We start from the raw sequence: 57,342 nt of genomic DNA on the forward strand, positions 1-57,342 counted from the left end.
GCCAGCTCGGCCTCAGGCTCGGCGGTCACGGCAGCGCCCGGCTCGCCAAACAGGGGCCAGCTACGCAGGGCATCAATATCTACCTGGGCAGCGCCGGCACCGCCACTGCCTGCACTGAGCACCGGCGGATTGATGATTTGTCCGCTCACCGGCCGCGATCCGGCCTGCGGAAACAGCGCCCAGATCAGCTGGGCCAGCGCGACCAGGACCCAAACGGAAAACAGCGCCACCAGCAGCCAGCGCAAGCGCCGGCTGTTGGCGGGTTCCGAAAGGGACGCCACCCTGAGCTGCAGCCACCCGGGAACCCGGGTCGCGATAGTGCGATAACTGAGCCGATCAGCGGCCAAGGCGCTCTCCTGGGTTTGCGCGCCTGCGGGAAGCGAGGCGCGTACTACTCCGACCCGATTATAGGGGGCACCATTGAAAGATAAAACCGTGACAATTCCGTGGCAGTAGTGTGACAGTCACGTGACAGCACCAAAACAGGGGCAAAAAAAAACCGGCTCGGAAGCCGGTCTAGAGATGGAGTCTCTACAAGGGGGATTGAGGACCTGAACGGTAACAATCGGCGACGGTGCTGTATCGCGAGTGCCAGTCTCCATTACCTGGACTACACCGTCTCTGCTCACTATGACCCGGCGCTGTTGGCGCAGTTCCACTGCCGGTGAAAAAAATTTTCACCGTTTTTGGCCCATGGACAGGGGAGCACCACTTGTCTACCCTTGCCGGCAAACTGTCCCACCCCGCAGGAGCTGCTCATGAGTCACATTTTCGAGGACAATTCCGCCACCATTGGCGGCACCCCGCTGGTCCGTATCAACCGTATCAGCACGGGCAATGTCTACGCCAAGCTGGAGAACCGCAACCCCGCCATGTCGGTGAAGTGCCGCATCGGCACCAGCATGGTGCTGGCGGCAGAACAGGACGGCAGCCTGCGTCAGGGAATGACCATCGTCGAACCCACCAGCGGCAATACCGGCATCGCCCTGGCCTTTGTCGCCGCCGCACGCGGCTATGGCTGCATGCTGACCATGCCCAACACCATGAGCCTGGAGCGACGCAAGCTGATGAAGGCGCTGGGGGCGGAGATCATTCTGACCGACGGCGCCAAGGGCATGCCCGCTGCGATCGCCAGGGCCGAGGAAATCATCGCCTCGGATCCGGCGCAGTACTGGGGTGCCAGGCAGTTCGAAAACCCGGCCAACCCGGCGATCCACGAATCCACGACCGGTCCGGAGATCTGGCAGGACACCGACGGCCAGGTCGACATTCTGGTAGCCGGAGTCGGCACCGGGGGCACTCTCACCGGCGTCTCCCGCTATATCAAGCAGACCGAGGGCAAGGCCATGCTCACTGTTGCCGTGGAACCCGCCAGCAGCACGGTGATCACGGCGGCCAAGGCGGGCGAGGAACCCACCCACGCGCCCCACAAGATCCAGGGTATCGGCGCCGGCTTTCTGCCCCGCAACCTCGACCTGGCGATGGTCGACCGGGTGGAACAGGTCAGCAATGAGGACGCCATGGCCTGGGCCCACAAACTGATGCAGCGGGAAGGCATCCTGGCCGGGGTATCCTGCGGCGCCGCCATGGCGGTCGCCGACCGGATCTCCAGGGAACCGGAGCACAGCGGCAAGATGGTGGTGGTGGTGTTACCCGATTCCGGTGAACGCTACCTCAGTGCACCCCTGTTCGAGGGCACATTCAGCGACAACGAATTGGTCCAGTAAGCCGGGAGCCCCCCCGGCGGACCTCACTTTGGGTGGCCCGCTGGGGCCGCCCCCCTTGGCGGGCCCCTTCAGCGGCCCTCCTGCAGCAGCGCCAAGCGGCGCCTGACGTCCATCCACTCGCTATCAATAACACTGAAATACACCGAATCCCGGGAGAAATCTCCCTGGACCACCATATGCTTGCGCAACACACCCTCGCGCATGGCGCCGATGCGCTCCAGCGCGCGCTGCGAACGCAGATTGCGGGCATCGACCTTGAATTCCACCCGCAGGCAGTGCAGGCGTTCGAACGCGTTGCCCAGCAACAGGGCTTTGGCTTCGGTATTGACGCCGGTGCGCTGCCACTCCTGACCCAGCCAGGTCCAGCCGATCTCCAGGCTGCGGTGCTCGGGCCGGATGTTAAGGTACCGGGTACTGCCCACGATCTTGTTCTTGGCATTTTCCACAATCGCCCAGGGCTGCTGGTCCGCGGCGGCCAGTGCCTCATCAATCCACTGCCGGGTATCCGCCAGGTCGATGAAGCAGCTGCGCGGCATGAACTGCCAGTCCGGGGCATGGCGACCGCGGTTGAACAGCCCCTGGGCATGATCCTGGGACAGGGGCTCCAGGCGGATATACTGCCCGCGCAGGACCCGGGCGCCGGCCTGCGGCTCGGCTGGCAGGGTCACGGCAGCACCACGCTGGATCCGGTTGTGGCACGCCCCTCCAGCGCCATGTGAGCTGCCGCGATATCGGCCAGGGCAAAGCGCTGCTTGATCTCGACCCGCAGGCTGCCCGCCATGATGCGCGCAAACACCGCCGCAGCCGAGGCGCGCAGCTCCTCCGTGGTGGCGGTATAGGTCAGCAGGGTCGGCCGGGTGACATAGAGAGAACCTCCCGCAGCCAGCTCCTGCAGGTCCAGCGGCTCAGGCTTGCCGGAGCTGTTGCCGAAGCTGACCAGCATGCCCCTGGGTTGCAGGCTGGCGAGGGAGGCCCGGAACGTGTCGCGGCCTATCCCGTCGTACACTACCGGCACCCCGGCGCCGGCGGTCAGCTCCCGGACCCGGGCGGCAACATCTTCATCTCGGTAGTTGATGACATGATGATAGCCGTGGGCTCGGGCCAGTTCCGCTTTCTCCTCCGAGCCCACCGTGCCGATGACGGTGGCGCCGAGACTGCTGGCCCACTGCCCGAACAGCAGGCCCACGCCCCCCGCCGCCGCATGGAACAGGCAGGTCTGGCCGGCCTGCAGCGGGAAAGTGCGCTGCAGCAGGTATTCGGTGGTCTGGCCCTTGAGCAGTGCCGCGGCCGCGGTTTCGAAGCTGATATCCGCGGGCAGGCTCACCAGCCGCGCCGCAGGCAGGTTGAGTGCCTCCGCATAGGCGCCGAAACCGGCGGAGCAATAGGCGACGCGATCCCCAACCGCAAACTCGCTCCCCTCTGCCACCGCCGCGACCTCGCCGGCGCCCTCCATGCCCAGGCCGCTGGGCAGGGCAATGGGATACAGACCGCTGCGATGATAGGTGTCGATGAAGTTGAGCCCGATGGCCCGATTGACTACGGTCACCATGCCCGGTCCGGGGGGGCCGGGGTCGACATCCACCAGCTGCATGACTTCGGGGCCCCCCGTTGCCGTTATTCGTACCGTCTTGACCATGCCCCGCCTTCCTCGCGCAATCGCCCCTGTCAAATGAGCCGCTAGTGTGCCACAGACCGTACGGCGGGAGCAGCAGCACTGCGCATCAACCACGCCACGGCGAGCGGGTGCGGCGACCGTGTTACACTGCGCACTCCCGCCAGCTCCCGGCGGATCTGTCTCCTGTCACCCTGGAACCACGCGCCGTGCTAGAAGAACTGGAACTCGACCGCAGCCTGCAACTCGCCCTGGCTGCCCTGACCTACACAGAGGCCACCGCCGTGCAACAGCAGGTTATTCCGCTGGCGCTGGCTGGCAGGGACCTGCTGGTCAGCGCGCCCACCGGCAGCGGCAAAACCCTGGCCTACCTGCTGCCGGTGTTGCAGCAACTGCTTGCCGGACCACTTCCCGCCAGGGCCGGAACCCTGGGCCTGGTGCTGGTACCCACCCGGGAACTGGCGCGCCAGGTATTGAAGGAGTGCCGCCAGCTGCTGGGTAAAAGCACCCTGCGAGCCGACGCACTCACCGGCGGCGCCGATTTCAAGTACCAGAAATCGCTGCTGCGCAAGAATCCCGAAGTAATCATTGCCACCCCCGGACGCCTGCTCGAGCACTGTGAACGCAAAAGCGCCGACCTCGGCGGGCTGCGAATACTGGTGCTGGACGAGGCAGACCGCATGCTGGAAATGGGCTTCCGCGAGGACGTGCTGAAAATTGCCGGCTACTGCCCCGCCGACCGCCAGACCCTGATGCTCTCCGCCACCCTGCACGCACGCGGACTGGGCGAGATCAGCGCCAGCCTGCAGCACGAACCGGAAGCAGTGAATTGCGGCGAGATCCGGGCCGCACACAAGGACATCTTTCACCAGCGCATTCTCGCCGACAGCCAGGAGCACAAGGATAAACTGCTGCTGGCCCTGCTGGCGGACAGTCGGGGCCGCAAGCAGCTGGTCTTCGCCAACAAGCGCACCACTGCGGCACGCCTGTCAGGGCTGCTGCAGCACCACGGCCTGCGCGCCGCCTGCCTGCACGGGGAGATGAGCACCGAGGACCGCAAGGTGGTGGTCAGCCGCTTCACCCAGGGCATCATCGACATTGTCACCGCCAGTGACCTGGCGGCGCGCGGCCTGGACATCGAAGGCATCGACACGGTCATCAACTACGACCTGCCGTTCAGCGGCGATGACTACCTGCACCGCACCGGTCGTACCGGCCGCGCCGGCAGCCAGGGCCTGGCGATTTCCCTGGTAACAGCCGCGGACTGGAACCTGATGATCAGCATCCAGCGCTACCTGAACCTGGAAATGGAAGCGCGCGCCCTGCCTGGATTGAAGGCGCGGTACGCCGGCCCCAAGAAAATGAAATCCTCGGGCAAGGCCGCCGGCCACAAGAAGAAAACCGGCAAGGTGCCCGAGGCAAAAAAGAAGGACCGGTTGCGGGATCGCAAGGCCAAGGGCAAGCCCCGCGGCAAGGCCAGCCCCAGGCCCGCCAATGACGGTTTCGCGCCGTTGAAGAAGCGGCGCAGCGAACCGCAGGACTGAGTTTCCGCCCCGCGGTCAGGGTGCCACCACCACTGCCGCCGGTAACAAACAGCTGCTCCGGGTCCACGTAGCCCTGCGCCAGCAACACCTCCACCCCGGACATGAGGTCGTCGTAATCCTCGCCGGGATAGTTGTGGTGGATCAGGTTGGCAAACTCCTCACCATGGCTGGTGCGGCAAATGGCACTCGTGCCTGTGCAGATATCGCCACCATCGCCAGCAACGCGCCCCCGAGGGCAAGCAGTCTTCTCTGTCCAGCAATCATTCCGTCTTCCTGTCTCAATCCGGTAAACTGTAGGACCTCTGCCGCAAGACAACAGGTCACTATGAACAACCCGCTGCTTGAAAAGAATACCCTGCCCCCGTTTTCAGCCGTTCGCCCCGAGCACGTAGTGCCCGCGGTCAGCTCACTCATAGAGCGCAACAAGCGCCGGATAGAGGAGCTGCTTGCTGCCCCGGGGCCCCACAGCTGGGACTCCCTGCTCCAGCCCATCGAGGACATGGAGGACGAGCTGGCACAGTGCTGGTCGCCGGTAGGTCATCTCAACGGCGTGCTCAACAGCGAGGCCCTGCGTGAGGCCTACAATGCCTGCCTGCCGCTGCTGTCCGAGTACACCACCTGGATGGGCCAGCACACGGCACTGTATGAGGCCTATCGCGATCTGGCGCAACGCAGCGACTTCGACGATCTTCCGCAGGACAGGCGCCAGGCGGTCAACAATGCCCTGCGCGACTTCAGGCTGGCTGGCGTGGCCCTGCCGACCGCACAAAAGCAGCGCTATGCGGAATTGCAGCAGCGACTGTCGGAGCTTGGCAGCCGCTTTAGCGACAACCTCCTCGACGCCACCAACGCCTGGACCAAACAGGTCACGGCAGAACAGCTCGCTGGTCTCCCGGCCACGGCGCTCGCCAGTGCGCGCCAGGCCGCAGAACAGAAAGGGCTGGAGGGCTGTCTGCTGACGCTGGAGTACCCGTCTGTCTACCCTGTGCTGACCTACTGCGATGACCGTACCCTGCGGCAGGAAGTCTATACGGCCAACGTCACCCGCGCCTCGGAGCTCGGCCCCGATGCCGGCCGCTTCGACAATACCGACCTGATCACCGAAATCCTGGGTCTGCGCCAGGAGCTGGCCGGCCTGCTGGGCTTTGCCAACTATGCGGAGCTGTCCCTTGCCACCAAGATGGCGGAATCGCCCACCCACGTTATTGAGTTCCTGACCCAGCTGGCTGCGCGTTCGCGACCGCAGGCGCAGCAGGAATGGCGCGAATTGTGCGAGTTCGCCGCCGCGGAACACGGCCTGGATGACGTCAAACCCTGGGATGTTGCCTACTGCAGTGAGCAGCTGCGCCAGCGCACCTACCAGGTCTCGCAAGAGGAAATCCGCCCCTACCTGCCGGTCGACCGGGTACTGTCCGGTCTGTTCGAGGTGGTGCAGCGCCTGTACGGACTTCAGGTCGAGGAGCTCCACGACTTCGACAGCTACCACCCCGACGCGCGCCTGTTCGAGCTCCGACAGCACGGCGAGACCCTGGCCCGCTTCTACCTGGACCTGTACGCCCGCGGCCACAAGCAGGGCGGCGCCTGGATGGACAGCTGCCGGGTGCGCCGGCTCAGTGGCGGCGAACTGCAGATACCGGTAGCCTACCTGGTGTGTAACTTCACTGCCCCGGTGGGGGATCAGCCCTCTCTGCTGACCGAAAACGAAATGACCACCCTGTTCCACGAGTTCGGGCACGGCCTGCACCACATGCTGACGCAGCAACAGGTGGCCGCGATTTCCGGCATCAACGGCGTCGCCTGGGATGCAGTGGAACTACCCAGCCAGTTCCTGGAAAACTGGTGCCACCAGCCGGAGGCATTGAGCTTCATTTCCGGGCATGTCACTACCGGGGAACCACTGCCGGCTGCCCTGCTGGAGAAAATGCTGGCGGCGAAGAACTTCCAGTCCGGCATGCAGATGGTGCGGCAGCTCGAATTCGCCCTGTTCGATTTCCGCCTGCACCAGCTCTGGGGCGAGCCGGAGGTCACCGTGCAGGGGCTGCTGGATGAGGTACGCGGGGAAGTGGCAGTGATTCCGGCCATCCCGGAGAATCGCTTCCAGAACAGCTTCGGCCATATTTTTGGCGGCGGCTATGCGGCGGGCTACTACAGCTACAAGTGGGCGGAAGTCCTGTCGGCGGATGCGTTTGCGCGCTTTGAGGAGGAAGGCATCTTCAACCCGCATACCGGGCTCGAGTTCCGCCGCCATATTCTCGAGGCGGGCGGCTCGCGGGATGCCATGAGCCTGTTTGTGTCCTTCCGTGGCCGCGAGCCCGATATCGAGCCGCTGCTGCGGCACAGCGGCATCGCCGCCTGAGAGCCAGCCAGGTCAGGGCTTGCGCCAACTGGCGCAGCCCTTCTGGCCCGGGCCGGAGGCCACGCACAACTCGATTTCACGCAGATCGTCGTCTGCGGACAGCAGCAACAGCTGCTGCAGCAGATAGCTGGAGAATTCTTCCACCGTGGCGTTGCGCAGCGGCAATACCCGCGTATCCGCTTGCAGAAACAGCATTTCCTCATCAGCGAAGTACACCCGGTAGTAATCGCCGTCTTCTTCAATGCTCTGGAATGGTGACTCCGCCGCCAGCAACAGGTATTCATCAAGGGCATCGCAGAGCGACTTGAGGCGGCGCTTGTAGACGTTGTAATCCGCCGCGAAGCCATTATCACCCATGGGTGCGACAATTTTGGCCGACACCGAGTAATTGTGGCCGTGCAGACGTTCCCGCTCGGTGGCGGAAAAAATGGTGAAATGGGCTGCGGAAAACTTGTGGCTTTCCTTGTCGATGTACAGCGTGGTCAGACGCTCCATGGGATTGTTCCAGCCAGTTGCGGAAAAATGATTGTCCCGAGTGTACGCGCAATAGGCAAGAGCGGACCGCTGCGGCACAATACCTGCCGGTCGGGCCCGGTTGGCTGGCACAATCTGAAACCGCAGTGGCTGCGTAACATCCGGAAGCCGACCTGATCAGGCGCCCGGCTCATGCCGCTGCAACACCACAATGGGGGTTCCATGCACACCGCTATTATCACTGGCGCCAGCGTCGGCATTGGCCGCGCCACCGCGCAACGTTTTCTGGGCATGGGCTATCGCGTCTACAATCTGTCGCGCCGCCCCTGTCCAGACCAGGGCGTACACAACATCGCCTGCGACCTGGCAGCAACGGCATCCATTGCCGCGGCCTGTCGCGAACTGACGCCGGCAATCGCCGACAGCGACAGCGTCTGCCTGCTGCATAACGCCAGCCAGATGCGCAAGGACACGACCACTGATTGCGACAGCGACAGCCTGCGACAGGTGCTCGAGACCAACGTGGTCGCGGTCAACAGCCTCAACCAGGCACTGCTGCCGGGCCTGCCCCGGGGATCCAGCCTGCTCTATATCGGCTCCACCCTGTCGGAGAAGGCGGTGGCGGGCTCCTTCAGCTACGTGATCAGCAAGCACGCCCAACTCGGCATGATGCGGGCCAGCTGCCAGGACCTGATGGGCAGCGGCATTCACACCGCCCTGATCTGCCCGGGATTCACCGATACGGAAATGCTGCGCACGCACATCGGCAACAATCCCGAGGTGGTGGCGGCAATCGGCGGCATGAATGCCTTCGGGCGCCTGATAGAACCGGGCGAAATTGCCGAGCTGATTGTCTGGGCCCACGGCAACCCGGTCATCAATGGCGCGGTGCTGCACGCCAACCTGGGCCAGAAGGAAGCCTGAGATGGCCTCCCTGCCGGTGGTTTGGGAGCGTCGAGAGCGCGTATTCCTGGTGCTCGCAGGCACATTCCTCTGTGCCATGACCCTGCTTAACGTAATCGGCATCACCCGCTTTATCCAGCTGGGTCCGATGGCGCTGGCCGTCGGCGTCCTCCCCTACCCCCTGACGTTTCTCTGTACTGATCTGGTCTGCGAACTCTACGGTCGCGCCCGCGCCAACTTCCTGGTGAGCGTTGGTCTGGGACTGAATTTTTTCATCCTGCTCGTGCTCTTCCTCGGTGATGCGCTGCCATCGGTCGGTCCCGAGGCAATGCCGCCATGGCAGATCCTGCAGCTGGCGGAGCCGGTCATGCTGCCCAGCGGCGAGATCGTGCGCGACAATATCGGGCTCTATCAGCTGATCTACGCCACCACCTCGGGAGCAGTCTTCGCCTCCATGCTGGCCTACATCGCGGCCCAGTACTGCGACGTCCAGCTGTTCCACTTCTGGAAACGGGTCACCCGGGGCAAATACCTCTGGGTGCGCAACAATTTCAGCACCCTGATGAGCCAGATGGTCGACTCGGTGATGGTGATCACGGTGACTTTCGGCGCCGCGTTCCTGCGCGGGGATGTGACTTTCCAGGCGTTGCTGGTGCTGGTCGGCAGCAATTATCTGTTCAAGGCAGCCGTGGCCCTGCTCGATACCGGCCCCTTCTATCTGTGCGTGCACTACCTGCGCCGCTATCTGCAATTGGGGCCAGAGGAATACGCCGTCCCCGGAGGCAGTACCGACTCGGCCGCGGCCTGAGACCCGGCACACGGGTACTGGATGGCGCGCGGAGATAGCGGTATCCTTCCGCGCTGAGATGCCGCCCGCAACGGCCCCGGCTTGCAGGGCTTGCATGGCGCTGCCTACCGGGATACCCGCCTTGAACGACAATAATGATCTGCTCCTCGAGATCCTTACAGCCCTTCCCGACCCGGCATTTGTTCTGACCGAGTCCGGCCGCTATGCCATGACCCTCGGAGGGACCGATACCCGCTATTACCACAGCGGCACCCAATTGCTGAACTTGACTTTGCACGATGTCATGCCCGCCACCAAGGCCGACTGGTTCCTCAAGGAAATACGCCGGGCGCTGCAGGATCAACGCCTGCATATTCTCCAGTACAGTCTCAGCGACAGTGAGGTCAAGGGGCTGGATGGCGAACCGGGACCGCGGGAGGAGCTCTGGTTTGAAGCCAGCATTCAGCCCATTTCATCGCTGATCGACGGCGAACGGGCAGTGATCTGGGTAGCCCGCAACATTACCGAGAGCCACCAGCTGCGCCTGAAATTGCAGCAACAGGCGGAGCTTGATGAACTGACCGGTACCTATAACCGACGCAAACTCATGGAAATTCTCCGTGGCCAGCTGTCCGGGTTTCAGCGCTACAAGCACCCATTCGCGCTGATCATCCTGGATGTCGATTACTTCAAGACCATCAACGATCGCTTTGGCCACCTCATCGGTGATGAGGTACTGCGCCGCATAGCCGAGCACTGTGGTTCCGGGCTGCGGGAACATGACATGCTCTGTCGCTACGGTGGCGAAGAGTTCGCCGCGGTCCTGCCCCACACCAGCGGAACCGAAGCCATGCGTCTGGCGGAACGGCTGCGGGACAGCATTGCCAAGCTGGACTTTGCGGACTGCGCCAGAGCGCCCTGCACCCTGTCCATCAGCGCGGGCATCAGTGCCTGCCGGGACGATGACCGGGAGGCAGAGACCCTGCTGCAGCGCGCCGACGAAGCCCTTTACCAGGCCAAGGGCCTGGGGCGCAACAGGGTGGTTGCCAACCTGTAGCGCCGCGAACAATCAGCTCGCGGCACGCAGGGCCAGGGACGGAACACTCGGCCCCGGTTCCGGTCGGAGATACTCTCGAGCGAGGTCCTCGGCAATTTCATGAGTGGGCCGCCGGGTTGCATCCGCCCGCAGCAGCACTTCAGACAAGGTCTGCTCTATGCGCTCGACGTGGCTGCGCTTGATCTCATCCTCTGAACCGATCCGCTGGTGGTGCACATCGATGATGCCGCCGGCGTTGATGAGAAAATCCGGACAGTAGAGAATGCCGTGATCCTGCAGACGGGCGCTGTCCTCGGTGGTCGCCAGCTGGTTGTTGGCGGCACCGGCGACAATACCGGCTCGCAATGCGGCGATGCTGCGATCATTCAGCACTGCCCCCATCGCGCAAGGCGCCAGGATATCCACTTCCAGACCCATGATCTCGTCGGCAGCGACCGCGAGCACGCCCAGCTCGTCAACCGCGCGGCGCAGGTTGGCCTCATTGAGGTCCGCGCCATAAACCGTCGCACCATCGTCGCGCAAGTGCCGAGCAAGATAATAACCCACATGCCCAAGACCCTGTATCGCCACCTTCAGGCCAGCGCAACTGGCTACACCCAGCCGGTGGCGTACCGCCGTACGAATACCGAGAAAAACCCCGTAAGCAGTGCTGGGAGAAGGATCGCCGCCAAACTCATTGTCGTTCATGCCGCTGACGTGGGGCGTACGCTCCGCCATCAGCCGAATATCGGCCACCCCGGTGCCGGAGTCTTCTGCTGCCACGTAGCGCCCGCCCTGGGAGTGGACGAATTCGCCCATGGCGCGTATCAGCGCCGCTGTCTTGTCACGACGCGAATCGCCGATGATCACTGACTTGCCGCCGCCCATTGGCAACCCCGCCAGGGCGGACTTGTAGGTCATGCCCCGCGACAGACGCAGTACATCGTGCAGCGCCTCCTCGTCACTGGCATAGGGGAACATGCGACAACCGCCAACAGCAGGCCCCAGCGTTGTATCGTGCACCGCGATAATCGCCCGCAGGCGGGTGCCCTTGTCGGCGCCAAAAGTAACCAGTTCGTGCTGATCGAATGCGGGGGCAGAAAAAACGCTCATGGACATATCCTCGGGATCCTTGTTATCAGGGGTTATTCAGGCGGCGCTGACCATGGTGACCGGGGTCGCGGTCTCGCCGTGAAACTCGCGCAGCAGCTCGTCCCGGCGCAGCGCCAGCAACTCGCGGTTGCGGTCCTTGACGTGGCCAAACCCGCGCAGCCTGGCCGGCAGGCGTACCAGTTCCAGCGCGGCGGTGTAGTTCTTTTCAGTCAGGGCCGGCAGCAGCTGCTCCAGCAACGCCAGGTATTGTTCCAAGTCAGCGCGCTCCCGGCGCCGCTCCGCGGTGCGCCCGAACACATCCAGGGCGCTGCCGCGGAGGAAGCGCAGCCGCGCCAGCAAGCCGAACGCCCGCAGCATCCAGGGGCCGAACTCCTGCTTGAGCAGGTGGCCGGTATGCGGGTCCCGCTTGCTGAACAGGGGCGGGGCCATGTGGAAGCGCAATTCGTAGTCGCCTTCGAACTGCCGCTCCAGCTTGCGCAGGAATTCGCCGTCACTGTAAAGACGGGCAACCTCGTACTCATCCTTGATCGCCATCAGCTTGAACAGGTTGCGCGCGACCGCGACACTGATGCTGTCCGCCTCTCCCGCGCGCGGATCGGCCACACGCACGCGCTCGACCTGCTGCCGGTACTGGCCGGCATAGGCCGCGTTCTGGTACTCCGTCAGCCGGGCACTGCGGTCGCTGACAATATCCTCGAAGCTCTGCAGGCGCACCGGTGCTTGCGGCGCCACCGCATCGACCAGCGCCAGCACCCGCTGCGGCTGGTGGGCACAGCGACGCCCCCAGAGAAACGCCTCCTTGTTGAACCTGACCGCAACGCCATTCAGTTCAATGGCCTCAGCCAGCGCCGCCGCCGACACCGGCACCAGGCCCTGTTGCCAGGCATAGCCCAGCAGGAACAGGTTGGAGCCAATGGAATCGCCCAGCAACTGGGTGGCGATGCGGGTGGAGTCTATGAAAAAGGTTGCCGCTTCACCCGCCTCGTCACTGACCTTGGACTTCATGGCAGCGGTGGGAAAGCGTGCATCGGGATCCAGGATAAACGCCGAGGTTGGCACTTCCGCTTCGTTGACCACGGCGTGGGTGCGGCCCTGGGCGACCTTGCCGAGCGCCTCGTAGGTGGAAGTCACCACCAGGTCGCAGCCCAGCAGCAGGTCGGCCTCGCCGGCGGGAATGCGCACGGCCTTGATATCATCCTGGCTGGCGCTGACCCGCACGTGGCTCACCACCGCGCCAAATTTCTGTGCCAGGCCAGTCTGGTTCATGGTCGCACAGCCCTTGCCTTCAATGTGCGCGGCCATGGCCACCAGCGCGGTAATCGTCAGCACCCCTGTGCCACCGACGCCGGTCACCACCGTATTCCAGGGCTTGTCCAGACTCGGCAGCAGCGGCTCCGGCAACGGATCGAACAGGGTATCGACATCGCCGCCAGCGCCATCGGGCTTGCGCAGTGTGCCGCCGATCACAGACACGAAACTGGGGCAGAAGCCGTTGGCGCAGCTATAGTCCTTGTTGCAGGAGCTCTGGTCGATCTGGCGCTTGCGCCCCAGCTCGGTCTCTTTCGGGATGACCGACAGGCAGTTGGACTTGACGCTGCAATCCCCGCAACCTTCGCAGACCGCATCATTGATAAACAGACGCTTGGCGGGGTCCTCCAGGGTGCCTTTCTTGCGCCGACGGCGCTTCTCCGCAGCGCAGGTCTGAACGAAAACGATGACCGAAGTACCCTCGTATTCACGCAGCTCGCGCTGCAGGGCATCCATCTCGTCGCGATGGTGCAGACTGTAGCCGGTGACACCGTGGAACTGGCCGCGCCAGGCCTCAGGGTGATCGCTCACCAGGGCGATCCGGTGCACGCGCTCCGCTGCCACCTGCCTGATCAGGTCCGCGACGGTGAGTGTGCCATCAACGGGCTGCCCCCCAGTCATCGCGACCGCATCGTTGTAGAGGATCTTGTAGGTGATATTCACGCCGGAGGCGACCGCGGCGCGAATCGCCAGCAACCCGGAGTGGAAGTAGGTACCGTCACCCAGATTCTGGAATATGTGTTCGGTGGTGGTAAACGGCGCCTGACCAATCCACGTCGCCCCCTCCCCGCCCATCTGGGTAAACGTGTGGGTCTCGCGATCCGGCATCCAGGTGGCCATGTAATGGCAGCCGATGCCGCCGAAGGCGTGACTGCCTTCGGGCACCCTGGTGGAGGTGTTGTGCGGGCAGCCGGAGCAGAAATGAGGCACCCGCTCAATGGTCTCGCGCGGCTGTGCCAGGGAAAGTTCCTTTTCCTCGATCCAGCGGATACGCCGCTCCATGGTTTCGGACTGGTAAAAGCGCCGGACCCGGCTGGCGATTGCCAGCGCCACCATGGCCGGGGTCAGCTCGGACAGGTTGGGCAGCAGGTCGCGACCCTGCTCGTCGAATTCGCCAAAGACACGCGGGCGCGCCGCCACCGGGTAGTTGTACAGCTGGCCGGTAAGCTGGTCCTCGATGATGGAGCGCTTCTCCTCCACCACCAGAATCTCTTCCAGCCCCTCGGCAAAGTCGTGGGTAGTGCGCGGTTCCAGCGGCCAGGGCATGCCCACCTTGTAGACCCGCAGGCCGATCTCCGCGGCCACGGCGTTGTCGATACCCATGTCCTCCAGCGCCTGCATCACATCCAGGTAGGCCTTGCCGGTGGTGATGATGCCAAAGCGCGGATTGGGACAGTCCACCACGATGCGATTGAGGCCATTGACCCGGGCAAATTCCCGCGCCGCATAGATCTTGTACTTGTTGAGCCGCAGTTCCTGCTCCAGCGGCTTGTCAGGCCAGCGGCCGTGCACCCCATCCGGCGGCAGCTGGAACTCCTCGGGGATTACGATCTCGATGCGATTGGGGTCGATGTCCGCGGATATCGCGGAATCCATGTTCTCGGTGATGGCCTTCAGCGCGACCCAGCAACCGCTGTAACGCGACAGTTCCCAGCCGAAAATACCCAGGTCCAGGACTTCCTGCACGTTGGCGGGGCTCAGTACCGGTACCGAAGCCCCGATGAACATGTGCTCGGACTGGTGCGGCAGGGTGGACGACTTGCAGGCGTGATCATCGCCCGCGACCGCCAGCACGCCGCCGTAGCGAGAGGTACCGAAGGCGTTGGCGTGCTTGATCACATCCATGCTGCGGTCGACACCGGGACCCTTGCCGTACCACATGCCGAAGACGCCGTCGTATCTGGCGCCGCCGAAGAGATTGGTCTGCTGGCTACCCCAGACTGCGGTCGCCGCCAGATCCTCGTTGAGGCCAGGCTGAAAATGCACGTTGTGCCGCGCCAGCCAGGGTTTCGCCTTCCACAGGGCCTGGTCGACCCCACCCAGGGGTGAACCGCGATAGCCGGAAATGAATGCCGCGGTATTGAGCCCGGCGCGCTGGTCGCGCTGGTGCTGCAGCATCGGCAGACGCACCAGCGCCTCGATACCGGTCATGTAGGCACGGGCCGTATCCAGGGCGTACTTGTCGTCCAGGGACACCTTGCGGATGGCCTTGCTGTTTTCTTTACCCATTATTGCAGCTCCTGTAGAGGGCAGAATTGTCCCGCAAAAGTATAGGAATAGTTATTTGATTTGAGTGTGTTTTCCGCTCTAATACGCATAACTTATGCGCTGCAAGATGAAAAGGAGGAAGAGGTGTCCAACATTCTCGGCAAACAGGACGTGGAGATTCTGAAAATGCTGCAGCGGGATGCCACCATCAGCACCGCCAGCATCGCTGAACGCATCAATCTGTCGCAATCGCCCTGCTGGCGTCGCATCAACCGCATGGAGGAGGAGGGGCTGATCCAGCGCCGGGTTGTCCTGCTGGACCGGGCGCGCCTGGGTATGGAGGTGGTGGTGTTCGCCACCATCAACCTCACCTCTACCGGACGCCAGAATCTGGTGAGTTTTGAACAGGATATCGTGCGCCATCCGGAGGTGATGGAGTGCTATACAATGACCGGGATCTGGGACTACATGCTCAAGATAGTCACCCGGGACATCCGCCACTACGAGGATTTCGTACGCAACACGCTGACCGCCAGCCCCGCGATCCGCGAACTTCATTCCCACATGGCGGTCACTGAAATCAAGAACAGCACCGAATTGCCACTGGAGACCCAACTGTAGCCATGCTGCAAAGCAAGTTGCCGGATGTCGGCACCACCATATTCACCCGCATGTCAGCTCTCGCCAACGAGCAGCAGGCACTGAACCTGTCCCAGGGTTTCCCGGATTTCCAGGCGCCTCAGGCCCTGCGCACCGCCCTTGCCCACCATGCCCTGGAAGGCCACAACCAGTACGCCCCAATGACCGGGCTGCCGGCGTTGCGGGAAGCCATTGCCAACCAGCTCGCCCGCCATCGCGGGGTACGCTGCGATCCGGAAACCGAAATCACCGTTGTGCCGGGTGCTACCGAAGCCATCTTCTGTGCGATTACCGCCTGCGTGCGCCCCGGGGACGAGGTCATCCTGCTGGACCCCTGCTATGACAGTTATCGACCCGCAGTGATCCTGGCGGGAGGAGTTCCCGTCCACGTACCCCTGGGTGCAGCCGCCTTTGCCCCGGACTGGGAGCGAATCGAAAGTGCCATCAGCGCCAGAACCCGCCTGCTGGTGCTCAACTCTCCGCACAACCCCACCGGTGCCGTCATGAGCCGGGATGACCTGCTGCAATTGCAACGCCTGGTCACCCGCCATGGCCTGCTGGTGGTCAGCGATGAAGTCTATGAGTATCTGGTCTTCGATGGCCGCGGGCATCACAGTGCCCTGCAGTTCGAAGGTCTGAGGTCGCGCTGCTTTGCGGTGTTCTCTTTCGGCAAGACCTTTGGTGTGACCGGCTGGAAAACCGGCTACTGCGTGGCCCCGCCGGAACTCACCGCGGAGCTGCGCAAGGTGCATCAGTACGTCTGCTTTGTCGCGGTGACGCCAGTGCAGCAGGCGCTGGCCGATTTCATGTCCCGGGAACCGGATTATCCGCTGGGCCTTGCCGCGAGCTACCAACACAAGCGCGACCTGTTCTGCGCCGCGCTGGCGAATTCCCGGTTTCACCTGCAACCGAGTGCCGGCAGCTATTTCCAGCTGCTGGACTACAGTGCCATCAGTGCCAGTGTCGATACGGTGCTGTGCGAACAATGGACCAGGGAGGTGGGTGTTGCCTCCATACCGGTCTCGGTGTTCTACCAACAACCACCACCGCAGCGGCTGCTGCGCTTCTGCTTTGCCAAGCAGGATGCACAGCTGCTGCGAGCAGCGGAGCGACTATGCAGGATTTGACGATAAGCCTGGTACAGTGCGAACTGGTCTGGGAGGCCCCGGCCGACAATCGCCAGCACCTGGGGGAGCTGATCGCGGATACGGCCGGGCGCAGCGATCTGGTGGTGCTGCCGGAGATGTTTACTACCGGGTTTTCGATGAATGCCCTGGGCAACGCCGAGGAGCCGGGGGGCGCCACCGAGCAGTGGCTGCTGGCCCAGGCCAGGCAGTGGGATTGCGCTGTCACCGGCAGCATCGCGGTGCGGGAAGACGACGCGGTCTACAACCGCATGCTGTTCGCCACCCCGGAAGGCGTGAGTCACTATGACAAGCGGCATCTGTTTCGCATGGCCGGGGAACACAAGCGCTATGCCGCCGGCCAGGACCGGGTCGTCGTACCCTGGCGCGGCTGGCGCATCAACCTGCAGGTTTGCTATGACCTGCGTTTCCCGGTCTTTAGCCGCAATCGCCAGGACTACGACCTGATGCTGTTTGTCGCCAACTGGCCGGCCGCACGGCGGCTGCACTGGCGGGCGCTATTGCCCGCGAGGGCAATCGAGAATCTGGCCTGTGTCGTAGGCGTGAACCGAATCGGGCAGGACGCCAGGGGGCTGGACTATTCGGGTGACAGCATGGTGATCGACGCGCAGGGACAGGTCCTGTCCGACCTGCAAAACAAAAACGGCACCGTCAGCGTGGTGCTGAGCGGTGCCGATCTGATGGCCTATCGGGAACAGTTTCCCTGCCACCTGGATGCGGACGACTTCCAGCTACGCTAGGAAGCCGCCCCCTCCAGCAAGGATCACTCCTTGTATTCCACTTCCAGGGTCGCCATTACGCGGCGGTTTTCAGCGCGGCCGGCTTCCGTGTCGTTCGTGGCGACAGGGCGGGACTCGCCGTAGCCAACCGCTTGCAAACGATTCCCGGCGATGCCGTGCTGGTTGACCAGCAGATCAATGACTGCCTGGGCACGACGCTGGGACAGCTGCTGGTTGTAGTTCTCCGGACCGACGCTATCGGTATGACCTTCCACGTCTACCTGCAGGTCATCGAAACGCTTGAGGAAAGTCGCGAGTTCGCCGATGTCAGCGAAATAATGTTCCTTTACCACAGTGGAGTCGAAGTCGAAATTGACCTTCAGCTTGATGGAGGCAACCTGGGCTACCGGCAGCGGGCAGCCATCGGCATCAACCCGGGTACCAGGCGCAGTGCCGGGGCACTTGTCGCGGTCATCGGTCACGCCATCGCCATCCGAATCCAGCGGCGCGGCCGGTGCCGCAGCTGCTGCGGGTTCGGATACCTTGCCGAAGTAGTAGTTGACGCCGGCGCTGAACAGGAAATCATTCTCGTTCTCGTCCAGGCTGTGCAGCATCCGGGCTTCCAGGCGGGCGCCAAACCGCGGCGTCAGCATCCAGCGCATGCCGGCACCGGCATTGGCCGTGGTTTCCACCGTGTCAAAGGCACCGGCGTCGATGTCGATCTCGCCCATGCCAAAGGCCAGATAGGGGCGCACGCGATTGCCGCCGCCAATGTAGCTGCCTGTGTAGTAGAGCATGCCCAGCTGCCAGGTGGAGACGTCCGCCTTGGTGCCGTCATTGAAGCGCGAGCTGTCTTCCGCGTACAGGATCTCCGCCGCCCAGTTGTCGGAGAAGGCATATTCGAGGCCCAGCCAGGGAGTCTCGGTATCCTCGAAGCGACGGTCACCGTCGAAATACCAAGAGCCGATACCGGCGTTGATGGTCAGCGGCACCTCGGCAGAGGCGGGCATGGACATAAGCGACGCCGCTGCTGCAGCGGCAGCAACGCCTGCGATTATCCGTTGTTTCATTGTCATCACTCCTGTGTTGTAACTGGCTAGGCGCGTAACCACTGGCCTATCGCTGGCAAGCATACAGTGATTGGCCAGCACATCCAGTGCCATGGTACCGGAATAATTACGGTGTTTTTAGCGATGTGGATGCGGCCGGGCCGGCGCTCAAAGACCCAGTGCCTGCTTGACGAAGGGTACCGTCAGTGCGCGCTGCTCGGCCAGGGACCTGGAATCGAGGGTTTCCAGCAGCGCCATCAGGCCGGCCAGGCCTCGCGGAGCCCGGCTGACCAGAAAGCGGCTGACCTCCGCCGACATGTCCAGACCGCGGCAGCGGGCCCGGTAGCGCAGTATCGCCTGTTTGCGCTCGTCATCCGGGGTCGGCAGCTGGAAAACCGGCCCCCAGCCGAGGCGGGAGTGCAGATCAGGCAGCACCACTGGCAGCTGTCGCGGGCTGGCATTGGCACTCAGCAGCAACCGGCACCCGGCCGCCCGGGTCCGGTTGCAGAAGTGAAACAGAGCCAGCTCCCAGCCCTCGTCGCCCGCCACGGCATCGATATCATCAAGGCAGACCAGTTGCCGACTTTCCAGTCCCTGCAACAAATCCTCTGCCGGCAGGGCAGCCAATTCCGCCAGTGGCAGGTAACAGCTCGTGGCGGGCAGCAGATGGCAGGCCGCCTGCAGCAGGTGCGACTTGCCGCTACCGACATTGCCATGGAGAAAAACCAGCGGTTCTCCAGCGGCTGTCGCCTGCGCCCGCAAGGCAGCCAACAGCGGGTCCAGCACCGGCGCCGACAGGAAGCTTGCCAGGGTGGCATCGTCGCGCAGCTGCATGTTCAGGGCGAGCTGCCGGGCAGGACCTGCTGTCACCGAGCTATTCCCCGCTGTATAAATGGCTGGCCCGGTAGTGGGCAATGGCGTGACGCACGAACACCATGATGACAGCCGATACCGGCAGAGCCAGCAGCACACCGACAAATCCTGCCAGCTGGCCCCCGGCCATCAGCGCGAAAATGACCGCCACCGGATGCAGGCCGATACGGTCCCCCACCAATACCGGAGTAAGCAGCACACTTTCCAGCACCTGGCCGATTCCGAACACCAACGCCACCCACAGCAGCATGGTCCACTCCTGGTACTGGGCGTAGGCAACCGCACAGGAAATGACAATACCGACCAGAAAGCCGAGGTAGGGGACGATACTCGCCAGCCCGGCGATCACCCCCAGCACGAGAGCAAACTGTATCCCCGCCAGCCACAGGCCGGCACTGTAGATCACACCCAGCGAACACATCACCAGAAACTGGCCACGCAGGAAAGCACTCAGCACTTCATCGGCTTCGCGAACCATGGTGGTCACGCTGTTGTGCCACACCACCGGTACCATCCCCAGCGATTTGCGCATCAGAATATCCCAGTCGCGCATCAGATAAAACGCGACTACCGGTACCAGTGCCAGGTTGAACAGTCCCAGCAGAAAACCCGCGCCCGAGCCGGTGATATTCTTCACCGTGGTGGCCGTGACCTTGCCCAGGGACTGCCAGTGCTCCGCCAGCTGCCCCGACCAGTCGATTTCCGGCAGTCGGGATGAGGGAACGCTCAGGCGGCTCCGCAGCCAGGGCACCAGCACCTCGGTAATCCATTGATAAAACTGGGGTATTTTCTGCAGAAGAGCATCAAGCTGCTGTACTATCAGCGGTATGGCCACCAGCGTGGCCAGCACCATCAATGCAGTGAAGAACACGAACACCACGACCACACCGAGGGTGCGACCCAGACCGCGGCGCTCCAGCCGGTCGACCAGCGGATCCCCCAGGTAGGCGACCAGAGCGCCCAGCACGAAGGGCAGCAGGATGGGCTGGAGCAGGTAAAAAGCCCCGGCGATGACCGCGACACCAGCCAGGGCCAGCGGCCAGCGCTGCACCGGCACCGGACCTAGTTCTGCCATCGGTAACTCAGGCCACTTGCCGTGGGTCTGCCGCCCGGGCGCAGGCGTGGGTTGAGCTCGATCACACCGGCGAGCTGTGCCGCGTCCGCCTCTGCCGTCAGCAGCAGGCTCAGCGTGCCATCGGCAACGGCGCTGACGTGGGCGCGGGCAATCGGCTCCAGGCTTTCCAGCCAGGTCAGGACCGCGGCGTAATCGGCATAGCTGGCTACGCCCGACACCGTCATTGCCAGCGCGTCACCGGACACTCCCGTGGCCGCCAGCGCATAGCGCGACGCCATGTCTTCAACGACCATGGCCACGCCCGCGTGCAGGAATTCCGGCGCCCTGGCGCGAACCACGCTGCGATCCTGACGGCCAGTACCCGAGAGGTAGACCCAGTCCCCGGCGATCTCGCCGGAAGTCAGCACAGCGATGCGGCCCGCCAGCACCTCGGCGGCGCGGTAACGCTCCGAGGCAGCCAGCAGTAGCGGGGCCGGCAGACGCCAGGCCTCGTCCGGATCAAGCGCTGCGATATCGGCCAGATCCAGCAGGGGAAAACGCAGGGGCACACCGCGGCTGCGGAAGCCCTCCACCAGGCCCGCAACCAGCTCCGGATCAGTGTCGAGGTTGGCAAACCGGCGCCCCTGCGCATCCTCGACCACCAGCCAGACCAACACTACCGGCCGGGTAGCGGTCCAGATCGGCGCACCCGCGGAGGCCAGCAGTTCGCGCACCTGGGCCGGATCAAACTCCACCCGCGCGGCCAGGCCCGGAGCGGCACCGTCAGCGGCGTCAACCCGGGTGTAGGAGTACTGCCGCACCCGACTGCGAGCACCCCGCAGGGCCTGCTCGACCGGCGGCGACGCCAGCACTTCGACGCTGCCGGACACCTTGACCAGCACCTGCGCCAGCCCCTCCGCAGATGCTCTCGCAAGCTCGCCGCTGCTGCGATCGGCCACCGGAACCTCAGCGACATAGAGGTCGCGCACCAGCTCCGCAGCCACCGCGCCTCGCGTCGCCCACAACACCAGGCAAATGAGAGCCAACAGGGTCCTTGTCAAAGCCCGCCTCCTGAGCAGGGTATAGAGGTGGCATTGTAGCAGCACCGATGCGGGACCGCGGAAGTACATCGTGAAAAATGCCGACGGCGTGAATCAGCGCGCGATAAAGGCTAGAATACCGCCCCCTGAAACTGCAGCCGCCTGCACCTGACCGGACCCGGAAGACCATGAGCACACAAGACAGGGGAACCCCCCTAAGCTACAAGGACGCGGGCGTGAACATCGACGCCGGCAACGCGCTGGTGGAGCGCATCAAGCAGGTTTCCCGGCGCACCGCCAGGCCCGAGGTTCTGGGCGGACTGGGCGGTTTCGGAGCCCTTTGTGAACTGCCCGCCGGCTACCGGCAACCGGTTCTGGTGTCCGGCACTGACGGGGTGGGAACCAAATTGCGCCTGGCCATGGACATGGGCATACACGACAGCATTGGTATTGACCTGGTCGCCATGTGCGTCAACGACCTCGTGGTTGCCGGTGCCGAGCCCCTGTTCTTCCTCGATTACTACGCGACCGGCGCACTGGATGTGGACACCGCCGCCGCCGTGATCACCGGTATCGGTCGCGGCTGCGAGCTGGCAGGCTGCGCCCTGGTCGGCGGCGAGACCGCCGAGATGCCGGGCATGTACGAGGGCGAAGACTACGACCTGGCGGGCTTCTGCGTCGGCGTGGTGGAGAAGACCGAGATCATTGACGGCAGCAAGGTCGCCCCCGGTGACTGCCTGATTGCCATCGGCAGCAGCGGCCCCCATTCCAACGGCTACTCCCTGATTCGCAAGATCATCGAGGTCAGCGGCGCCGATCTGCAACAGCCTTTTGCCGACGGCACACTGGGCCAGACCCTGCTGACCCCGACCATCATCTACGTTAAACCGCTGCTGGCCCTGTTCAGGCAACTTGAAGTCAAGGCACTGAGCCATATTACCGGCGGCGGCCTGCCCGAGAATCTGCCGCGAGTACTACCGGCCGGCTGTCGCGCGGTGGTCGACACCAGCAGCTGGCAGTGGCCAGAGATCTTCCATTGGCTGCAGGCCCAGGGCAACGTCGACACGTCCGAGATGTACCGCACCTTCAACTGCGGTGTTGGCATGGTCCTGTGCGTGTCGGAGGAATCTGCCGCGCCCGCACTGCGGGCCCTGGCCGACAGTGGCCTGCTGGCCTGGCGCCTGGGCCATGTTACCGCCGGCGAGCACGGAGTGGAGCTGGCCTGATGCCACCGCTTGCCGCAGAAGGCCGGATCGCCATCCTGATCTCCGGGCGCGGCTCCAACATGTCTGCATTCCTGGATGCATGCGATCGTGGTGATCTGCCGGCACAGGTCTGCCTTGTGCTCAGCAATCGTGCCGACGCAGAAGGTCTCGCCACGGCCCGCCGGGCCGGCATTGAAACGGCCTGCATTGCTCACGGCGACTATCCCGACCGGGAAGCCTTTGACGCGGCCCTGGTCCGGCGCCTGCGGCAGGCGCAACCCGACCTGGTCGTTCTCGCCGGCTTCATGCGCATCCTGACCCCGGTATTTATCACACCTTTTGCCGGTAGATTATTGAACATTCATCCGTCATTGTTGCCCAAGTATCCCGGGCTGCACACGCACCAGCGAGCGCTGGATGCCGGTGACGCGGAGGCCGGCAGCACAGTTCACTTCGTTACCCCGGAACTGGATGGCGGCCCCCCGGTACTGCAGGCCAGAGTGTCCATCCTTCCCGGTGACACAGCCGACAGTCTCGCCAAGCGGGTCGTCGCCGTGGAACATGAAATCTATCCGCTGGCGGCTCTCTGGTTCCTGCAGGGGCGGCTGACGTTGAACGAACAAGGAGCATTTCTCGATGGCCAGAAGATTCCCGCGAGCGGCATCCCGTATCGGCCGCAAAATGCTGTACGCCACAATGTTGCTGACGACAGCCAGCATCAGCAGTGCTGAAGAAGCGTCGGCAGACGCACCTGCGGCAGTCCTGCAACCCTACAAGGCCGAATACACCACGACCGCTCGCGGCATGACCGTGACCCTGGAGCGGGAACTGAAAACCGACGGCGAGGGCGGGTATACGCTGACCAATGGCGGCAAGCTGTTGGTGGTGGGGTTCCACGAAGTTGCCGTGTTCAGGGTCGATGATACCCAGGTCAAGCCAGGTTCCTATATCTACCAGGGCACAGGGCTGATCAACCGCCGCCGGGAAGTCCACTTCACCCCCGGCGCGGATACAGTGCGCAGCCTGTACAAGGAAGAATGGTACGAGTTGCCTTTCACCGAGGGCACGCTTGATCGCATGAGCCAGCAGGAACAGTTGCGACTGCACCTGATGAGCAAGGAAAACCCGCGCGAGAACATCAGTGTGCGCATTGCCGATGGCAAGCGGGTCAAGGACTACGAGCTGGTATATGTCGGCGACGAAACCCTGGATACGCCGCTGGGTCCGGTGAACGCGCTGCACTTCGAGCGCCTCCACGAGGACCCGGATCGCGAATCGGACATCTGGTTTGCGCCACAGTGGGATTACCTGATGGTCAAGACCGTCCACATCGAGGACGGCAAGCCCGTCGAGGTATTACTGTCGGATGCCGACATCGGCGGCAACCCGGTGGTCGCTGCAAGCGGCAGCCAATAGAGACTGCTCAAGCCCTGGGCAGAGTGACGCCGCGCTGCCCCTGGTATTTGCCGCCACGATCGCGATAGCTGGTTTCACACACTTCATCGGACTCGAAAAACAGCATCTGCGCCACGCCCTCGTTGGCATAGATCTTGGCGGGCAGGGTCGTGGTATTGGAGAACTCGAGAGTGACGTGCCCCTCCCATTCCGGCTCCAGCGGCGTCACGTTGACAATGATCCCGCAGCGCGCGTAGGTAGACTTGCCCAGGCAGATAGTCAGGACATTGCGCGGAATACGGAAGTACTCCACCGTGCTCGCCAGGGCGAATGAATTCGGCGGAATCACGCAGACCGCGCCGTGCACGTCGACGAAGCTGTTCTCGTCGAAGGCCTTGGGGTCAACCGTGGCCGAGTTGATATTGGTAAAGACCTTGAAATGCTCCGAGCAGCGCACGTCATAGCCGTAGCTGGAGGTGCCGTAGGAAATCAGGCGGCGATCCCCGTCGCTGCGGACCTGACCCGGCTCAAAGGGCTCGATCATGCCATGCTGTTCCGCCATGCGGCGAATCCACTTGTCTGCCTTGATGCTCACCTGCGGGGTCGCTCCGTTCAGTCGTCGGAAATGCTGATGTTGGGGAAAGACTGCACTGCACCATCGCCCGATCCTTCCAGGGTGGCCTGTATCGCCCGCGCAGCGTCCACATAGAGGCCACTCTCCGCAGCTTCCGGCGCCGCGACAACCGTGGGCGTACCTGCGTCGGTCTGCTCGCGGATGGCCAGGGTCAGGGGTAAACTGGCCAGCAGCGGCACCCCGTACTCACGCGCCACCCGTTCACCGCCGGCACTGCCGAAGATATGCTCGGCGTGACCGCACTGGCTGCAGACATGCACTGCCATGTTCTCGATGATGCCGAGGATCGGGACATCGACCTTGCGGAACATCTCGATCCCCTTCTGCGCATCCAGCAGGGCGATGTCCTGGGGCGTGGTAACAATCACCGCGCCGGCCACGGTCGCCTTCTGCGACAGGGTCAACTGGATGTCGCCAGTGCCCGGCGGCATGTCGATCACCAGATAGTCCAGCTCGCCCCAGAGGGTCTGCTCCAGCATCTGCACCAGGGCGCCACCCGCCATGGGGCCGCGCCACACCATGGGCGTGCGCTCGCTGGAGAGGTAGGCCATGGACATGGTTTTCAAGCCGTGGGCCATCACCGGCAACAACCACTGCCCATCTTTTTGCTCGGGCCTGGTGCCCTCGGCAATACCCAGCATGCGCTGCTGGCTGGGGCCATAGATGTCGGCATCCAGCAACCCGACCCGGGCACCCAGCACCTGCAGGGCGAGGGCCAGGTTGACGGCGGTAGTGGATTTGCCGACGCCGCCCTTGCCGGAGGCGACGGCGATAATGTACTTGATCTTGTTCATGGCGGGCCGGAGGTTCGTCGGTGGGTGAATGGGGCGCGACTGGCAGTCTCACCTGCGCCCGCCAGTATAGGGAGTTGCCGCGGTGCCGACAATCGCTGCCGCCCCATTATCCCGGAAGTGAAACCGGGCCGCAAAAACGCTATAGTAGCGCCCCTTTTTTCTCGCATGGAATGTCCAAGCCGATGCCCGACAGCAGCGCGCGCAAGATACTGGTGACCAGCGCCCTCCCCTATGCCAACGGTTCCCTGCACCTCGGGCACCTGCTGGAGATGGTGCAGACCGATATCTGGGTCCGGTTCCAGAAATCGCGGGGGCATGACTGCCTGTATGTCTGTGCCGATGATGCCCACGGCACCGCTATCATGCTGACCGCAGAAAAGCGGGGCATCACCCCGGAACAGCAGATTGCCCGGATCAAGGCCGAGCACGAGCAGGACGCCGCGGGCTTCCATATCGGCTTTGACAACTACTACAGCACCCACACCGACGAAAATCGCTACTGGAGCGAGGAGATCTACCGGCGCCTGCACGCCAATGGCCACATCGCCAGCCGCGCCATCGTCCAGGCTTTCGACCCGGAGAAGGAGCTGTTCCTGGCCGATCGCTTCATCAAGGGCACCTGCCCCCGCTGCAAGACGCCGGACCAGTACGGGGACAATTGCGAGGCCTGCGGGGCAACCTATACTCCAGCGGACCTGATCGACCCGGTGTCGGCCATTTCCGGCGCCCGCCCGGTACCGAAGGAATCGATTCACTTCTTTTTCACCCTGCCAGCCCTGGCGGACATGCTGCAGGCCTGGATCGATTCGGGCACCCTGCAGCCGCAGATCGCCAACAAGCTGCGGGAGTGGACCGACGCCGGCCTGCAGGAGTGGGACATCAGCCGTGACGCGCCCTATTTCGGCTTCGAGATTCCGGGTGAGCCGGGCAAGTATTTCTACGTCTGGCTGGACGCTCCCATAGGCTACATCGCCAGCTTCCAGAACCTCTGCGACCGCAGCGGCCACGATTTCAACAGCTACTGGCAGGCCGATGCGGAGGCCGAGCTGTACCACTTCATCGGCAAGGACATCATCAACTTCCACGGCCTGTTCTGGCCCGCCATGTTGCATTCCGCGGGCCTGCGCACGCCCACCGCCATTTACGTCCACGGCTTCCTGACCGTGAACGGCACCAAGATGTCCAAGAGCCGCGGCACCTTCATCAATGCCGGCACCTACCTGCAACACCTCGATGCGGAATACCTGCGCTACTACTTTGCCGCCAAACTGAGCGGTGGTGTCGACGATATCGACCTCAACCTCGAAGATTTCGTGCAGCGGGTCAACGCCGACGTGGTGGGCAAGATCGTCAATATTGCCAGCCGCTGTGCCGGATTCCTGCGCAAGGGCTTCGACAACACCACCGCCGTCAGCTGCGCGGAACCGGCGCTGCTGCAGGCCTTCCTCGACGAGGGCGAGACCATTGCCACAGCCTACGAACAGCGGGAGTTCAGCAGGGCCATTCGCGCCATCGTGGCGCTGGCGGACCGGGCCAACCAGTACATCGACGACAAGAAACCCTGGGTCCTGGCGAAGGAGGCCGGGCGCGAGCAGGAGGTTCACGCCATCTGCAGCATGGGTATCAATCTGTTCCGGGTATTGATGACCTACCTGAAACCGGTGCTGCCAGCCATGGCGGAGCGCTCCGAGGCATTTCTGCGCTGCTCCCTGGACTGGACCGCCCTGGACGGCCCGCTGCTCGGCCACCAACTGGCGCCATTCCAGCCCCTGCTGACGCGGGTCGATCCCGCGGCGGTGGAGGCGCTGCTCAGTGCCTGCTCGGAACCGGCATAGACAAGTCCGGCTGCCCCTGGAGGCTAACGATTATAAGTTTATCTCCAACCGGCGATTGTTTCCCGCGGAATAACTACTTACCATTGCGGCACACTGGCTGAATCCCTGGCAATGACTCCGTGCTAGCCGACTACTCTATCCTTTTGATCGGGGCCATCCTGGTCAACAACTTCGTTCTGGTGCAGTTCCTCGGGCTGTGCCCGTTCATGGGCGTCTCCAACAAACTGGAAACCGCCATGGGGATGTCCATGGCCACCACCTTCGTTCTCACCCTGGCTTCGGCCTGCAGCCACCTCACCTACTATCTGCTGCTGGAGCCGCTGGGCCTGGAGTACCTGCGCACCATCTCCTTTATTCTGGTGATCGCCGTCGTGGTGCAATTCACCGAGATGGTGGTGCGCAAGAGCAGCCCACTGCTGTACCGGGTGCTCGGTGTCTACCTGCCATTGATCACCACCAACTGCGCGGTACTCGGCGTCGCCCTGCTCAATATCAACCGCGACCACAGCTTCCTGCAGGCGCTGTTCTACGGCTTTGGCGCCGCCCTCGGCTTTTCCCTGGTGCTGGTCCTGTTCGCGGCCATGCGCGAACGCCTGGCCGTTGCCGACGTGCCGGAGCCATTTCGCGGCCCCGCCATCGGCATGGTAACCGCCGGCCTGATGTCGCTGGCTTTCATGGGCTTTGCGGGGCTGGTGTAGGGCGATGGCGGAGTTGATTGCACAATACCCCCTGCTCGCGGCCCTGATTGCGCTGGTCGGCCTGGGTGCACCGTTCGGAGCCCTGCTGGGCTTTGCCGCTGTGCGCTTTCGTACTGAGGGCGACCCCGTTGTCGACCAGATCAACGCCATTCTCCCGCAGACCCAGTGTGGCCAGTGCGGTCACCCGGGTTGCCGCCCCTATGCCGAAGCCATCGCCAATGGCGAGGCCATCAACAAGTGCCCACCGGGTGGCGAGGCCGGCATCCAGGCCCTGGCGGATCTGCTGGACGTGGAAGCACCGCCACTGGACGCCGAGCACGGCGAGGAAAAGGTCAAATCGGTCGCCTTTATCCGCGAGGATGAATGCATCGGCTGCACCAAGTGCATCCAGGCCTGCCCGGTGGATGCCATCCTCGGTGCCGCCAAGCAGATGCACACCGTCATTGCCAGCGAATGCACTGGCTGCGACCTCTGCGTGGAGCCGTGCCCAGTGGACTGTATTGACATGATCCCGGTGGCGGAAGGACTGCAGTCCTGGCACTGGCGGCTGCCGGAACCCGCCAGCCGCAACGTCGACATCATCGCCACCGATAGCGAACCCGCCGAGCGTGCTGCATGAGGCGGGTGTTCGACTTCCACGGTGGCATTCACCCCGCCGAGAACAAGCATCAGTCACTGCGCAATCCGATCCAGAGCGCAGGCACCCCGCCACAGCTTGTCCTGCCCCTGTCCCAGCATATCGGTGCACCTTCGCGACCGCTGGTACAGGTGGGAGAACAGGTTCTCAAGGGCCAGATGATCGCCGAGGCTGGCGGCCATGTCAGCGTACCGCTGCACGCACCCAGCTCCGGCACCGTGGTCGCCATTGAAGACCGGCCCATACCGCATCCTTCGGGCCTGAGCGCACCCTGTATCGTCATTGACTGCGACGGTCGCGATGACTGGATCGCGCACCAGGGCGTGGCGGATTTCCGCGACTGCGAGGCGACCGAGCTGCTGGAGCTGATCCGGGCCGCCGGTATCGCCGGCATGGGCGGGGCCGGTTTCCCGGCGGCGGTCAAACTGGCTGGCAAGCCCGGCGCGACGATCAGGACCCTGATCATCAATGGCACCGAGTGTGAACCCTATATTACCGCCGACGATATCCTGATGCAGGAGCGGGCCAGTGAAATCCTCCAGGGTATTGCCATCCTCAGTCACATTCTGCGCCCTGAGGAAGTGCTGCTCGGGGTGGAGGACAACAAGCCCGAGGCTATCGTCGCGCTGAACAAGGCCGCAACCGGCACCAATGTGGCGGTGGTGACCTTCCCCACCAAATACCCGTCCGGCGGGGAAAAGCAGCTGATCGAAATCCTCACCGGCAAGCAGGTGCCCAGCGGCGGCTTGCCGGCGGATATCGGCATCGTCTGCCAGAATGTGGGTACTGCGGTGGCGGTGGCCGATGCCATCCTCCGCGGGCAGCCGCTGATCTCCCGCATTACCACCGTGACCGGAGAGGCCGTTGCCGAGCCCCGCAACTTCGAGGTGCTGCTGGGGACTCCGATGCAGCATCTGCTGGATCTCGCCGGCTTTCGGCCGGAACAGTGCGAGCGCCTGGTCATGGGCGGCCCGATGATGGGCTTTACCCTCGCCGGTCCGCAGGTGCCGGTGGTCAAAACCAGCAACTGTCTGCTGGTACCCAGCACCACTGAGCTGCCTGCCCCGCCGCCAGCCCAACCCTGCATCCGTTGCGGTCTCTGTGCCGAAGCCTGCCCCGCCAGCCTGCTGCCGCAGCAGCTGTACTGGTTTGCCCGCGGCAAGGAAACCGACAAGCTGGAGCAGCACAATCTCTTTGACTGTATCGAGTGCGGGGCCTGCTCGTGGGTTTGCCCCAGCTACATCCCGCTGGTGCAATACTACCGCGCCTCCAAGGCGGACATCCTGCAGCAGCGCCGCGACCACGAGAAGTCCGAACAGGCGCGGCTGCGTTTTGAAGCCCGTCAGGCCCGTATCGCACGTGAAGAGGAAGAGCGCGAAGCAAAGCGCGCGGCGCGCAAGCAGGCGGCGGAAAAGAAGGCTGCACTGGCGGCGGCCGAGGGCGGCGAAGATCCCATCCAGGCTGCCATTGAGCGCGCGAGAGCGAAAAAAGCGGCCCAGCAGGCCGGGGGCGAAGCAGACCCGCCGGCCGTGTCGCCGCTGGAATCGCTGCGACAGAAACTGGCCAAGTCTGAGCAGCGCCTGGCCCAGGGCCGGGAAGCGGGCGAAGACGCCAAGATCATCACTGCCCTTGAGGCCTCCGTAAAGCGCCTGCAGGGCAAGATCGCCGAGGCAGAAGCAGCCGCGGCGGATACCGTCGAGACCGAGGCCCGCGAATGACACTGATCAGGGTCAGCTCGCCCCACGCTCACGGCAGCGTCAGCACTGGTTCGGTCATGCGCCAGGTGCTGCTGGCCACCGTGCCCGGCATCGCGGTGCTGACCTGGTTCTTCGGTTTCGGCACCCTGGTCAACGTGCTGTGGGCCTGTCTGGTGGGGGTCGCCTGCGAAACCCTGGCGCTGACCCTGCGCGGTCACTCCCCCGCATTCTACCTGAAGGACTGCAGCGTTCTGGTGACCTCGGTGCTGCTGGGTATTGCCCTGCCGCCCTACGCACCGTGGTGGCTGATCGCCATCGGCGTGACGTCGGCGGTACTGATGGCCAAGCACCTCTACGGCGGGCTGGGTTACAACCCCTTCAATCCCGCCATGGTCGGCTACGTGGTGCTGCTGATTTCCTTCCCCATGCAGATGACAGCCTGGGCGCCACCCCGCGGCCTGGCGGACGTTCCCGACCTGTGGCAGGCGCTGCAGGCCTGCTTCCAGCCGGCGAGCTACGACGCCGTGACCATGGCCACGCCGCTGGATGTGCTGCGCCAGAATGACAGCCTGCTGCTGGAGGACCTCTGGCAGGAGACCGCCCAGTTCGGGCGCTGGGCCGGGATCGGCTGGGAGTGGGCCAATCTGGCCTTCCTCGCCGGCGGCGCCTGGCTGCTGTACCGGCGCATCTTTACCTGGCACGCACCCGTGGCCATGCTCGCCGCACTGGCCCTGATGGCCGCGCTGTTCCACGACGGCGGCAGCTCCGCCAGCGGCGGCTCGCCCCTGTTCCACCTGCTGAGCGGGGCAACCATGTTCGGCGCCTTCTTCATCATTACCGACCCGGTATCGTCCGCGGTCTCGGTGCGTGGACGGTTGGTGTTCGGTGCCCTGATCGGTGTCCTTGTCTACCTGATCCGGGTCTGGGGCAACTACCCCGACGCGGTCGCCTTCGCGGTGCTGATCGCCAACTTCGCTGCGCCTTTCATCGACCACTACACCCAGCCCCGCACCTATGGCCACCGCAAGGCCGGGGGGGAACCCTGATGCGCGTACTCGGCTCCATCACCCGCAACAGTGCGCTGCTGGCCCTGTTCGCCCTGTCGACCGCGCTGCTGATTGCCGGCACCTGGCTGCTGACCAAGGACACGATCGCCGGGGAGCGGCGCAAGGCCGAGGAGCGGGCACTGCTGGAGATCATTCCCCGGGAGCGCCACGACAACACCATGCTCGACGACACCCGCCCGCTGGCTGCGGGCAGTCACGGCCTGGGCCTGCGCGAGGATCGCCCCCTGTATATCGCGCGCCTTGAGGGTCAGCCGGTGGCGGTAATCGTGCCGGTTTTGGCCCGCGACGGCTACAGTGGTGACATTGAGCTCATTGTGGGAGTGAATGCCGACGGCAGCATCGCCGGTGTGCGGGTGCTGAGCCACCGGGAAACCCCGGGGCTGGGGGACAAGGTAGACCTGAAGAAATCAGACTGGATACTGGACTTCGACGGTCACTCCCTGGGCAATCCCCCGCCCGCAGGCTGGGCGGTGCGCAAGGACGGTGGCGTATTCGACCAGTTCACCGGCGCCACCATCACCCCGCGGGCCGTGGTTGCGGCCATCCTGCGGGTACTGCAGTATGTCGACAGCGAGCGCAGTAGCCTGTTTGCCGTCGAGGCACCCGCGGGAGAGGCATCATGAGCACACCCAGCTACAGCGAACTGACCCTCAACGGTTTGTGGAAGAACAACCCGGCACTGGTGCAGTTGCTGGGCCTGTGCCCGTTGCTGGCGGTAACCGGCAGCGTCGTCAATGCCCTGGGCCTGGCGGCGGCCACCACCCTGGTGCTGGTCTGCTCCAATACCGCGGTATCGCTGATTCGCAATGTGGTTTCCGACGCCATACGCTTGCCCGTGTTCGTGATGATCATCGCCTCCGCGGTCACCTGCGCCGAACTGCTGATGCAGGCCTTCGCTTTCGAGCTGTACCTGATCCTGGGGATCTTCCTGCCCCTGATCACCACCAACTGCACCATTCTGGGCCGCGCCGACGCCTTTGCCAGCAAACACCCGGTCGGACCCGCGCTCTACGACGGCCTGCTGATGGGATTGGGTTTCGGGGTGGTGCTGGTGTTGCTGGGCGCCCTGCGCGAGCTGTTGGGCACCGGAGCCCTGTTCGCCGACATGCAACTGCTGTTCGGTCCCGCCGCTGCCAGCTGGAAAGTGGTGCTGGTGGCCGACTACCAGCCTTTCCTGCTCGCCATCCTGCCCCCGGGCGCATTCATTTTTACCGGGCTGCTGATTGCGGGCAAGAACCTGCTGGATCGCCAGATCAAGCGCCGCCAGGATGCATTGCGGAGCAAGCCGGTCAAGGGTGCCAAGCGGGTCAGGGTGACCGGCACCATCAGCTGAGCTGACCGCGAGTCAGGCGCCGTCCGCGCCCATCGCCACCAGGGTGTCCAGCAGTGCGTCCACCGCCGCATCGTCCATGCCCCGGTTATCCGCGTCGCAGCTGTAGCTCACGAACAACAGCACGGACCCTGCGGCCAGGTACCACTCCCGCACTGCTGCGTCCTCCTCTGCAAAAGTGGCCTGCCAACCACTGAAGTCGCCGCAGCTCGTCTTCTGCCAGCGCTGCGGGGCGGCCGATTCCTCCTCGGCAATGCGGAGCAATTCCCGGGCGTCAAAAGCACCCTGCTCTTTGTGCAGGGTGGTAATCTCGAGGCAACCGACATCATCCTCGTCACCGACCAGGATGGTGCCATCCTCATCCGTATCAGCCCACCATTCCGGCGCCAGGGCCATGGACCACCACTCGGTTTCCAGCACGTTCATAGCTTCCTCACAGATCCAGCGACATCAGGATTGCATCCTCCCGCCCCGGTGGCAGGGGATAGTAGTTGCGCCGCGTGCCGTCGACATGAAAACCGCGGGACGCGTACAGGCGGCGGGCACCGGTATTCGACTTGCGCACCTCCAGCAGGCAGCGGCGGGCACCGGACGCCAGCAGCGCGTCGATCGCGGCGTCGAGCAACAGCAGGCCGTAACCCCGGCGGCGAGCGGCGGTGGCGACGACAATATTGTAGATGCTGCCGTCATCAAACTCGGGAGCAAAGACCACCAGGCCCTGCAGTTCGCCGTCCAGCTCCAACAACAGGGCGCGCTCCCGATTGTCGGCTACCGGTGTACAACTGCGTAAATACTGCGCTTCGGTCCAGGGCCAGGGTGACGATGCCGCATCCAGGCGCGCCATCTGCGGGGCATCGGCCGGCAGTCCCGGCCTGACAGCAGGCACGGCTAACAACCCAGCGCGACCAGCGCCTGCCAGGCCTCACGCTTGCGCTGCGGTGCCGCCAACAATTCCCCGGTAGCGGGCAACAGCACGATGGGCACCCCGTCCAGCTCCGGCTGCAGCAGGTGCTCCCCCGCTGCCGGGCCCAGCAACACCAGGGCGCGGCACTGGCGGTCCTGTACCTGACGCAGGACAAAGCCGGTGAGCGCCGCTGCGGCCGCGCCCGCACTCAAGTCCAGCTGGCGATTGCTGTGCAGGGGCCAGTCGAAGCGTGTGACCTGCGGGGTCTCCTGTTTGCGTGCCAGGGCAAAGGCCATGGCGCGGATCAACTGCAGTCGCTCCGGGGCCAGCTCCGGTTCGGCCAGCGGCTCCAGCCACAGACAGTCGCCTGCGATCACCGCGGCCAGGTGGAATCGCGGAATGCCGGCATCCGGGGTCGCGGCCCTGGTCGCTTGCTCGCGGGTTGCAGGTGCGGGCCTGGAGGCCTTGCTCCTGACATCCAGCCGGGGGGTTGGGGCGGCAGGTGCGGCCACACTGGCGGGGGCAATAGCCGAACGTGAGCCCGGTGATGGCTGCCCACTCCGGGGGGGCACCGCGGCTCTCGCAATCGCCACGCGAGGAGCGCTGGGTGCCGCGCCCGGCAGCGGCCTTTTCGCCACCAGCAGTTGCAGGCCCAAAGCGTCGAGGCAGGCAAGTTTGTGGAGTTCGCGCGAGGTCGACATTACCATTCCAAATTCGGGACAGGGCCAAGTCTACCAGCTTTCTGCGGAGGCACTAGTGGGCTAGAACCAGCGCCAGCCATGGTCGCTGAAGAACCGCACCCCGGAGCGCAGGAACCACCAGCGATGGCGCCAGCCCTTGGCCGCGCTGCCACCCCCGTAGTGGCGGACCCGCATCCCCGGAAGGTACTCGACCTGTCCCTGCGCCGCCAGTCGCAGGGACAGGTCGAAATCCTCGAAGTAGAGAAAGTAGCGCTCGTCGAAGCCACCTGCCGCCCGCAGCGCGGTACCGCGAACCAGCATGAAGCAGCCACTGGCCAGGGGCACTGGCGCGGGCACACAGGCAGCGTGGAGGTCGTGCATTTCATAGCTCGCCAGACGATCGGCGAACAACCGCTGCAGCGAGGCAGGGGCAAAGGCCCGCAGGACCAGCACAAGGACTGTCGGCAGCCGCTTGCTGAGGTAGGCCGGGCCGCCATCGCCAGCCTCACCTCGCGGGCACACCAGGACCACCTGCGGGTGCTCGCGCAGGTACTCGAGGCCCTGTTGCAGCACATCTGCCGCCATGGCCACGTCGGGGTTGAGGACCAGGTGCAGGTCGGCCGCATGGCGCCTGAACGCTTCATTGTGCCCCGCACCGTAACCGGCGTTGACCGTCATCTCCAGCAGCTCGCAGTTGAAACCTGCCTCATCCCACGAATGGCGCTCAAGGAGCTGTTGCAGGGCCCCGTGGTACTCGCCGCAGACAGAGTTGTCGACCACTGCCAGCGTCACCGCACCGAGCAGCCCTGAACTGCGGGCTGCCTGCACCGCCCCAACCAGAGTGCCCAGGGTTTCATCCAGGCGCACCAGCTCGCTGTGGTACAGGACTACAGAGACACACAGGTGGGGCAGCTGGGCGGGCGGCGAGGTCATTGGCCGGCATGGTAGCAGCAGCCACGGGTCACAACCTAGCCTTGGGCTGCTACTATCGCTGCTCACCCCCAGCGATGGCATCCAACCCATGAACAACGCCCGCTCCCCGCGTCGCTTCCGTTTTGGCCCGGGCCTCCTGGTGACCGCGGCCTTTATCGGACCGGGTACCATCACCACTGCCAGCAGTGCCGGTGCCCATTTCGGCTTCGCCCTGTTGTGGGCCCTGCTGTTCTCCGTCGCGGCAACTCTGGTGCTGCAGGAAATGAGTGCCCGGCTCGGTCTGGTTACCCGCGAGGGCCTCGCAGAAGCCATGCGCGCCCACTTTCGCAGCCCCCTGTTCGGCAAAGTCGCAGTGCTGCTGATCGTGGCTGCGGTGGGCTTTGGCAACGCGGCCTATGAGGCCGGCAATATTGCGGGGGCAGCCCTGGCCCTCAACAACCTGTTCAATCCCGGTGACGGGGTCTGGGCCATCGTCATCGGCGCAAGTGCCGCCCTGCTGCTCGCCAGCGGCCGCTATCGGCTGCTGGAGGGCACACTGATCCTGCTGGTTGTCACCATGAGCATCGTCTTCCTGCTGACCGCAGCGCTGGTGGCCCCGGCCGCGAAAGATGTACTGCTCGGCCTGCTGCGACCCACCCTGCCCGAGGGTTCTGTCATGGTAGTGATCGCCCTGGTGGGTACCACCGTCGTGCCCTACAACCTGTTCCTGCACGCCAATGCGGTGCGGGAAAAATGGTCGGCCGAGGTACCGGTCGACCAAGCCATACGCGAATCGCGGCTGGACAGCGGGCTCTCCATAGGTCTCGGCGGCCTGATCACCCTCGCCATTATGAGCACCGCGGCGGCGGCATTCTTCAGTACCGGACTGGCGTTCGAGGGTGGCTCCCTGGCCCGGCAGCTGGAGCCCCTGCTCGGCCCCGCGGCCGGCTACGTCTTCGCCGCCGGCCTGTTTGCGGGTGGCTTCACCAGTGCAATTACGGCGCCGCTGGCGGCCGCCTACGCCGTCTGTGGCGCTCTCGGCTGGCGCAACAGCCTTTCCGCGCCCGGCTTCCGCCTGGTCTGGGTGACTGTCCTGCTTACCGGTACGCTGTTCGCCGCCCTGGGCACCCGGCCGCTGACCGCAATCCTGTTTGCGCAGATGGCCAACGGCCTGCTGCTGCCTGTGGTCGCGGTATTCCTGCTGCTGGTGATGAACAGCCGCAAACTGCTGGGGCAACACACCAACGGTATCGGCGCCAACCTGCTCGGCGCCATCGTGGTGGCCGTAGCCGTCGGCCTCGGTGCGGTCAAGCTGCTGGGCGTGGCCGGTTGGCTCTGAAGCCATTGTTCCGGCTTTTTCTCCGGGAAAGTGCTTGCCAAAGCGAGCCGCTCTTGGAATATTGGGGCGAGGTGAGCAGAGACCGCGGCGACGGTCGGGGACAGAACGCTCCATTGTTTGTGCAGAAAATCACAAAAAGTGTCTATCATCATGTTATTTATACAGTTTTGCTTTTATAACCGTGCTAACCTGTGGACGGATTGATCTGTTCAGGTAGCGCCTGCCGGGCATGGGTCCGGTCGCAAAATAAGACGTTCTCCACAATAGCGGGCACAAGGGGAAGACAATGATTACTCGGTTTGCCACTCTAACCAGCCGATTCGCAGTCGCGATCGCCCTGTCACTGGCCCTGTTCGCCTGCGGTGGCGGGGGTGGCGGCGGCGGTGGGGGCTTCCTGCCGGAGCCAGGCCCCGACGATGTCACCTGGTTCCTGTCGCTGGCGCTGCTGGATGCGAACGGCAACGCTACCAGCACCGTGACCTCGACCACCCCCGCCACCCTGCAGGTGAAGGTCAACCGGACCCGTGCCAGCGGCACGCCGATCGCGGACGCAGTGGTAACCGCATCCACCACCCTCGGCGCCTTCGTGCCGGACAACGGCACTGCGCTGACCGATAGCGACGGCGTCGCCACCCTGCAACTGAACGCAGATGGCACGCTTGGGGCCGGCACCGTCACCGTGACTGCGGACGCACCCGCAGGTACCGTCTCGGCGACGATCAACTTCCAGGTGGTACCTGCCGCGCTGCGCCTGGGCTACTTTCAGGACGGTGCTTTCCTGGCCAACGAAATAGGCATTGAGCCGGCATCGGAGCTGGTTGCGAATGGCTCCGCGCAACTGTTGATCGCGATCGTCGACGAAGACGGCCTGCGCGTGGACTCGGAGGAGAGCATACGCATCAGCAGCGAGTGCCTGGTCACCGACAAGGCCACGCTGGATCCACCCAGTCCCATCACGACCACCACCGGCCAGGTCAACGTCACCTACACTGCCGCGGGCTGCAGCGGCGATGACAGCCTGACGGCCAGTCTTGAAGGCGGCTCCGGTCAGGCCATTGGCGTCGTCAGCATAGCCGAGCCCGCGGCACGCAGCCTCGGCTTCGTCAGCGCCACACCCGATACCATCGTTCTCAAGGGGACCGGCGGTGGTCCCGGTCGCCAGGAATCATCTACCGTTGTATTCCAGGTCATCGACAGCAACAACAACCCGCTGGGCGGGGTGCGGGTCAATTTTGCCCTGACCACGGAAACAGGGGGGCTGCAGCTGTCGCCGTCTTCCGGCGTCAGCAATGCAGACGGCGAGGCCAGCGTTACCGTATTCTCCGGCAACATCCCGACGCCGGTTCGCGTCATCGCCAGCATCGTTGTCGACGGGCGAACCCTGTCGACAGTATCCGATGTGCTGGTCGTGAGCACTGGCTTGCCCGACCAGAACTCCATCAGCCTGTCGGTTGAAGGCGGCTTTGTTGTCGAGCAGGGCTTCACCGTCGACGGTATCGAGCGAACCCTGACAGTCAGGATGGCTGACAAGTTCAACAATCCCGTGCCGGACGGCACTGCGGCCACCTTTACCACTGAATACGGCACGATTGATCCGTCCTGTGCCACCGGCATCGCCAATGGCCAGCGCCTGACCGGTACTCCGCAATCCGGTTCCTGCAGTGTACTCTGGACCAGCGGTCAACCCAGAACCCCGAGCTTTGAGGCCGGGGACCGTATTGTCAGAATTGACGACCCGGAATCCTATGGCACCTGCCCCAGCCACAACGGCAGACCGAACGGCAGAAACGGCGGTTTCCCCTGCCCCGATGATCTCGGTCCGGTGCGCGGTGGTCGTTCCACGGTCCTGGTCTATGCGGTGGGGGAGGAATCCTTTATCGACCGCAACGGCAACGGTATCATGGACGAGGAGGAGCGGGACCTGTTTGTGAATCTCAGCGAGGCGTACATTGACCACAATGAAGACGGCCGCTTCAACCCGGTAATGGATTGCGCCGACGCTCCCGACAGCCTGGCCTGCATCTCCGGCTTCGAGGAGACGTTCGTCGACTTCAACAGTGACGGCCGTTTCAATTTCAATGATGTCAACGCGTTCACCAACGAAGGGCCGGCTGTCTACAACGGCCTGCTGTGCCCCCGGGAAGGCGATGGGGTCTGGTGCAGCCGCGAGCTGGTCAACGTGCGCGACCAGACCGTCCTCATTCTTTCAGCAGATCCGGCGTGGGAAATGATCCTCGTCAACAACCGCACCCGCGGTATTGCTACCCGGGTCAACGAGGCGGACGTGTTCACCGTCTACGTCTCGGATATCTTCAACAACAAGCCGCCCGCGGGCTCAACCATTAGCGTGGAGGCCAGCGGCGAGTGCACCATTGAGATCCCGACGGAAGATGTCACCGTCCCGGTCAGCGCCGCGCCTGGCGCCTTCGGCTTCCTGCTGCAAACCGGCGGCGACGGTGGTGACGGCAGCGTCAATATCACCCTCAACCCGGCGGGTGATTCCGGGCCGTTCACCCGGACCTTTGCCTGCATCTCCTCCCCGCCCCCGGACCCGTGTGAGTTCTCACCGACCGATCCGGCATGCGTTGGCCCCTGAGGGCACTGAGGCTTGAGTGATCGGGGCCAATCTTGTTGGCCCCGATCGCTTCCTTTCAGTCCCGCGTGGTCTCCCAAGCCTCTCCCGCCAGCATTGAACTCACCCAGTCCGACACGGTCACGCCGCCGGCAGTCTGCTGCAGGTCGCCGATAAGGAATGTGTGGTCGACTCCGTCGGCGACAAAACTTCTGAACCGCTCGGGATAGGACGCCTCCAGATCATCCAGCTCCGGGATCAGCGCCGCTTCAAAAGCCTCGCCGCCCACCTGCACAAAGGTAACGGCAATCACGTTGTCGCGGGTGTAGCTCATCATCCCCAGGCGCAGGTTGCTGTCTTCCTCGAGCTGGTACTTGTGGTAGTCGGTGGTATGGCCATCGTCACCGATACAGGTATCACAGCTTTCCGGGAAGAAGGCCGTGGCATTCCATTCGGTCAGCAGCCGGGTGATGAATTCGGGCTGATCAATACGGCCGAGACCGATCCCGGAGTCGTTGATCAGATCGATGGGCACACCGGGGTAGAGCTGGCGTACCAACGGCAACGCATAGGTACTACCAAAGGCCCCGGCACTGACGCCGGTCAGCACAATGCGCCGGGGTGAGGGAAAGGTGTTCACGGCCACATCCAGAGAGGCGGAAAGGTTGTGCAGGCCGCGATGGAAACGGTCCGCTTCGCCATCATCATCGGTGTCCACGTCCTGGTCCCCTGCATGCAGCGAACCGTCACAGTAGGGCAGGTATGCCATGCTCATGCCGGCCAGCGGGTTGTCGACGCGGGCCGGGTCAAGAACACCCAGGGGGGGAATGCCAGGCGCCGCCTCCTCGGTGGCAAGACACAGGTCCGACCAGCAGGCACCGCCGCCCTGGAGGAAGATCACCAGGTCCTCGGAGCCGGTATCGCGCGTTGCCATGGTGTACTCGCCACCGGTGAGACACAGGGGGCCGTCGCCAGCGCCGAAGGTGTGATTCACCACCTCGCCGTCCTGCTCTGAGAGCATTGGCGTGTACTGCCCCAGATAGCGTGCAATGCCCTGGTCCAGCAGTTCCTGGAAGGGCACTGCCTCCGGCTCCACCACTTCCGGTGGCGGGGCGGTTGTCAATGGGCGGTCACTGCTGTCAGAGCAGGCCGCAAGCAGGGGCAGCAGAGCCCCCAATGCCAATGTCAGAGGCCGCCCGCCCAGGCGCACAGGCGCCAGGGGATCCTGGATCCGCAATTTTGTCATTCTTGATTCTCCACGATTATCCGCAGTGACCCGATAGTCAGCTGCAGAGGCACAAGATGCAGAGTCACGGCACCGGTTGCAAGCGTGATATCCGGGTAAAAAATTGTACGTTCAGTTGATCTCGCACAAGCGTAACCCTTGCTAGCCTGCCACCACTGCACTAAGTTAGATGCAGGGTGTTGTAAAACATAACAAGGACAAGTATGACAACAGGACGCTGGAAACGCTGGTGGCAGGCTTTGCGCCGGCCCTCGGCCCGCTACTCGGTGTTGACACTGCTGGTTGGCGGCATGGCGATTGGCCTGACCGGGTGGGCCGCGCTGGACTTCGGCATGGAGGCCACCAGCACCGAGGAGTTCTGCCTGAGCTGCCACGAGATGCGCGACAATCCCTGGCCGCAACTGCAAAAGACCAGCCACTACAACAATGCCGCCGGCATCCATGCAACCTGCGCCGACTGCCATCAGCCCAAGGAATTCATCCCCAAGGTCGCGCGCAAGATCGAAGCTTCACGCGAGGTGTGGTGGAGCCTGATGGGCCTGATTGACACCCCGGAGAAGTACGCCGCCCACGCCCCGGCAATGAAGGCGCGGGAAATCGCCCGCCTGCGCGCCAACGACTCCCAGGAGTGCCGCAACTGCCATGTGGTGGAGCGGATGCAACTGGAACTGCAGTCGGCCAAGGCGCAGGAGTACCACCAGGCCATGGCCAGCAACGGCAAGACCTGTATCGACTGCCACGCTGGCATCGCCCACCCCGACAACTCCGGGCAACCACTGGCGGACCGCGAATGAACGCCGTTTCAGGAGGACATCATCCCATGCCTGCCCGACTTCTGCTCCTCACCCTGATGTTCGGCGCCCTGGCCACCCTGAATGCGGCGGCCGCCGAGCCGGGCTACGCTGAAAACAGTCCCGAGTCCTGCATTGGCTGCCACGACTTTGGCGACAGCTCACCGGTCCACCCCCTGCTGCAGGGTGTACATGGTGCCAGCGACCGGGCAGGCACACCGATGGCCGAGCGCGGCTGCGAAGAATGCCATGGCCCCAGCGCCGCCCACAGTCGCGCGCCCACCCAGGTGGCGCCCGGGGTCAGCTTTGGTCCGCGCTGGACCACTGCCGCCGCCAAGCAGGATGGGCAGTGCCTGGCCTGCCACGGCGACGATAGCGCCCGCCACTGGGAGGGCTCCCATCACCAGCAGCAGGATCTGGCCTGCGTCACCTGCCACGACGTCCACACCGCCCGCGACACCGTGCTGAAACCACCGGGGCAAGCGGAAGTCTGCACACTGTGCCACAAGCAGCAGCGGTCCGGCATCCACGGCCTCGAAGAGCGGGTCCAGTTCAATCCTGCCTGCAGCAGTTGCCACAGCCCCCACGACAGCAAGAGTCCACACGGGGTCATGCTGGACAACCGTTCCGAGGGCTGTGCCAGCTGTCACAACCTGGTCACCATGGCAACTGACCCCGCCGTGTCGGACAAGGCCAAGAGCTACCACAAGGTCATGGCGCAGACCGACAAGACCTGCCTTGGCTGCCATGTCGGCATCGCCCATGTTGCCGCAGCAGGCGTGGCGCCGTTGATAACCGAGGCCAGCAGCAGCCGCAGGGTCACACTGTTCTACCCCGGCCAGTCAGACAGTGAGTGGCTGCTGAGTGAGCACCCGGGTTCCCAGCCCCTGCGCCAGGGCAGCAGCTGTCAGCAGTGTCACCGGGGCGACGAGCCCGCCATGGGCGCGGCACTTGCCGACGGCGAATTCGCGCCCGCGACTCGCGAACTCAACGTCAGGTTCGGCACGGATACCGGCGAGCTGGTGGTAAACATCGACTGGAGTGGCACTGCCGCGGAGCAGGACCTGGCCCTGATGTGGGGTGACCGGGGCAACGACGAACTGACCCGGGCCGGCTGCTTCGCCGCCTGCCACAGTGACATGCCGGGAATGACCCGGGACCGGGGCCAGCAACTGGACAAGTACCTGCTGGCTTCGCGCCTGCAGGAGCGCCAGATCGGGCGCCCGCCCGTGGTCCGGGACGAGGCCGAACTGGCCGCGCTGCGGGAGGCCGGGAATTTCGCGGAGCTCTGGCGCGTCAAGCTGCAGGACCCGGTTGCGGTAGAGAGCGGCGCCCTGTTGGCAGGTATCAACTGGCACCAGGACAGCCTGGTCAAGAGCAGCGCGCAATTCCGGGACGGGCGCTGGCAGGTTACCTTGCGCCGCCCCCTGAAGCCCATGCCCGGCGGCCTGTCATTCGCGCCTGGGCGCGAACTGACCCTCGGCATCGCCCTGCACGGTGCCGACAACCCCGGCGGCGAACACTGGATCTCCCTGCCCATGACCTTCGCCACCGATGGTATCAACACCGACTTCAGGGCGGATTGATGCCCATGCGCTGGTTGCTGCTGACACTGGCCCTGTGCCTGCCTCCTTTCGCCAATGCGGCGCAGGAGGACGGCGCTGATTGCCTCCGCTGCCACACCATCACCGCGGATGTAGCAGTGCATGCGATCTTCCAGACCGTACACGGCGCCCTGGGCGGCGGCGGTGCCGACAGCTGTGTCGGCTGTCACGGTGCCAGTGCCGAGCATGCGCGCGACCCAACCAGTATCATGCCCGGCGTCAGCTTTGGCCCGCGCTGGCAGTCGCCAGAGGAGGAGCGTACCAGCAGCTGTCTCAGCTGCCACAGCGGCGGCAGCGCCCTGCACTGGGCCGGTAGTGAACACCAGCGCGAGGGCATGGCCTGCGACAGTTGCCACGACAGCCACCGGCAGCAGGACCCGGCACTTGCCACCGGATCACAACAGGCCTGCCTCGACTGCCACACGCGGGTGCAGGCGGAATTGCTGCTGCCCTCCCGCCACCCCATAGCCGAGGGCAAAACCACCTGCAGCGACTGCCACAATCCCCATGGCAGCCTCGGGGACGCCAGCTTGCACCAGGCCTCCATCAATGACAGCTGCCAGCAATGCCACCAGGAAAAGCGCGGACCGTTCCTGTGGGAGCACCCGCCGGCGGCCGAGGACTGCAGCCTGTGCCACCGTCCCCACGGCGCAATCCACGAGCGCCTGCTCACGGCCCGCGGCCCCGCCCTGTGCCAGCAATGTCACGTAGCCGCCTTCCATCCCAGCCTGCCCTACGGTGGCGAGGGACTCGGCGGCGGCAGCCGCAACCAGAATGTGCTGGGCAAGAACTGCCTGAACTGCCACAGCCAGGTTCATGGCTCCAACCACCCCTCGGGCGCCAGGCTGACGCGATGAGACGACGGCCATCCCCAGCGCGAACCCGGCGCCCGGCATGGCGCCCTGTCCTGCTGGCATCCACCTGCCTGGCCGCGAGCGTAGCCAGTGCCCAGGACCGCTTCGCCGGGTTGCTGGAAGAAACGCGGCCGCTGGCCACCCGCTGGCAAACCGACTATCGCGGCAGCCTGGAGCTGGGGCTGGGTATCAGCAGCGCCGACAGTTTCATGGCAGGGCAGTACAATGGCCTGCAGGACCAGGGGGGGACCCTGCTGGGCAACCTGGAATGGCGCCGCTTTACCGGCGCCGAGAGCTACTGGCAGGCGTCGCTGTCGGACCTGGGGCTGGATACCCGGGAAGGCGAACTGCGTTGGGGCATTCCAGGCAAGTTGCGACTGAGCGCCGGCTTCGACCACCAGCTGCAGGTACGCAACAATAGCGGGGCTACCCCGTTTGTCGGCGATACGGCGCTTAGCCTGCCTGCGGACTGGGTCAGCGGCCTCACCACCGCCAGCTGGACCGCATTGCCGGATTCACTGCAGCGCTTCGACCGTGAGCTGGAACGCAACAACTACCACCTGGCCCTGGACAGCCGGCTCAGCGATGACTGGCAGCTGGATTCCAGCCTGCGCTACAGCACCCGCAAGGGAACCGGGGACGTGGGCGGCGCCATCTATATTGACGCGGCCTCCGGCGACGCCGCGCTGCTGCCGGCGCCAGTCGACCACCGCACTGTGGAGGCGGATGCCAGCCTGGGCTACAGCGGTGAACGCCTGCACCTGCGGGGCAGCCTGGCCTGGTCCGACTTCGACAACCGGGATGACGCCCTGCGCTGGCAGAACCCCTACAGCAGCTTCGGTCCACGCGTGCGTTACCCCGCAGGAGAGGGTGCCCTGGCGCTGGCACCGGACAACAGCCAGGCCAGCGTGAGGCTCAACGGTCACTACCTGTTCACGCCACGGCTGCGCCTGCACTTTGACGGCAGTCACGCTGTGGCAGAACAGGACCAGTCACTCCTGCCGTACTCCGCGAACCCGGCCCTCACGGCGGCAGAGCCGCTGCCACGGGACAGCTTTGACGGCGAGGTCGCGACCACTCACAGCCGGGCCAGACTGCAATGGCAGGTGCGTCCCAAGCTCGATGTCCAGCTGAGCTACCGCCTGCGCGATCGCGACTACAGCACTCCCCGCGACGGCTACCGCTATATCCCCGGGGACGGTGGCGACCAGTCCCGCCCCGAACTGACTGTCTACAACCGTAGCCACGATCTGCGCAGCCATGTGCTGGAGCTGGAAGCAGGCTACCGGCTGCCCCTGCGCGGCAAGCTGGCCCTGGGCTATGCCTGGGAGGAAATACAGCGACGCAATGCAGCCACCGAGGACACTGTCGAGGACCGCTACAGCCTGGAGTACCGGGTCCAGCCCTGGCCGTCCCTGGGCGCAAAACTGGGCCTCACCCTAGCCGATCGCGCCGCCGACACCTACCAGTGGGACCAATCCTGGTATGCACTGCTGGACAGCGACCTGATCAACGCAACCCCCGACAGCCAGCGCTACAGCAACCATCCATTGCTGAGCCAGTACTACCTCGCCAACCGCGAGCAGCAACAGCTGAAGCTGGACCTGAACTATAGCCCCGACCCGCGCTGGAGCGTGAACCTGAACCTGCTCTGGCGCGAGGACGATTTCGACAAGTCCGTACTCGGGGTCACCGAGACCCGGCTGCGAAGCGCGCAGCTCGCTGCCAGCTACCTGCCCCACACCAGCCTGCAGCTCAACCTCCATGCCGGCCTCGACCGCTACGAGGCGGACCAGGGCAGCCGCGCCTTTCGCGGCGGCCAGGAAAAGAATGCCTTCGTCACCCAGGCTCCGCTGCCGCAAGCCAGCGACCCGGCGCGCAACTGGTTCCTTGCCAACCGCGACGACAGCCTGGTGCTGGGCACTCACCTGCAGTGGCAGCCACAGGAGCGGCTGGAATTTGAATTGGACTACCGCTTTGTCGACACCCGGGCGCGGCAGGATTTCAGCCCGGTGGCGGCGGCAGACCTGGACCCGGCCGACTTGCCCAGCGTGAACACTCGCTTGCACCAATTCGATGCCAGCGGTCTGTGGCACTGGCAGGAAGCGGTGTCCATTCGCCTGCAGTATCGCTACTACCGCTACCAGTCCGATGACTGGGCCTGGGACGGCGTGGCAGCCAATACCATCGACAAGGTGCTGACCTTCGGCCAGCACAATCCCAACGAAACCGTGCATTATGTGGGCCTGTCAGTGCTGTACCGCTGGCAATGAGGCTCAGGGAGAGATCGGACATGAGAAGCTTTGGTGCAAGGACAGTACTGGCGGGCCTGCTGGCGCTGCTGGTCGCCTGCGGTGGCGGAGGCGGCGGCGACCGCGCCCCGGGGGTTGAGCCCGGCCCCACGCCACCGGGAGGCCCGGTTACGCCGCCTCCACCGGTGATCCCGGAGACCAACCCGGCGCCCTTTGCGGAGGCCCGCGAACTGTTCCCGTTCATCACCAGCGTAACAGTACCCGGGGACGGCCGTCCGGTAGTCGAATTCCAGCTCAGCGACGAGCGCAATAACGCCATCATCGACCTGACCCCGGCCAATGTGCGCTTTATCATCGCCAAGCTCACCCCCTCTGCCGAGGGCAATCTGACCGGCGACTGGCAGTCCTATATCAACAGAATCGAGCAGCCCGGCGTCGGCCCGGGCACACAGGCGCGGCTGCAGGCGACCACCGAGGCCAACGGTGAACTCAGTAACAACGGTGATGGCAGCTATCGCTATCGCTTCGCCACCGCGATCGACGCCCTGCCGGAGTCCATCCTGGCCCAGGCTGACATCGAGGACGTGGACCTGAGCTACGATCCGGCACAGACCCACCGCGTCGCCATCCAGTTCGCAGGCGGCCAGGTACCGGCTAACCCGGACTACGACTTTATCCCCGCAACGGGGGCCACCGGGAACATCTTCCGACGCGAGATCGCCAATACCGCCAGCTGCAACAGTTGTCACGACCAGCTGGCCTTCCACGGCGGTGGCCGCGTCGAGATGAACTACTGCGTCACCTGTCACAATCCCGGCTCCACCGATGCCAACAGTGGCAACACGGTGGACATGAAAGTGATGATCCACAAGATCCACATGGGCGCCGAGTTGCTCAGCGTGCAGGCCGGCGACGAGTACGCCATCTACGGCTTTCGGGACAGCAAACACGACTACTCGGGGTTGCGCTATCCACAGGACATCCGTCTCTGTGTCAATTGCCACGCCGGCACCGCGACCGGTGGCGACCGCGCCGGGGTGTTCCTGAGCAGCCAGGGAGACAATTGGGCGGAGTATTCGTCGATTGCTGCCTGCGGCAGCTGTCACGACACCTTTGACTTCAGCCGCCACGCCGGAGGCCAGGAGGACGACTCCCGCTGCGCCAGCTGCCACGCCCCCGGCGGCCGCGCCGGCAGTATTGCCGAGAGCCACCGCATCCTGTTCAACGAAGCCAGGCAGGCCTTCGGGGCCGAGGTCCTTGGAGTCGAGAACAGTGCGCCGGGAGAGCAGGCCCGGGTCAGTTTCCGTCTCCGCAACCCGCTTTCCGGAGAAGATTACGACCTCGCCAATGATCCAATCTGGCAACGACCCGGCAGCTCGCTGAATGTGCGCCTGGCCTGGGACACACGCGACTACCACAACACCGGCAACGACAGCCCGGCAGCCAGTTCCATCGCCACCAGCGCCCTGTCAGCCGCCGTGCCCAGTGGGGACGGCAGCTATAGTGTCACCATGAACCTGCCTGTTCCGGATGGCAATGTCGCACCCGGTATCGCCGCCACCGGCAGTGGTGTCGCCATTGTCGAAGGGCGAGCAGCCCTGGACCTGGAAGGTGACGGCAACCTCACCAATGTGCCGGTGGGCGATGCCCATGCCTTCTTTTCGATCGACGAAGCCGACGGCATGGCCGCAGCGCGCCGCCAATCGGTGGAGCTGGACAAGTGCCTCGCCTGCCACGGCTCACTGGTATTCCACGGCAGCAACCGTGCCGATAACATCGACAGCTGCGTCAGCTGTCACAATCCCCGCAATACAGACAGGAATGTACGCGGCATCGCGGCGTCGCCGCCCACCGATGGCAAGCAGGAGGAGTCGATCGATTTCAAGTCCATGATCCACGCCATCCACGCCCCCTCGATACGCGACAATCCTTTGCAGGTAGTGGGCTTCCGCGGCTTTACCACCTATGTCTACGATGAAGACCTGGTGCACTATCCAGGACGCCTGGATAACTGCCTCGCCTGTCACACGGATGACGGCTACACACTGCCGCTGGCGGACGGCGTGCTGGCCACGACCGTCAATACCGGCGACAACCGCGAGGACCCGCGCGATGACACCGTGGCCACACCCATGGCCACCGCCTGTGCCGGCTGTCACGATGACACGGTCGCCAGGGCACACATGAGCAGCAACGGTGCCGACTTTGCCACTACCCAACAGGCCATCGACAGCGGCGAGGTCGTGGAGCAGTGTGCGGTCTGCCACGGTGAAGGCCGCTCCCAGGACGTTTCCAGGGTACATGAATTGCGGGCACTGCCAGGATTCTAGAACCAGTGTTCGCAAAAACAGAACATGGCATTCAATATATTCCAATATACTGAATACCTGGATCCCTCTAATATACTGGCAGCTCGACGGTGCGCAGAGTGCCGTCCTCAACCGCCAACACACAAGGAGTCACCATGATCGCTAACGGCCAAGTACCGCACACTGTATTCAAGACCCGCGTCCGCGACGAATCCGTCGGCGGCGACAACCCCTACCGCTGGCAGGACACTACCACCGACGATATCTTCGCCGGTAAAAAGGTGGTCGTGTTCTCCCTGCCCGGTGCCTTCACCCCGACCTGTTCTTCCAACCACCTGCCCCGCTACGAGGAGCTGTACGAAGAGTTCAAGGCTGCGGGAGTGGACGACATTTACTGCCTGTCAGTCAACGATGCCTTCGTGATGTTCCAGTGGGGCAAGCAGGTCGGCGCCAAGAACGTGAAGATGCTGCCCGATGGCAACGGCGAGTTCACCCGCAAAATGGGCATGCTGGTCGACAAATCCAATCTGGGCTTCGGCATGCGCTCTTGGCGCTACTCGATGCTGGTCAATGACGGCAAGATCGAGAAGCTGTTTGCAGAGCCCGACTTTGGTGATGTCTGCCCCACCGACCCGTTCGAAGTGTCCGATGCCGACACCATGCTGGCCTACCTCAAGGGCACAGAGTCCAAGGGCGTTGCCGCACCGAGCAAGGCTTTCGTCGGCTGATTGCCTTCCCGCTGCACGCTATGGCGCCCACTGCGGCGCCATTTTTTTTTGCAGACGAAAAAAGGCGCCCTGATTGCTCGGGGCGCCTCTGCTCATTGCGAGCCAATCAATACTCGTAAGTGACATCCAGGCCGTAGGTGCGCGGCGGGCCGTACTGCTCGGTGATGATACCCAGGCCACCGAAGTTGATGCCGAAGGTCGGGTAATCATCGTTGGTCAGGTTCTTGCCCCAGAGCGCGAACGTGAGCAGGCCATCGCCGGCTTTAACGTTTTCCAGGCTGAAGCGGGCATTCACCAGGGTTCGCTCATCCATGATCTGGTGGTCGTAGATGAAGGGCTCACCCGCATAATTGCCGGTCCACAGAGCTGACTCATACCACTCGTCCTGCCAGCTGGCCTGCAGGTAACCACGAATGTCACCAAAGCTGGTGCGCGCGAAGACGTAGTCTGCGGACGCTGTCAGCTGGTTGCTGGGCGCGGATCCACGCTTGGCGGCATCAGTGGTGTCCAGGCAGGTCTGGGGCACGTTGGTACCACACAGCTCCGGGAACTCATCGTAGTGGCCGTGCACGTAGGCGTAGTTCAGGCCTACGATCAGGTCCTCTACTGGCGCCGCGAGGATTTCCAGCTCCCCACCCCAGCGATCGGCCTTGCCCGCGTTGGCGATCAGGCTGGTTGCGGTGCCATTCTTGGTTTCAATCTGGGAGACCTGAAGGTCATCGTAGACGTAGGTATACAGCGAACCGTTGATGCGCAGGCGGTTGTCCCACCAGTCGCTCTTGATGCCGATTTCCCACTGTTCGATGGTTTCCTCTTCAAAGGGGTTGGCAAATACCTCACCGTTGAAGCCGCCACTGCGGTAGCCCGTTGCGAAACGCACGAAGGCGTTGATGTCGTCTGTCAACTGGTAGGCCGCCGTGACGTTGCCACTCACGTTGTAGAAATTTTCCTGCAACTCGATCTGCGCGGGAATGCCCGACGGGGGGGCACCGAAAGGACGGTTCAGGTAATCGTAGAAGATCTCCTTGTCTTCTTCCGTGTAGCGCAGGCCTGCGGTCAGCGAAAGGCGGTCATCCAGTACCTGCGGGCGCCAGGTCGCCTGTCCAAACACCGCGAGCGACTCGGTGGTGTAATCGTAGTTCTGCAGGCCGGTGCCGCCCAGCGGTGCCAGGAAAACGGCGCGGCGATCGTACACCGCCTCGTCATCGAAGTAGTACAAGCCCAGCACGTAGTCGACGCGATCGGTCGCACCGATAATGTTGAACTCCTGGGAGAACTGCTCGTAGGCGGAGTCGGTGTCCTGATTGCTGTGGAAGCCGCCCACGGAATCCACACCACTCCAGAAGAAGTCCGCGGTGGGATTGGGCATGCCGCCGGCGCCAAAGTAGGCAGAACCCAGTTGCAGCAGGATAAGATCGTTCATGGCGCCAACACCGTTGGCATCCAGGCTGCTGTCAATATCCTCGAGGTCGCCACCCACATAGGTCTCCATCTCGCGGTAGGCGGTGATGGATTTGAAGGTAATGTCGCCCAGGGCGCCAAAGTTGCCCGCGTCCCAGGTCAGGGTCAGGGCGTGGCCACTGACTTCGTTGTCGGAAACAGGGGTATTGTCGGCGGCCCCGCTGCTGCGGCGGCCCTGGCCTGCGGCTTCACGCTCCCGGTACACCGCCAGGGTCTGGTCCATGGAGGGAATCAGGCGATTGGCAATGCGCGGGTCCGCCGCGGGATTTTGCAGCAGCAGGGGCAGGAAACTGCGCAGCTGCGCCAGGGTTTCAACCCGGGTACTGCCGTCGAGAGTGACCGGCGTGAAACCCACGACCTGCTGCAGGGCCCCGTTTTCATCCAGACGGCTTTCGTCGTAGGAATAGTCCAGGGTCAGGGCATCGGTGGGCTCCCACTTCAGCGCCAGGCGCCAGGCCTGGCGGTCGATGCTGTCAAAACCGGCGCCGCCACTGGTGTTGTCATACAGGGGATCGCGCTCGCGGGTCTGGTAGCCGAAGCTGGCCGACAGACGGCCGAGACCTTCACCGATTTCGCCAACCGCCGGCAGGTCGGCATTCAAACGCAGGGCGCGCTCATCGTACTTGCCGACCGTGCCCTTGACCCGGAAGCCAAACTCGCCGGTAGGCTGGCGGGAGATGAAGTTGACCGCACCGGCGGTGGAGTTGCGACCGTACAGGGTACCCTGGGGACCGCGCAGCACTTCGATTCGCTCCAGTTCGGCCACTTCCATGCCCGAACCATTCATCTTGCCGATGTAGACACCATCCATGTAGATGCCCACGGCAGGATCAGTGGACAGGTTGGCGCCACTGCCGCCGCCAAAGCCACGGATAGCCAGACTGGTGGCACCGCGGGAGCCGGGGGCATCGAAACCGAATACGCCGGGTACTTCGCCGATAAGGTTACTGGTGCTATTGATGCCGCGCTGCTCGAGAACAGTCTCGGACAAGGCCGAGATGGAAATCGGCGTTTCCTGGGTCGTCTCTGCGCGCTTCTGGGCAGTGACAATCACTTCTTCCAGCGCGCCAACCTGGGCCTGGGCCGCCATACCCAAGGTGACGAGGATGGGGGAAAGCGCCAATGCCAATGGGCGCGGGACAAACCTGGGTAAATTCATCATGGGGACCTCTCATGCGGTAAATACGTTTATGTCCGCGCTGCCAGCAGGCAACACAGAGTTGTTATGAGCTGAGCCGAAGTGCAACGCTGAGCCAAAAATTATCCTACGGTTAGCTTTTATACGGCGGGCCAACTTTACACCGGAGCAGCGCCAACGACCAGTGCAGGCGGCCTAAAATAGGGTTCAATGGTGTAAATAAGAATACTGGCTGCAGGCTGCCCGCGGGGACGCAGGCGGTTTAACGATCCGCCTGGGCGTTGACGGCAATACCAGAGCCGAGGAAGGCTGCCGCCACCGCCAATTCCACATCCACACTGAACTTCGGATCCGCCAGCCAGTTGAGCAGGCCATAAACATAGATACCGGTGATGTAGTGGGTCATGCGCTCGACGCTGATGTCAGTCCGTACCTCACCGCGGGCGACGCCATCGCGCAGCATGGCGCAAAAACTGTCGTGCAGCGATGGCCAGCGATGCTGGTCGACACTGTAGAGAGGGTCATCATAGGCGCGCAGTGCCAGAATCAGCAGTGCCCGGGTCAGCATGGGGGTCTTGCGGGTCATCTCGGCGCCGTACGCAAAAAAACGTGCCAGTTGCTCCTCCACAGTGCCACCCTCGCCACGAAAACGTTCTATTGCGGCGGCGAAACGCTCATCCACACCGGGCACCAGAGCCTGGAGGATGGCCATCTTGCTGGGGAAATAATTGAACAGGGTAGGTTTGGAGATATCCGCGGCTTCGGCCAGCGCCTCTACCGTCACCGCGTCATAACCCTGGCGGGTAAATTGACGGCGGGCGACCTGCAGGATCCGCTCGCGGGTCTCGCGCTTCTTGCGCTCCCGCCTCCCTTCGAACTGTGGCGCTGCTCCCATGACTTTAACCGGCGTCTATTATTTTACTGTCAGCGCCAATCTAGCGCGAAAACGCGCCGAATTCCACTACATTGCGGGCATTAATTATCCGTAGCCGCTGGATCAGCGCTGATAGGCACGCATATCCAGGCCAAATGCCGCCACCAGATCCCGCATCAACTCCACGACGCCACCGCCAAAGGTGTTGATCTGGCACTTGCGGTATTCTTCCTCCAGTTCGCCATGCAGGGCAGCCCCGGGGCTGCTGCGATGCAGGGTACTGGCGGGACCCATGGCATCCATCAGCAGGCGATAGACCGCAATCAGCCCCTCGGTACTGAAGGCTTTCATGGCCGAGGCGTAGGCCACTTCGGGCTCCCCCTGCTCCAAACTCCAGGCCATGCGCCAGGTCATCAGGCGCATGGCTTCCAGTCGGGCGTAGGATTCCGCCAGCAGGCGCTGCACGGTAGGGTCGTCAATGGGGCGCTCGCCAGCGACAGGCTCCCGCGCCCAGGCCAGAACGTCCTGATAAAGACCGTAGGCATAGATCCCGATCGCCGCCAGCCCCACCCGCTCGTGATTGAGCTGGGAGGTGATCAGCTTCCAGCCACCGTTGAGCTCTCCGCAGATCATGTTGTGGGGGCAGCGCACGTCATTGTAGTAGCTCATGTTGGTGCGCACTCCGCCCACGGTGTGGATCGGCGCGTAGCTGAAACCGGGCTGGTGTGCATCGACCATGAAGATGCTGATGCCTGCGTGGGGCCGCGCCGCCGCCGGGTCGCTGCGCGCGGCCAGCCAGATGTAATCTGCGGCCTCGGCACTGGAGGTATACACCTTGGTGCCGTTGATCACCCAGTCGTCAGCCTCCCGTACCGCGGTGGTCTTCAGCGCCGCGAGGTCGGAACCCGCATCCGGTTCCGTGTAGCCGATGGCAAAATGCAATTCCCCGGCGGCGATTTTTGGCAGGAAGAAAGCCTTGTGCGCCTCGGAACCATGGGCCATGATCGCCGGCGCTACCGTCGAGATGGTGACGAACGGCAGTGGTGCATTGGCCAGCTGCGCCTCTTCGAAGAAGATCATCTGGTCCATGGGGCCACGGCCGTGGCCGCCATATTCCCGGGGCCATCCCAGCGCCAGCCAACCGTCCTTGCCGATCTGGCGAATGACCGACTTGTAGGCGTCGCCGCCTTCATTGCCGCGCGTGGCCTCCTGCAACTCGGACGTCATCAGGGACCGGAAGTAGGTCCGCAGCTCGCTGCGCAAAGCCTGTTGTTCCGCTGTATGTTCGATATGCACCTGGGCTGATCTCCTGGGGACGCTGACGTTGACTGGATTATTATTGATCTTGAATCCAAATTCAATAATAATCCTGATTGATGAAGAGGACTCTGCGCCATGTCTGCAGCCACTGACAAAACCAGTGCCCGCCGCCCCAAGGGCGCGCTGGCGCGCGAGCGTCTGAAGACTGCCGCGGTCGCAGTGCTGGACCGGGTGGGCTATCACCAGCTGCGCATCAAGGACGTGACCGCGGAGGCGGGCGTCGCGGCAGGCCTGTTCCACCACTATTACAGTGATCTCAAGTCACTGATTGAAGAAATCCTGGACGAATACATCGCAGAATTCGAGGCCACCGAACAAATCGAGCGGGACGTCAGCAAGGGCGACTGGTTCAGTCGGCTGCGGTCACACTACGAAGTGGCCGTTCGCAGCCACGCAGAACACCCGGGCATCAGCAACTGCATCAATCAGTTCTGCGCCGATGACCCCGCTTTTCGGGCGCGCTGGCAGGCATCCTACAACCGGCGCCTGCAGCTGCTCGCGGATGTGTTTCCCTACGTGTTTCCCGACAGCGAACTGGCGCCGCACGAAGTGCGACTGATGGTCCACGCCCTGAGCGGCATCGGCCAGGACGTGCTTCGGGAATGCTACATTGAGCGCAATCCGGATCTGCTGGCGCTGCAATTGTCGGAGGCCGAGCTGGCCGAGTGGCTGGCGGCGCTATTCTATCGCGGACTCTTTGCCCGCAACCCGCCCCGGAGTCAGCTGCATCACGCCGCCCGTATCCTGTCACTGAAACGATGAACCCGGAATCCACTGCAAGCTGCCAACCCACCGCCATACTGGAGACATTCTGATGGACTACTCCCTGACCGAAGACCAAGCCGCCATCGCTGAATTGGCGGAGAAAATCTTTCGCGAGCAGGTGAACGACACCGCGCAGGCCGAGTACCAGGACAGCTTCAACGCCGGCCTCTGGCAGACTCTCGCCGACGCAGGCCTTACCGGGATCGGCCTGGCGGAACAGCACGGCGGCTCGGCAATGGGGTTCATTGCCCAATGTCTGGTGGTCAAGGCCCAGGGCGCAGTGCTGGCACAGATACCGCTACTGGAAACCCTGCTGGCGGCACAGGCACTGGAGACCGGTGGCGTCATCGAGGGCCTGGCCAGGGTTGCAGCCGGCAAAGCCTGGCTCAGTCTGTCCCTGGGCCCAGGGCTGAACCTGGAGGACGACACGTTGCAGGGTGAGCTGAGCATGGTGCCCTGGGCGGAGGGCGCCCTGTACCTGGTGGCGCGGGCCGGTGAGCGCCTGGTAGCCCTGACACCCGCAGAAGCCGACGTGCAGTTTGAACCCCAGCGCGTCAGCAATGGCCGCCCCACTTCCCGGGTGCTGGTCAGACGCGCAAAGGCCCTGGACCTCGGTGGTCAGGACGCGATTGCCGCCCTGCAGCAGCGGCAACAGGTCATGACGGCAGCCCTGCAACTGGGCGTGGCCGAGGAGGCATTGCGACGCACCGCCGCCTATACCAGCGAACGCAAGCAATTCGGCAAACCCCTGGCGGCCTTTCAGGCCGTGGCGCATCGCGCCGCGGACGGCTATATGGATATAGAGGCCCTGCGCGGCGTCGTCGACAGCGCCATGTGGCGTCTCGATGAAGGGATGGACGCCACCTTGCAGGCGGGCGCGGCGCGCTGGTGGGCGACAGAAACCTCCCACCGGGTCAGCCACACCGCCCAGCACCTGCACGGTGGTATTGGCGCCGACCTCCAGTATCCCATTCACCGCTATTTCCTCTGGTCAAAGCAGCTGGAGTTCGACCTCGGCGGCGCCTCCCACCACCTGGCCGAGATGGGTCGATATCTGGCCAGCAACAAGCAGTCCGGCATCACCCTGTAGGCAGCGCTGCCGGCAATATTGATAACAACACTCTGGAGTCACTGATGAACGTATTGCAGTTCGAGAACATTGAAGACCGCCATCTGGGCCGGGCCCTGGCCATGCAGGCCGCGGAGCAACCCGAGGCGAACTTCATCATGTTCGGGGAAACGCACTACAGCTTTGCCGAGACCAACAGCAAGGTCAATGAGCTGGCTGCGGGGCTTGCCGCTCTCGGGCTGGGCCGCGGCGACCGCGTAGCGTTCTATATGGGCAGTGCCCCGGAAGTCATCTTCCTGGCCCTGGCCAGCAACAAGCTTGGTGCCATCTGGACACCCGTCAATTCCGACTACAAGGGTACCTGGCTATCCGAGACCATCAACCGCAGCCGACCCAGAATAGTGGTCACGGACGACGACCATGCGGCCCGGCTGGCGGAGGTCATGGGCGACCTGGAAGCCGGGAATCTGGTGGTTCTGGGCGACCCCGGGGCACTCCCGGGCGCTACGGATTTCAACAGCCTTTATCACGCGGGAGCCCCGGAGCCAGACATGAGCGGGCAGAGCTATGGTGACACCTGCGCCATATTGTGGACCTCCGGGACTACCGGGCGCTCCAAAGGCGTCATGCAGAGTCACAACGTCTGGTTCAACGCTGTTGCCTCCGGGGACGCCCTGTTCGGCACCCGCCCCGGTGACGTCATCTACAGCGTCCTGCCCATGTACAACTCCGCCGCCTGGGTGACCTCCATCCTCCGCGCGCTGATCGTGGGAATTCCGCTCGCCATCGACAGTGCCTTTTCGGTAAAGAACTTCTGGGAACGCATTGACTACTATGGCGCCACCCAGAGCTTTACTCTCGGCGCCATGCACATGTTCCTGTGGAACGCCCCCGAGAAGCCCGACGACGCAGCGCACAGCCTGCGCAAACTGATGGCGGTGCCAATGCCAGCGGACGTGGCCGGCCCCTTCAGCAAACGCTTCGGCGTGGAATTGCTGCCCCAGGGCCTGGGACAAAGCGAGGCGATGCAACTGGTCATTGTGCGCCCCGACGAAGCCTCCCTGCCTCCCGGCAGTTGTGGCAAGCCCGCGGATGCACTCGACACCAGACTGGTCAACGACCAGGGCGAGGATGTGGTCACAGGCGAACCCGGCGAACTGTGGGTGCGTCCGAAGAAGCCATTCGTGATTTTCAATGGTTACTTCGATGACCCGGAAGCGACAGCTGCAGCCTATGAGGGCGAGTGGTACAAAACCGGCGACATGCTCAAGCGGAACGCGGACGGCTACTACTTTTTCTCCGATCGCAAAAAAGATGCAGTGCGGCTCAAGGGACGCAATATCTCGACCTTCGAAGTCGAGATGGTGGCGCGACGCCACCCGGCGATTGGCGACTGCGCTGCCTTTGGGGTGCCCAGTGATATTCTGGAATCAGAGACCGAGCTCAAACTGAACGTAATCCTGAAGCCGGATGCCAGCCTGCAACCGGAAGAACTCGCTCGATATATCAATGACAACGCGCCGTACTTCTTCGTGCCACGCTACATTGAGCTGGTGGAGAGCCTGCCCTACACACCGACCAATAAAGTACAGAAGTTCAAGTTGCGGGAAGCCGGCCTGGGACCCAACACCTGGGATGCGAACAA

50 protein-coding genes and 1 pseudogene (2 of these 51 cut by a window edge) are annotated in these 57,342 nt (G+C 63.8%); 30 read left to right on the forward strand and 21 right to left on the reverse strand.

Annotated elements, in window-relative coordinates:
• Positions 1-347, reverse strand: the 5' end (the start) of a protein-coding gene (gspC, locus tag RLO07_RS08110) for a type II secretion system protein GspC (protein WP_462291636.1). It extends 706 nt beyond the left edge of the window; only the first 347 of its 1,053 coding nucleotides appear in the window; it begins with the start codon at positions 345-347; its stop codon lies beyond the left edge, outside the window.
• A 411-nt stretch (positions 348-758) separates the two neighbouring features.
• Between gspC and cysK the strand changes: the two genes are divergently transcribed.
• A complete protein-coding gene (gene cysK / locus RLO07_RS08115; protein ID WP_462291637.1) occupies positions 759-1,727 on the forward strand; it encodes a cysteine synthase A in 969 nt (322 codons plus the stop codon).
• A gap of 68 nt (positions 1,728-1,795) precedes the next feature.
• On the opposite strand, the gene RLO07_RS08120 is transcribed toward cysK, so the two are convergent.
• Positions 1,796-2,395 carry a GNAT family N-acetyltransferase gene (locus RLO07_RS08120; protein ID WP_462291638.1) on the reverse strand — a complete coding sequence of 200 codons (600 nt, stop codon included), beginning with the start codon at positions 2,393-2,395 and terminating at the stop codon, positions 1,796-1,798.
• Positions 2,392-3,363: a quinone oxidoreductase family protein gene (locus RLO07_RS08125; protein ID WP_462291639.1), complete on the reverse strand. Its 972-nt coding sequence runs from the start codon at positions 3,361-3,363 to the stop codon at positions 2,392-2,394. Before RLO07_RS08125 ends, RLO07_RS08120 begins: the two co-directional genes overlap by 4 nt.
• Positions 3,364-3,548: 185 nt before the next feature.
• Between RLO07_RS08125 and RLO07_RS08130 the strand changes: the two genes are divergently transcribed.
• Positions 3,549-4,883, forward strand: a complete 1,335-nt coding sequence (locus tag RLO07_RS08130) for a DEAD/DEAH box helicase (protein WP_462291640.1) — start codon at positions 3,549-3,551, stop codon at positions 4,881-4,883.
• 22 nt (positions 4,884-4,905) lie between these two features.
• Here the strand turns inward: RLO07_RS08130 and RLO07_RS08135 are convergent.
• Positions 4,906-5,199, reverse strand: a pseudogene (locus RLO07_RS08135) (prolyl oligopeptidase family serine peptidase); the annotation flags it as partial.
• A gap of 9 nt (positions 5,200-5,208) precedes the next feature.
• On the opposite strand from RLO07_RS08135, the gene prlC reads away from it, so the two are divergent.
• On the forward strand, positions 5,209-7,239 hold the full coding sequence (prlC, locus tag RLO07_RS08140; RefSeq protein WP_462291641.1) for an oligopeptidase A: 2,031 nt from the start codon (positions 5,209-5,211) through the stop codon (positions 7,237-7,239).
• A 12-nt stretch (positions 7,240-7,251) separates the two neighbouring features.
• Here the strand turns inward: prlC and RLO07_RS08145 are convergent, their stop codons facing one another.
• On the reverse strand, positions 7,252-7,734 hold the full coding sequence (locus RLO07_RS08145; RefSeq protein ID WP_462291642.1) for a 6-pyruvoyl trahydropterin synthase family protein: 483 nt from the start codon (positions 7,732-7,734) through the stop codon (positions 7,252-7,254).
• 201 nt (positions 7,735-7,935) lie between these two features.
• On the opposite strand from RLO07_RS08145, the gene RLO07_RS08150 reads away from it, so the two are divergent.
• From RLO07_RS08150 to RLO07_RS08160, 3 genes are all read left to right on the forward strand, one after another.
• Positions 7,936-8,637, forward strand: coding sequence for an SDR family oxidoreductase (locus RLO07_RS08150; protein ID WP_462291643.1), 702 nt, complete (start codon positions 7,936-7,938; stop codon positions 8,635-8,637).
• A 1-nt stretch (position 8,638) separates the two neighbouring features.
• Positions 8,639-9,424, forward strand: coding sequence for a queuosine precursor transporter (locus RLO07_RS08155; RefSeq protein ID WP_462291644.1), 786 nt, complete (start codon positions 8,639-8,641; stop codon positions 9,422-9,424).
• A gap of 121 nt (positions 9,425-9,545) precedes the next feature.
• Positions 9,546-10,460: a GGDEF domain-containing protein gene (locus RLO07_RS08160; RefSeq protein ID WP_462291645.1), complete on the forward strand. Its 915-nt coding sequence runs from the start codon at positions 9,546-9,548 to the stop codon at positions 10,458-10,460.
• Between the two features lie 12 nt (positions 10,461-10,472).
• Here RLO07_RS08160 and RLO07_RS08165 read toward each other — a convergent pair whose 3' ends face one another.
• Positions 10,473-11,552, reverse strand: coding sequence for a Glu/Leu/Phe/Val family dehydrogenase (locus tag RLO07_RS08165; RefSeq protein ID WP_462291646.1), 1,080 nt, complete (start codon positions 11,550-11,552; stop codon positions 10,473-10,475).
• Positions 11,553-11,588: 36 nt separating this feature from the next.
• Positions 11,589-15,089, reverse strand: a complete 3,501-nt coding sequence (locus RLO07_RS08170; protein WP_462291647.1) for an indolepyruvate ferredoxin oxidoreductase family protein — start codon at positions 15,087-15,089, stop codon at positions 11,589-11,591.
• 123 nt (positions 15,090-15,212) lie between these two features.
• On the opposite strand from RLO07_RS08170, the gene RLO07_RS08175 reads away from it, so the two are divergent.
• From RLO07_RS08175 to RLO07_RS08185, 3 genes are read left to right on the forward strand one after another with little or no spacing between them, the layout of a single operon-like run.
• Positions 15,213-15,689: an Lrp/AsnC family transcriptional regulator gene (locus RLO07_RS08175; RefSeq protein ID WP_462291648.1), complete on the forward strand. Its 477-nt coding sequence runs from the start codon at positions 15,213-15,215 to the stop codon at positions 15,687-15,689.
• Positions 15,690-15,691: 2 nt separating this feature from the next.
• Positions 15,692-16,834: a methionine aminotransferase gene (locus RLO07_RS08180; protein WP_462291649.1), complete on the forward strand. Its 1,143-nt coding sequence runs from the start codon at positions 15,692-15,694 to the stop codon at positions 16,832-16,834.
• The gene (locus tag RLO07_RS08185) at positions 16,822-17,592 is read left to right on the forward strand and encodes an amidohydrolase (protein ID WP_462291650.1); all 771 of its coding nucleotides are present in this window, start codon (positions 16,822-16,824) and stop codon (positions 17,590-17,592) included. The genes RLO07_RS08180 and RLO07_RS08185 overlap by 13 nt, the downstream gene beginning before the upstream one ends.
• A gap of 23 nt (positions 17,593-17,615) precedes the next feature.
• On the opposite strand, the gene RLO07_RS08190 is transcribed toward RLO07_RS08185, so the two are convergent.
• From RLO07_RS08190 to RLO07_RS08205, 4 genes are all read right to left on the reverse strand, one after another.
• Positions 17,616-18,641, reverse strand: a complete 1,026-nt coding sequence (locus RLO07_RS08190) for an OmpA family protein (RefSeq protein ID WP_462291651.1) — start codon at positions 18,639-18,641, stop codon at positions 17,616-17,618.
• Between the two features lie 147 nt (positions 18,642-18,788).
• Positions 18,789-19,490, reverse strand: coding sequence for a DnaA regulatory inactivator Hda (gene hda / locus RLO07_RS08195; protein WP_462291652.1), 702 nt, complete (start codon positions 19,488-19,490; stop codon positions 18,789-18,791).
• A gap of 4 nt (positions 19,491-19,494) precedes the next feature.
• Complete coding sequence (locus RLO07_RS08200) at positions 19,495-20,568, reverse strand: AI-2E family transporter (RefSeq protein WP_462291653.1); 1,074 nt, start codon at positions 20,566-20,568, stop codon at positions 19,495-19,497.
• Positions 20,556-21,608 carry a DUF2066 domain-containing protein gene (locus RLO07_RS08205; protein ID WP_462291654.1) on the reverse strand — a complete coding sequence of 351 codons (1,053 nt, stop codon included), beginning with the start codon at positions 21,606-21,608 and terminating at the stop codon, positions 20,556-20,558. The genes RLO07_RS08200 and RLO07_RS08205 overlap by 13 nt, the downstream gene beginning before the upstream one ends.
• Positions 21,609-21,775: 167 nt before the next feature.
• On the opposite strand from RLO07_RS08205, the gene purM reads away from it, so the two are divergent.
• The 3 genes from purM to RLO07_RS08220 are packed head-to-tail and all read left to right on the forward strand — an operon-like array spanning position 21,776 to position 24,208.
• The gene (gene purM, locus RLO07_RS08210) at positions 21,776-22,813 is read left to right on the forward strand and encodes a phosphoribosylformylglycinamidine cyclo-ligase (protein WP_462291655.1); all 1,038 of its coding nucleotides are present in this window, start codon (positions 21,776-21,778) and stop codon (positions 22,811-22,813) included.
• Positions 22,813-23,523 (forward strand): phosphoribosylglycinamide formyltransferase, encoded by a 711-nt coding sequence (gene purN, locus RLO07_RS08215; protein WP_462291656.1) that lies wholly within the window; start codon positions 22,813-22,815, stop codon positions 23,521-23,523. The genes purM and purN overlap by 1 nt, the downstream gene beginning before the upstream one ends.
• Positions 23,429-24,208, forward strand: coding sequence for a DUF3108 domain-containing protein (locus RLO07_RS08220; protein WP_462291657.1), 780 nt, complete (start codon positions 23,429-23,431; stop codon positions 24,206-24,208). Before purN ends, RLO07_RS08220 begins: the two co-directional genes overlap by 95 nt.
• A gap of 7 nt (positions 24,209-24,215) precedes the next feature.
• Here RLO07_RS08220 and dcd read toward each other — a convergent pair whose 3' ends face one another.
• Positions 24,216-24,782 (reverse strand): dCTP deaminase, encoded by a 567-nt coding sequence (gene dcd, locus RLO07_RS08225; RefSeq protein WP_462291658.1) that lies wholly within the window; start codon positions 24,780-24,782, stop codon positions 24,216-24,218.
• A 17-nt stretch (positions 24,783-24,799) separates the two neighbouring features.
• The gene (gene apbC, locus RLO07_RS08230; RefSeq protein WP_462291659.1) at positions 24,800-25,615 is read right to left on the reverse strand and encodes an iron-sulfur cluster carrier protein ApbC; all 816 of its coding nucleotides are present in this window, start codon (positions 25,613-25,615) and stop codon (positions 24,800-24,802) included.
• A 182-nt stretch (positions 25,616-25,797) separates the two neighbouring features.
• On the opposite strand from apbC, the gene metG reads away from it, so the two are divergent.
• The 7 genes from metG to RLO07_RS08265 all read left to right on the forward strand — a co-directional run bounded on the left by metG (position 25,798) and on the right by RLO07_RS08265 (position 32,882).
• On the forward strand, positions 25,798-27,450 hold the full coding sequence (gene metG, locus RLO07_RS08235) for a methionine--tRNA ligase (protein ID WP_462291660.1): 1,653 nt from the start codon (positions 25,798-25,800) through the stop codon (positions 27,448-27,450).
• 119 nt (positions 27,451-27,569) lie between these two features.
• The gene (gene rsxA, locus RLO07_RS08240; RefSeq protein ID WP_462291661.1) at positions 27,570-28,148 is read left to right on the forward strand and encodes an electron transport complex subunit RsxA; all 579 of its coding nucleotides are present in this window, start codon (positions 27,570-27,572) and stop codon (positions 28,146-28,148) included.
• Between the two features lie 4 nt (positions 28,149-28,152).
• Positions 28,153-28,767 carry an electron transport complex subunit RsxB gene (rsxB, locus tag RLO07_RS08245; RefSeq protein ID WP_462291662.1) on the forward strand — a complete coding sequence of 205 codons (615 nt, stop codon included), beginning with the start codon at positions 28,153-28,155 and terminating at the stop codon, positions 28,765-28,767.
• Positions 28,764-30,503: an electron transport complex subunit RsxC gene (gene rsxC, locus RLO07_RS08250; RefSeq protein WP_462291663.1), complete on the forward strand. Its 1,740-nt coding sequence runs from the start codon at positions 28,764-28,766 to the stop codon at positions 30,501-30,503. The genes rsxB and rsxC overlap by 4 nt, the downstream gene beginning before the upstream one ends.
• Positions 30,500-31,528 carry an electron transport complex subunit RsxD gene (gene rsxD, locus RLO07_RS08255; protein WP_462291664.1) on the forward strand — a complete coding sequence of 343 codons (1,029 nt, stop codon included), beginning with the start codon at positions 30,500-30,502 and terminating at the stop codon, positions 31,526-31,528. The genes rsxC and rsxD overlap by 4 nt, the downstream gene beginning before the upstream one ends.
• Complete coding sequence (gene rsxG, locus RLO07_RS08260; protein ID WP_462291665.1) at positions 31,528-32,172, forward strand: electron transport complex subunit RsxG; 645 nt, start codon at positions 31,528-31,530, stop codon at positions 32,170-32,172. The genes rsxD and rsxG overlap by 1 nt, the downstream gene beginning before the upstream one ends.
• Positions 32,169-32,882 carry an electron transport complex subunit E gene (locus RLO07_RS08265; protein WP_462291666.1) on the forward strand — a complete coding sequence of 238 codons (714 nt, stop codon included), beginning with the start codon at positions 32,169-32,171 and terminating at the stop codon, positions 32,880-32,882. Before rsxG ends, RLO07_RS08265 begins: the two co-directional genes overlap by 4 nt.
• Before the next feature lie 12 nt (positions 32,883-32,894).
• Here the strand turns inward: RLO07_RS08265 and RLO07_RS08270 are convergent, their stop codons facing one another.
• From RLO07_RS08270 to RLO07_RS08285, 4 genes are read right to left on the reverse strand one after another with little or no spacing between them, the layout of a single operon-like run.
• Positions 32,895-33,305, reverse strand: coding sequence for a hypothetical protein (locus tag RLO07_RS08270; protein ID WP_462291667.1), 411 nt, complete (start codon positions 33,303-33,305; stop codon positions 32,895-32,897).
• Positions 33,306-33,312: 7 nt separating this feature from the next.
• Entirely contained in the window at positions 33,313-33,765 is a 453-nt protein-coding gene (locus RLO07_RS08275; protein WP_462291668.1) for a GNAT family N-acetyltransferase, read from the reverse strand.
• 2 nt (positions 33,766-33,767) lie between these two features.
• Positions 33,768-34,484 (reverse strand): hypothetical protein, encoded by a 717-nt coding sequence (locus RLO07_RS08280; protein ID WP_462291669.1) that lies wholly within the window; start codon positions 34,482-34,484, stop codon positions 33,768-33,770.
• Positions 34,485-34,544: 60 nt separating this feature from the next.
• A complete protein-coding gene (locus RLO07_RS08285) occupies positions 34,545-35,396 on the reverse strand; it encodes a glycosyltransferase family protein (RefSeq protein WP_462291670.1) in 852 nt (283 codons plus the stop codon).
• Between the two features lie 88 nt (positions 35,397-35,484).
• Between RLO07_RS08285 and RLO07_RS08290 the strand changes: the two genes are divergently transcribed.
• A complete protein-coding gene (locus RLO07_RS08290) occupies positions 35,485-36,714 on the forward strand; it encodes an Nramp family divalent metal transporter (protein WP_462291671.1) in 1,230 nt (409 codons plus the stop codon).
• Positions 36,715-37,000: 286 nt separating this feature from the next.
• Positions 37,001-39,310: a hypothetical protein gene (locus tag RLO07_RS08295; RefSeq protein ID WP_462291672.1), complete on the forward strand. Its 2,310-nt coding sequence runs from the start codon at positions 37,001-37,003 to the stop codon at positions 39,308-39,310.
• A 55-nt stretch (positions 39,311-39,365) separates the two neighbouring features.
• Here RLO07_RS08295 and RLO07_RS08300 read toward each other — a convergent pair whose 3' ends face one another.
• A complete protein-coding gene (locus RLO07_RS08300; RefSeq protein WP_462291673.1) occupies positions 39,366-40,532 on the reverse strand; it encodes a pectin acetylesterase-family hydrolase in 1,167 nt (388 codons plus the stop codon).
• A gap of 203 nt (positions 40,533-40,735) precedes the next feature.
• Here RLO07_RS08300 and RLO07_RS08305 point away from each other — a divergent pair, with 203 nt between their 5' ends.
• The 6 genes from RLO07_RS08305 to RLO07_RS08330 all read left to right on the forward strand — a co-directional run bounded on the left by RLO07_RS08305 (position 40,736) and on the right by RLO07_RS08330 (position 49,070).
• Positions 40,736-41,326, forward strand: a complete 591-nt coding sequence (locus RLO07_RS08305) for a NapC/NirT family cytochrome c (protein ID WP_462291674.1) — start codon at positions 40,736-40,738, stop codon at positions 41,324-41,326.
• A 26-nt stretch (positions 41,327-41,352) separates the two neighbouring features.
• A complete protein-coding gene (locus tag RLO07_RS08310) occupies positions 41,353-42,909 on the forward strand; it encodes a cytochrome c3 family protein (RefSeq protein WP_462291675.1) in 1,557 nt (518 codons plus the stop codon).
• Positions 42,910-42,914: 5 nt separating this feature from the next.
• Positions 42,915-43,784, forward strand: coding sequence for a DmsE family decaheme c-type cytochrome (locus RLO07_RS08315; protein ID WP_462291676.1), 870 nt, complete (start codon positions 42,915-42,917; stop codon positions 43,782-43,784).
• Positions 43,781-46,054 (forward strand): MtrB/PioB family decaheme-associated outer membrane protein, encoded by a 2,274-nt coding sequence (locus RLO07_RS08320; protein WP_462291677.1) that lies wholly within the window; start codon positions 43,781-43,783, stop codon positions 46,052-46,054. Before RLO07_RS08315 ends, RLO07_RS08320 begins: the two co-directional genes overlap by 4 nt.
• A 20-nt stretch (positions 46,055-46,074) precedes the next feature.
• Positions 46,075-48,363, forward strand: a complete 2,289-nt coding sequence (locus RLO07_RS08325; RefSeq protein ID WP_462291678.1) for an OmcA/MtrC family decaheme c-type cytochrome — start codon at positions 46,075-46,077, stop codon at positions 48,361-48,363.
• A 134-nt stretch (positions 48,364-48,497) separates the two neighbouring features.
• A complete protein-coding gene (locus tag RLO07_RS08330; RefSeq protein ID WP_462291679.1) occupies positions 48,498-49,070 on the forward strand; it encodes a redoxin family protein in 573 nt (190 codons plus the stop codon).
• A 106-nt stretch (positions 49,071-49,176) separates the two neighbouring features.
• Here RLO07_RS08330 and RLO07_RS08335 read toward each other — a convergent pair whose 3' ends face one another.
• From RLO07_RS08335 to RLO07_RS08345, 3 genes are all read right to left on the reverse strand, one after another.
• A complete protein-coding gene (locus RLO07_RS08335; protein WP_462291680.1) occupies positions 49,177-51,693 on the reverse strand; it encodes a TonB-dependent receptor in 2,517 nt (838 codons plus the stop codon).
• 238 nt (positions 51,694-51,931) lie between these two features.
• Positions 51,932-52,564, reverse strand: a complete 633-nt coding sequence (locus RLO07_RS08340; RefSeq protein WP_462291681.1) for a TetR/AcrR family transcriptional regulator — start codon at positions 52,562-52,564, stop codon at positions 51,932-51,934.
• A gap of 102 nt (positions 52,565-52,666) precedes the next feature.
• A complete protein-coding gene (locus RLO07_RS08345; protein WP_462291682.1) occupies positions 52,667-53,839 on the reverse strand; it encodes an acyl-CoA dehydrogenase family protein in 1,173 nt (390 codons plus the stop codon).
• Between the two features lie 99 nt (positions 53,840-53,938).
• Here RLO07_RS08345 and RLO07_RS08350 point away from each other — a divergent pair, with 99 nt between their 5' ends.
• The 3 genes in view from RLO07_RS08350 to RLO07_RS08360 are tightly spaced (at most 52 nt apart) and all read left to right on the forward strand, a layout consistent with a single transcriptional unit that may run on beyond the window.
• On the forward strand, positions 53,939-54,625 hold the full coding sequence (locus RLO07_RS08350; RefSeq protein ID WP_462291683.1) for a TetR/AcrR family transcriptional regulator: 687 nt from the start codon (positions 53,939-53,941) through the stop codon (positions 54,623-54,625).
• A gap of 52 nt (positions 54,626-54,677) precedes the next feature.
• Entirely contained in the window at positions 54,678-55,718 is a 1,041-nt protein-coding gene (locus RLO07_RS08355; protein ID WP_462291684.1) for an acyl-CoA dehydrogenase family protein, read from the forward strand.
• 44 nt (positions 55,719-55,762) lie between these two features.
• Positions 55,763-57,342, forward strand: the 5' portion of a protein-coding gene (locus RLO07_RS08360) for an AMP-binding protein (protein ID WP_462291685.1). It continues 25 nt past the right edge of the window; the window shows 1,580 of its 1,605 coding nt (coding positions 1-1,580); it begins with the start codon at positions 55,763-55,765; the stop codon falls past the right edge of the window.

The sequence above is a fragment of the Haliea sp. genome (assembly GCF_040221975.1).
Lineage (GTDB): Bacteria > Pseudomonadota > Gammaproteobacteria > Pseudomonadales > Halieaceae > Haliea.

Bases quoted from the DNA above. Each gene is read 5' to 3' on its own strand.
- cysK (WP_462291637.1), top strand. From the start codon at position 759: ATGAGTCACATTTTCGAGGACAATTCCGCCACCATTGGCGGCACCCCG.
- RLO07_RS08125 (WP_462291639.1), bottom strand. From the start codon at position 3,363: ATGGTCAAGACGGTACGAATAACGGCAACGGGGGGCCCCGAAGTCATG.
- prlC (WP_462291641.1), top strand. From the start codon at position 5,209: ATGAACAACCCGCTGCTTGAAAAGAATACCCTGCCCCCGTTTTCAGCC.
- RLO07_RS08145 (WP_462291642.1), bottom strand. From the start codon at position 7,734: ATGGAGCGTCTGACCACGCTGTACATCGACAAGGAAAGCCACAAGTTT.
- RLO07_RS08150 (WP_462291643.1), top strand. From the start codon at position 7,936: ATGCACACCGCTATTATCACTGGCGCCAGCGTCGGCATTGGCCGCGCC.
- RLO07_RS08155 (WP_462291644.1), top strand. From the start codon at position 8,639: ATGGCCTCCCTGCCGGTGGTTTGGGAGCGTCGAGAGCGCGTATTCCTG.
- RLO07_RS08165 (WP_462291646.1), bottom strand. From the start codon at position 11,552: ATGAGCGTTTTTTCTGCCCCCGCATTCGATCAGCACGAACTGGTTACT.
- RLO07_RS08170 (WP_462291647.1), bottom strand. From the start codon at position 15,089: ATGGGTAAAGAAAACAGCAAGGCCATCCGCAAGGTGTCCCTGGACGAC.
- RLO07_RS08180 (WP_462291649.1), top strand. From the start codon at position 15,692: ATGCTGCAAAGCAAGTTGCCGGATGTCGGCACCACCATATTCACCCGC.
- RLO07_RS08185 (WP_462291650.1), top strand. From the start codon at position 16,822: ATGCAGGATTTGACGATAAGCCTGGTACAGTGCGAACTGGTCTGGGAG.
- RLO07_RS08190 (WP_462291651.1), bottom strand. From the start codon at position 18,641: ATGAAACAACGGATAATCGCAGGCGTTGCTGCCGCTGCAGCAGCGGCG.
- RLO07_RS08200 (WP_462291653.1), bottom strand. From the start codon at position 20,568: ATGGCAGAACTAGGTCCGGTGCCGGTGCAGCGCTGGCCGCTGGCCCTG.
- purM (WP_462291655.1), top strand. From the start codon at position 21,776: ATGAGCACACAAGACAGGGGAACCCCCCTAAGCTACAAGGACGCGGGC.
- purN (WP_462291656.1), top strand. From the start codon at position 22,813: ATGCCACCGCTTGCCGCAGAAGGCCGGATCGCCATCCTGATCTCCGGG.
- RLO07_RS08220 (WP_462291657.1), top strand. From the start codon at position 23,429: ATGGCCAGAAGATTCCCGCGAGCGGCATCCCGTATCGGCCGCAAAATG.
- apbC (WP_462291659.1), bottom strand. From the start codon at position 25,615: ATGAACAAGATCAAGTACATTATCGCCGTCGCCTCCGGCAAGGGCGGC.
- metG (WP_462291660.1), top strand. From the start codon at position 25,798: ATGCCCGACAGCAGCGCGCGCAAGATACTGGTGACCAGCGCCCTCCCC.
- rsxB (WP_462291662.1), top strand. From the start codon at position 28,153: ATGGCGGAGTTGATTGCACAATACCCCCTGCTCGCGGCCCTGATTGCG.
- rsxC (WP_462291663.1), top strand. From the start codon at position 28,764: ATGAGGCGGGTGTTCGACTTCCACGGTGGCATTCACCCCGCCGAGAAC.
- rsxD (WP_462291664.1), top strand. From the start codon at position 30,500: ATGACACTGATCAGGGTCAGCTCGCCCCACGCTCACGGCAGCGTCAGC.
- rsxG (WP_462291665.1), top strand. From the start codon at position 31,528: ATGCGCGTACTCGGCTCCATCACCCGCAACAGTGCGCTGCTGGCCCTG.
- RLO07_RS08265 (WP_462291666.1), top strand. From the start codon at position 32,169: ATGAGCACACCCAGCTACAGCGAACTGACCCTCAACGGTTTGTGGAAG.
- RLO07_RS08270 (WP_462291667.1), bottom strand. From the start codon at position 33,305: ATGAACGTGCTGGAAACCGAGTGGTGGTCCATGGCCCTGGCGCCGGAA.
- RLO07_RS08280 (WP_462291669.1), bottom strand. From the start codon at position 34,484: ATGTCGACCTCGCGCGAACTCCACAAACTTGCCTGCCTCGACGCTTTG.
- RLO07_RS08285 (WP_462291670.1), bottom strand. From the start codon at position 35,396: ATGACCTCGCCGCCCGCCCAGCTGCCCCACCTGTGTGTCTCTGTAGTC.
- RLO07_RS08290 (WP_462291671.1), top strand. From the start codon at position 35,485: ATGAACAACGCCCGCTCCCCGCGTCGCTTCCGTTTTGGCCCGGGCCTC.
- RLO07_RS08295 (WP_462291672.1), top strand. From the start codon at position 37,001: ATGATTACTCGGTTTGCCACTCTAACCAGCCGATTCGCAGTCGCGATC.
- RLO07_RS08300 (WP_462291673.1), bottom strand. From the start codon at position 40,532: ATGACAAAATTGCGGATCCAGGATCCCCTGGCGCCTGTGCGCCTGGGC.
- RLO07_RS08305 (WP_462291674.1), top strand. From the start codon at position 40,736: ATGACAACAGGACGCTGGAAACGCTGGTGGCAGGCTTTGCGCCGGCCC.
- RLO07_RS08310 (WP_462291675.1), top strand. From the start codon at position 41,353: ATGCCTGCCCGACTTCTGCTCCTCACCCTGATGTTCGGCGCCCTGGCC.
- RLO07_RS08315 (WP_462291676.1), top strand. From the start codon at position 42,915: ATGCGCTGGTTGCTGCTGACACTGGCCCTGTGCCTGCCTCCTTTCGCC.
- RLO07_RS08320 (WP_462291677.1), top strand. From the start codon at position 43,781: ATGAGACGACGGCCATCCCCAGCGCGAACCCGGCGCCCGGCATGGCGC.
- RLO07_RS08325 (WP_462291678.1), top strand. From the start codon at position 46,075: ATGAGAAGCTTTGGTGCAAGGACAGTACTGGCGGGCCTGCTGGCGCTG.
- RLO07_RS08330 (WP_462291679.1), top strand. From the start codon at position 48,498: ATGATCGCTAACGGCCAAGTACCGCACACTGTATTCAAGACCCGCGTC.
- RLO07_RS08335 (WP_462291680.1), bottom strand. From the start codon at position 51,693: ATGATGAATTTACCCAGGTTTGTCCCGCGCCCATTGGCATTGGCGCTT.
- RLO07_RS08340 (WP_462291681.1), bottom strand. From the start codon at position 52,564: ATGGGAGCAGCGCCACAGTTCGAAGGGAGGCGGGAGCGCAAGAAGCGC.
- RLO07_RS08350 (WP_462291683.1), top strand. From the start codon at position 53,939: ATGTCTGCAGCCACTGACAAAACCAGTGCCCGCCGCCCCAAGGGCGCG.
- RLO07_RS08355 (WP_462291684.1), top strand. From the start codon at position 54,678: ATGGACTACTCCCTGACCGAAGACCAAGCCGCCATCGCTGAATTGGCG.